General features: G+C 63.5%; 55 protein-coding genes (2 of these 55 cut by a window edge). 30 read left to right on the plus strand and 25 right to left on the minus strand.

Annotation, left to right across the window (positions count from 1 at the left end):
* Both KXR72_RS19025 and KXR72_RS19030 read left to right on the plus strand, forming a co-directional pair.
* Positions 1-2,182 carry the 3' portion of a membrane-bound PQQ-dependent dehydrogenase, glucose/quinate/shikimate family gene (locus KXR72_RS19025; protein ID WP_437422661.1) on the plus strand. It extends 212 nt beyond the left edge of the window, so only the last 2,182 of its 2,394 coding nucleotides appear in the window; the start codon falls outside the window, past its left edge; its stop codon occupies positions 2,180-2,182.
* A gap of 230 nt (positions 2,183-2,412) precedes the next feature.
* Positions 2,413-4,737, plus strand: a complete 2,325-nt coding sequence (locus KXR72_RS19030; protein WP_437422662.1) for an ExeM/NucH family extracellular endonuclease — start codon at positions 2,413-2,415, stop codon at positions 4,735-4,737.
* 152 nt (positions 4,738-4,889) lie between these two features.
* On the opposite strand, the gene KXR72_RS19035 is transcribed toward KXR72_RS19030, so the two are convergent.
* Together KXR72_RS19035 and KXR72_RS19040 are read right to left on the minus strand one after the other, a co-directional pair.
* Positions 4,890-5,357 carry an REP-associated tyrosine transposase gene (locus KXR72_RS19035; protein ID WP_437422722.1) on the minus strand — a complete coding sequence of 156 codons (468 nt, stop codon included), beginning with the start codon at positions 5,355-5,357 and terminating at the stop codon, positions 4,890-4,892.
* A gap of 161 nt (positions 5,358-5,518) precedes the next feature.
* Positions 5,519-7,102, minus strand: coding sequence for a peptide chain release factor 3 (locus KXR72_RS19040; protein WP_437422663.1), 1,584 nt, complete (start codon positions 7,100-7,102; stop codon positions 5,519-5,521).
* Between the two features lie 201 nt (positions 7,103-7,303).
* Here KXR72_RS19040 and KXR72_RS19045 point away from each other — a divergent pair, with 201 nt between their 5' ends.
* From KXR72_RS19045 to KXR72_RS19065, 5 genes are all read left to right on the plus strand, one after another.
* Positions 7,304-8,017 carry an ABC transporter permease gene (locus tag KXR72_RS19045; RefSeq protein ID WP_437422664.1) on the plus strand — a complete coding sequence of 238 codons (714 nt, stop codon included), beginning with the start codon at positions 7,304-7,306 and terminating at the stop codon, positions 8,015-8,017.
* 9 nt (positions 8,018-8,026) lie between these two features.
* A complete protein-coding gene (locus KXR72_RS19050; RefSeq protein WP_437422665.1) occupies positions 8,027-8,920 on the plus strand; it encodes a glycine betaine ABC transporter substrate-binding protein in 894 nt (297 codons plus the stop codon).
* 7 nt (positions 8,921-8,927) lie between these two features.
* On the plus strand, positions 8,928-9,581 hold the full coding sequence (locus tag KXR72_RS19055; RefSeq protein ID WP_437422666.1) for an ABC transporter permease: 654 nt from the start codon (positions 8,928-8,930) through the stop codon (positions 9,579-9,581).
* Between the two features lie 16 nt (positions 9,582-9,597).
* Entirely contained in the window at positions 9,598-10,755 is a 1,158-nt protein-coding gene (locus tag KXR72_RS19060) for an osmoprotectant ABC transporter ATP-binding protein OsmV (protein ID WP_437422667.1), read from the plus strand.
* 408 nt (positions 10,756-11,163) lie between these two features.
* Positions 11,164-12,327: a type III PLP-dependent enzyme gene (locus KXR72_RS19065; protein WP_437422668.1), complete on the plus strand. Its 1,164-nt coding sequence runs from the start codon at positions 11,164-11,166 to the stop codon at positions 12,325-12,327.
* A gap of 170 nt (positions 12,328-12,497) precedes the next feature.
* Here the strand turns inward: KXR72_RS19065 and KXR72_RS19070 are convergent, their stop codons facing one another.
* From KXR72_RS19070 to KXR72_RS19090, 5 genes are all read right to left on the minus strand, one after another.
* Positions 12,498-14,057: a sulfite reductase subunit alpha gene (locus KXR72_RS19070; protein WP_437422669.1), complete on the minus strand. Its 1,560-nt coding sequence runs from the start codon at positions 14,055-14,057 to the stop codon at positions 12,498-12,500.
* A gap of 107 nt (positions 14,058-14,164) precedes the next feature.
* Positions 14,165-15,037, minus strand: a complete 873-nt coding sequence (locus tag KXR72_RS19075; RefSeq protein ID WP_437422670.1) for a DUF4198 domain-containing protein — start codon at positions 15,035-15,037, stop codon at positions 14,165-14,167.
* Positions 15,038-15,063: 26 nt separating this feature from the next.
* Positions 15,064-15,573, minus strand: a complete 510-nt coding sequence (locus tag KXR72_RS19080; RefSeq protein ID WP_437422671.1) for a DUF2271 domain-containing protein — start codon at positions 15,571-15,573, stop codon at positions 15,064-15,066.
* A gap of 9 nt (positions 15,574-15,582) precedes the next feature.
* Entirely contained in the window at positions 15,583-16,176 is a 594-nt protein-coding gene (locus KXR72_RS19085; RefSeq protein WP_437422672.1) for a PepSY-associated TM helix domain-containing protein, read from the minus strand.
* A 157-nt stretch (positions 16,177-16,333) separates the two neighbouring features.
* A complete protein-coding gene (locus KXR72_RS19090) occupies positions 16,334-17,026 on the minus strand; it encodes an SIMPL domain-containing protein (protein WP_437422673.1) in 693 nt (230 codons plus the stop codon).
* Between the two features lie 149 nt (positions 17,027-17,175).
* On the opposite strand from KXR72_RS19090, the gene KXR72_RS19095 reads away from it, so the two are divergent.
* The 3 genes from KXR72_RS19095 (at position 17,176) to KXR72_RS19105 (ending at position 20,123) form a co-directional block, all read left to right on the plus strand.
* Positions 17,176-18,432: an ATP-binding protein gene (locus tag KXR72_RS19095; RefSeq protein WP_437422674.1), complete on the plus strand. Its 1,257-nt coding sequence runs from the start codon at positions 17,176-17,178 to the stop codon at positions 18,430-18,432.
* A 34-nt stretch (positions 18,433-18,466) separates the two neighbouring features.
* Positions 18,467-19,027, plus strand: coding sequence for a response regulator transcription factor (locus tag KXR72_RS19100; protein ID WP_437422675.1), 561 nt, complete (start codon positions 18,467-18,469; stop codon positions 19,025-19,027).
* A 154-nt stretch (positions 19,028-19,181) separates the two neighbouring features.
* Entirely contained in the window at positions 19,182-20,123 is a 942-nt protein-coding gene (locus KXR72_RS19105; protein ID WP_437422676.1) for an AEC family transporter, read from the plus strand.
* A 6-nt stretch (positions 20,124-20,129) separates the two neighbouring features.
* Here the strand turns inward: KXR72_RS19105 and KXR72_RS19110 are convergent, their stop codons facing one another.
* From KXR72_RS19110 to gatC, 6 genes are all read right to left on the minus strand, one after another.
* Positions 20,130-21,224 (minus strand): calcium/sodium antiporter, encoded by a 1,095-nt coding sequence (locus KXR72_RS19110; protein WP_437422677.1) that lies wholly within the window; start codon positions 21,222-21,224, stop codon positions 20,130-20,132.
* Between the two features lie 27 nt (positions 21,225-21,251).
* Complete coding sequence (locus tag KXR72_RS19115) at positions 21,252-22,337, minus strand: calcium/sodium antiporter (RefSeq protein ID WP_437422678.1); 1,086 nt, start codon at positions 22,335-22,337, stop codon at positions 21,252-21,254.
* 19 nt (positions 22,338-22,356) lie between these two features.
* Positions 22,357-22,737 (minus strand): septal ring lytic transglycosylase RlpA family protein, encoded by a 381-nt coding sequence (locus tag KXR72_RS19120; RefSeq protein WP_437422679.1) that lies wholly within the window; start codon positions 22,735-22,737, stop codon positions 22,357-22,359.
* Positions 22,738-22,863: 126 nt separating this feature from the next.
* Positions 22,864-24,312 (minus strand): Asp-tRNA(Asn)/Glu-tRNA(Gln) amidotransferase subunit GatB, encoded by a 1,449-nt coding sequence (gatB, locus tag KXR72_RS19125; protein ID WP_437422680.1) that lies wholly within the window; start codon positions 24,310-24,312, stop codon positions 22,864-22,866.
* Between the two features lie 10 nt (positions 24,313-24,322).
* Positions 24,323-25,774 carry an Asp-tRNA(Asn)/Glu-tRNA(Gln) amidotransferase subunit GatA gene (gatA, locus tag KXR72_RS19130; protein ID WP_437422681.1) on the minus strand — a complete coding sequence of 484 codons (1,452 nt, stop codon included), beginning with the start codon at positions 25,772-25,774 and terminating at the stop codon, positions 24,323-24,325.
* Positions 25,775-25,785: 11 nt separating this feature from the next.
* Positions 25,786-26,073, minus strand: a complete 288-nt coding sequence (gatC, locus tag KXR72_RS19135; RefSeq protein ID WP_437422682.1) for an Asp-tRNA(Asn)/Glu-tRNA(Gln) amidotransferase subunit GatC — start codon at positions 26,071-26,073, stop codon at positions 25,786-25,788.
* Between the two features lie 314 nt (positions 26,074-26,387).
* On the opposite strand from gatC, the gene mreB reads away from it, so the two are divergent.
* From mreB to tldD, 8 genes are all read left to right on the plus strand, one after another.
* On the plus strand, positions 26,388-27,425 hold the full coding sequence (gene mreB, locus KXR72_RS19140; RefSeq protein WP_437422683.1) for a rod shape-determining protein MreB: 1,038 nt from the start codon (positions 26,388-26,390) through the stop codon (positions 27,423-27,425).
* Between the two features lie 200 nt (positions 27,426-27,625).
* Positions 27,626-28,591, plus strand: coding sequence for a rod shape-determining protein MreC (gene mreC, locus KXR72_RS19145; RefSeq protein ID WP_437422684.1), 966 nt, complete (start codon positions 27,626-27,628; stop codon positions 28,589-28,591).
* On the plus strand, positions 28,588-29,076 hold the full coding sequence (gene mreD, locus KXR72_RS19150) for a rod shape-determining protein MreD (protein ID WP_437422685.1): 489 nt from the start codon (positions 28,588-28,590) through the stop codon (positions 29,074-29,076). The genes mreC and mreD overlap by 4 nt, the downstream gene beginning before the upstream one ends.
* Before the next feature lie 88 nt (positions 29,077-29,164).
* Positions 29,165-29,755 carry a Maf family protein gene (locus KXR72_RS19155; RefSeq protein WP_437422686.1) on the plus strand — a complete coding sequence of 197 codons (591 nt, stop codon included), beginning with the start codon at positions 29,165-29,167 and terminating at the stop codon, positions 29,753-29,755.
* 91 nt (positions 29,756-29,846) lie between these two features.
* Complete coding sequence (rng, locus tag KXR72_RS19160; RefSeq protein WP_437422687.1) at positions 29,847-31,304, plus strand: ribonuclease G; 1,458 nt, start codon at positions 29,847-29,849, stop codon at positions 31,302-31,304.
* Positions 31,305-31,353: 49 nt separating this feature from the next.
* Entirely contained in the window at positions 31,354-35,145 is a 3,792-nt protein-coding gene (locus KXR72_RS19165) for a YhdP family protein (protein ID WP_437422688.1), read from the plus strand.
* Between the two features lie 30 nt (positions 35,146-35,175).
* Positions 35,176-36,021: a carbon-nitrogen hydrolase family protein gene (locus KXR72_RS19170; RefSeq protein WP_437422689.1), complete on the plus strand. Its 846-nt coding sequence runs from the start codon at positions 35,176-35,178 to the stop codon at positions 36,019-36,021.
* A 2-nt stretch (positions 36,022-36,023) separates the two neighbouring features.
* Positions 36,024-37,466 carry a metalloprotease TldD gene (gene tldD / locus KXR72_RS19175; protein WP_437422690.1) on the plus strand — a complete coding sequence of 481 codons (1,443 nt, stop codon included), beginning with the start codon at positions 36,024-36,026 and terminating at the stop codon, positions 37,464-37,466.
* A 43-nt stretch (positions 37,467-37,509) separates the two neighbouring features.
* Here tldD and yjgA read toward each other — a convergent pair whose 3' ends face one another.
* On the minus strand, positions 37,510-38,031 hold the full coding sequence (yjgA, locus tag KXR72_RS19180) for a ribosome biogenesis factor YjgA (protein ID WP_437422691.1): 522 nt from the start codon (positions 38,029-38,031) through the stop codon (positions 37,510-37,512).
* A 109-nt stretch (positions 38,032-38,140) separates the two neighbouring features.
* Here yjgA and pmbA point away from each other — a divergent pair, with 109 nt between their 5' ends.
* Entirely contained in the window at positions 38,141-39,487 is a 1,347-nt protein-coding gene (gene pmbA / locus KXR72_RS19185) for a metalloprotease PmbA (RefSeq protein WP_437422692.1), read from the plus strand.
* Positions 39,488-39,614: 127 nt separating this feature from the next.
* Here pmbA and KXR72_RS19190 read toward each other — a convergent pair whose 3' ends face one another.
* The 10 genes from KXR72_RS19190 to KXR72_RS19235 form a co-directional block, all read right to left on the minus strand.
* Positions 39,615-39,887, minus strand: a complete 273-nt coding sequence (locus tag KXR72_RS19190) for an HPr family phosphocarrier protein (protein ID WP_437422693.1) — start codon at positions 39,885-39,887, stop codon at positions 39,615-39,617.
* 8 nt (positions 39,888-39,895) lie between these two features.
* Positions 39,896-40,753 (minus strand): RNase adapter RapZ, encoded by an 858-nt coding sequence (gene rapZ, locus KXR72_RS19195; RefSeq protein ID WP_437422694.1) that lies wholly within the window; start codon positions 40,751-40,753, stop codon positions 39,896-39,898.
* A gap of 128 nt (positions 40,754-40,881) precedes the next feature.
* Entirely contained in the window at positions 40,882-41,346 is a 465-nt protein-coding gene (ptsN, locus tag KXR72_RS19200) for a PTS IIA-like nitrogen regulatory protein PtsN (protein WP_437422695.1), read from the minus strand.
* Between the two features lie 6 nt (positions 41,347-41,352).
* Positions 41,353-41,661, minus strand: coding sequence for a ribosome hibernation-promoting factor, HPF/YfiA family (gene hpf, locus KXR72_RS19205; protein ID WP_437422696.1), 309 nt, complete (start codon positions 41,659-41,661; stop codon positions 41,353-41,355).
* Positions 41,662-41,741: 80 nt separating this feature from the next.
* The gene (locus KXR72_RS19210) at positions 41,742-43,253 is read right to left on the minus strand and encodes an RNA polymerase factor sigma-54 (RefSeq protein WP_437422697.1); all 1,512 of its coding nucleotides are present in this window, start codon (positions 43,251-43,253) and stop codon (positions 41,742-41,744) included.
* Positions 43,254-43,400: 147 nt separating this feature from the next.
* On the minus strand, positions 43,401-44,126 hold the full coding sequence (gene lptB / locus KXR72_RS19215; protein ID WP_437422698.1) for an LPS export ABC transporter ATP-binding protein: 726 nt from the start codon (positions 44,124-44,126) through the stop codon (positions 43,401-43,403).
* Positions 44,126-44,674, minus strand: a complete 549-nt coding sequence (gene lptA / locus KXR72_RS19220) for a lipopolysaccharide transport periplasmic protein LptA (protein WP_437422699.1) — start codon at positions 44,672-44,674, stop codon at positions 44,126-44,128. Before lptA ends, lptB begins: the two co-directional genes overlap by 1 nt.
* Complete coding sequence (gene lptC, locus KXR72_RS19225) at positions 44,661-45,233, minus strand: LPS export ABC transporter periplasmic protein LptC (protein WP_437422700.1); 573 nt, start codon at positions 45,231-45,233, stop codon at positions 44,661-44,663. The genes lptA and lptC overlap by 14 nt, the downstream gene beginning before the upstream one ends.
* 8 nt (positions 45,234-45,241) lie before the next feature.
* Positions 45,242-45,763 carry a KdsC family phosphatase gene (locus tag KXR72_RS19230; RefSeq protein ID WP_437422701.1) on the minus strand — a complete coding sequence of 174 codons (522 nt, stop codon included), beginning with the start codon at positions 45,761-45,763 and terminating at the stop codon, positions 45,242-45,244.
* Between the two features lies 1 nt (position 45,764).
* Positions 45,765-46,739: a KpsF/GutQ family sugar-phosphate isomerase gene (locus KXR72_RS19235; protein WP_437422723.1), complete on the minus strand. Its 975-nt coding sequence runs from the start codon at positions 46,737-46,739 to the stop codon at positions 45,765-45,767.
* A 271-nt stretch (positions 46,740-47,010) separates the two neighbouring features.
* Between KXR72_RS19235 and KXR72_RS19240 the strand changes: the two genes are divergently transcribed.
* The 11 genes from KXR72_RS19240 (at position 47,011) to hisC (ending at position 55,566) form a co-directional block, all read left to right on the plus strand.
* Positions 47,011-47,826, plus strand: a complete 816-nt coding sequence (locus KXR72_RS19240) for an ATP-binding cassette domain-containing protein (protein ID WP_437422702.1) — start codon at positions 47,011-47,013, stop codon at positions 47,824-47,826.
* The gene (mlaE, locus tag KXR72_RS19245) at positions 47,819-48,616 is read left to right on the plus strand and encodes a lipid asymmetry maintenance ABC transporter permease subunit MlaE (RefSeq protein WP_437422703.1); all 798 of its coding nucleotides are present in this window, start codon (positions 47,819-47,821) and stop codon (positions 48,614-48,616) included. The genes KXR72_RS19240 and mlaE overlap by 8 nt, the downstream gene beginning before the upstream one ends.
* Entirely contained in the window at positions 48,616-49,074 is a 459-nt protein-coding gene (mlaD, locus tag KXR72_RS19250; RefSeq protein ID WP_437422704.1) for an outer membrane lipid asymmetry maintenance protein MlaD, read from the plus strand. The genes mlaE and mlaD overlap by 1 nt, the downstream gene beginning before the upstream one ends.
* Before the next feature lie 11 nt (positions 49,075-49,085).
* Positions 49,086-49,739 (plus strand): MlaC/ttg2D family ABC transporter substrate-binding protein, encoded by a 654-nt coding sequence (locus KXR72_RS19255; protein ID WP_437422705.1) that lies wholly within the window; start codon positions 49,086-49,088, stop codon positions 49,737-49,739.
* On the plus strand, positions 49,732-50,046 hold the full coding sequence (locus tag KXR72_RS19260; protein ID WP_437422706.1) for an STAS domain-containing protein: 315 nt from the start codon (positions 49,732-49,734) through the stop codon (positions 50,044-50,046). Before KXR72_RS19255 ends, KXR72_RS19260 begins: the two co-directional genes overlap by 8 nt.
* Positions 50,047-50,057: 11 nt before the next feature.
* Positions 50,058-50,540, plus strand: coding sequence for a phosphate-starvation-inducible protein PsiE (locus tag KXR72_RS19265; protein WP_437422707.1), 483 nt, complete (start codon positions 50,058-50,060; stop codon positions 50,538-50,540).
* 98 nt (positions 50,541-50,638) lie between these two features.
* Positions 50,639-50,878 carry a BolA family protein gene (locus tag KXR72_RS19270; RefSeq protein WP_437422708.1) on the plus strand — a complete coding sequence of 80 codons (240 nt, stop codon included), beginning with the start codon at positions 50,639-50,641 and terminating at the stop codon, positions 50,876-50,878.
* A 103-nt stretch (positions 50,879-50,981) separates the two neighbouring features.
* Entirely contained in the window at positions 50,982-52,247 is a 1,266-nt protein-coding gene (gene murA / locus KXR72_RS19275; RefSeq protein ID WP_437422709.1) for a UDP-N-acetylglucosamine 1-carboxyvinyltransferase, read from the plus strand.
* A 95-nt stretch (positions 52,248-52,342) separates the two neighbouring features.
* Positions 52,343-52,972: an ATP phosphoribosyltransferase gene (gene hisG, locus KXR72_RS19280; RefSeq protein WP_437422710.1), complete on the plus strand. Its 630-nt coding sequence runs from the start codon at positions 52,343-52,345 to the stop codon at positions 52,970-52,972.
* A gap of 123 nt (positions 52,973-53,095) precedes the next feature.
* Positions 53,096-54,406, plus strand: a complete 1,311-nt coding sequence (gene hisD / locus KXR72_RS19285) for a histidinol dehydrogenase (protein ID WP_437422711.1) — start codon at positions 53,096-53,098, stop codon at positions 54,404-54,406.
* 101 nt (positions 54,407-54,507) lie between these two features.
* Positions 54,508-55,566, plus strand: a complete 1,059-nt coding sequence (hisC, locus tag KXR72_RS19290) for a histidinol-phosphate transaminase (RefSeq protein ID WP_437422712.1) — start codon at positions 54,508-54,510, stop codon at positions 55,564-55,566.
* A gap of 54 nt (positions 55,567-55,620) precedes the next feature.
* On the opposite strand, the gene algW is transcribed toward hisC, so the two are convergent.
* On the minus strand, positions 55,621-56,124 hold the 3' portion of the coding sequence (gene algW, locus KXR72_RS19295; RefSeq protein WP_437422713.1) for a Do family serine endopeptidase AlgW. 657 nt of this gene lie beyond the right edge of the window; the window shows 504 of its 1,161 coding nt (coding positions 658-1,161); the start codon falls outside the window, past its right edge — the gene reads right to left on this strand; its stop codon occupies positions 55,621-55,623.

Below are 56,124 nucleotides of genomic sequence, written 5' to 3' on the forward strand. Positions count from 1 at the left end.
GCTGGCGACACTAGCCTGGACGATTTACGAGGTTCGTTTCGACTGGTGGCAGCTGGCGCCGCGGATCGATCTGTGGTGCATCCTCGGGCTCTGGCTGATCCTGCCTTTCGTAAACCGCTATGTGAGCGACCGGCTCGTCTGGCGCGACGGCGCCAGTGGTTTGCTCGGGATCGGATTGCTGGCCGGCGCGTTGATGGCCGGGTATGCGCTGACGCAGGATTACCACTCGATCACTGGCGAATTCAGCGACGCACAGATGCAGGGGCTCGATCCGCAAGGGCAGGCTGGGCGCGCTAACAGTGAATGGCCGGCTTATGGCGGCTCCGAGCAGGGTGATCGTTACTCGACGGCGAACCTGATCACGCCGGAGAACGTCGGCACACTTGAAAAGGCCTGGGAGTACCACACCGGCGACCTGCCGGGGCCGAACGATCCGGGTGAGTTTACCTACGAGGTCACGCCGCTGAAGATCGGCAACACCCTCTACCTCTGCACGCCTCACAGTATCGCCATCGCGCTGGATGCCGACTCCGGCAAGGAGCTGTGGCGCTACGACCCGAACATCAATCGCGATGCCGAGTACTACCAGCACATGACCTGCCGGGGCCTGGCCTTCCATGACGCCATGCGCAGCGGCCCGCCATCGGGAGGCAACGAGTCTGCAGCGCGCTGCGAGCGCCGCCTCTTTCTGCCGACCAACGACGGCACCCTGATCGCGCTCGATCCAGAAGATGGCAAGCCGTGCGACGATTTTGGCAATGCGGGTGTGGTCGACCTCAAGGCTGGTCTCGGTGAGGATGCACTTGGCGTTTATCTGCCAACCTCGCCACCGGTGGTCACCGAGAAGCTGGTCATCGTCGGCGGCTCGATTACCGACAACGGCGCGGTGGACTCGCCCGGCGGGGTGGTGCGCGCCTATGACGTGCGCAGCGGCGAGCTGGTGTGGAATTTCGACCCTGGTAACCCGGATGCCACCGAACCCTTGCCGCCAGGCGAAACCTATACGCGCAGTACGCCGAACTGGTGGACCACGTCGGTGGCGGACGAGTCGCTCGGGTTGGTCTTCATCCCCACCGGCAATCAGACCCCCGACCAGTGGGCGCAACCGCGGACGCCGGAATCCGAACGCTTCACCGACACGCTCGTTGCGCTGGACCTGGCGACTGGCGAGGTGCGTTGGGAATTCCAGACCGTGCACCACGACCTCTGGGACCGCGACCTGCCCTCTCAGCCCACGCTGGTCGAGCTGGACGGCGCGCAGGGCAAGGTGCCAGCGATCATCCAGCCCACCAAGCGCGGCGACCTGTACATTCTTGACCGACGCACCGGCGAGCCCATCGTGCCGGTCGACGAAATGCCCGTGCCGCAGGGGACGGACTATGGCGAATTCACCGCGCCCACCCAGCCTTATTCGGCGGTGAGCTACGCACCCGAGGAGCCGCTGCGCGAGCGTGACATGTGGGGCGGTACGCCGCTGGACCAGATGATGTGCCGCATACAGTTCCGCAAGCTGCGTTATGAAGGCGATTTCACTCCGCCCTCGGAACAGGGCTCGCTGATTTACCCAGGCAATGTCGGCACCTTCAATTGGCCTTCGGTGGCGGTCGATCCCAGCCGGCAGTTACTGTTCGGCGCGCCGAATTACCTGGCGTTCGTCTCCACCATGGTCAAACGAAGCGAGGTCGACCCCGACGAACGCACCGGAGGCGGCGAGACCGGCTTGCAGCCGAACCTGGGGGCGCCATACATGGTCACGCTCAAGCCGTTCATGTCCGTTATCGGCCTGCCGTGCCAATCGCCGCCTTGGGGTTACGTCACGGCGCTCGACCTGCGCACCATGAAGAAAGTCTGGCAACACAAGAACGGCACCAGCCGTGACAGCACACCGGTGCCTATCCCACTGCCGGTCGGCACGCCGGCATTGGGCGGCCCGATCGTCACGGCCGGCGGTGTCGCCTTCATGAGCGGTACGCTGGATTACTATCTGCGCGCCTATGACTTGCAGACCGGCGAGGAGCTATGGAAAGGGCGTCTGCCGGCGGGCGGCCAAGCGACGCCGATCACTTATGTGTCCGAGCGAACCGGCAAGCAGTACGTGGTGCAGATGGCCGGTGGGCATGGCTCGTTCGGCACCAAAATCGGCGACTCGGTGATCGCCTTTACCTTGAAAGAAGACCGGTAGCGCAATACCGGGCGGACGGTCTTTCCGGTGACCGTTCGTCCGGGCGTCACGGTACTGTCAAGCGCCTCGCTTAAACCCTTCCTCATCACCTCGACAAGAGGTGCTCGCCTCTTGCTCGTCCTGTGCCGGCCGCTCGTGCTCCGGCGAAGTCAGGTGCAGCGAGACATCGATGGGTGCCTTGCGCTTCACCCTGACCGACAATACGCCTGACTTCCGGAGCCTTCTTGCCCATGCCTCGCACCTTCTTCCGACCGCACCCGCTCGCCGCTGCGCTGCTGGTGTCCGCCCTGCCAGCGGTTGCCTCTGCTGATTTGCTGATCTCCGAGTACGTGGAGGGGAGCGGGAACAACAAGGCGCTCGAGTTCTACAACACCGGGGAGGCGTCGGTCTCTCTGGATGGCTATCGGGTCGACTTCTACTTCAACGGCTCGACCAGCAGCGGCCGCAGCATCCCGTTGAGCGGCGTAGTCGCGCCGGGAGCGGTACATGTCGTCGCGCATGAAAGCGGTGACCCTGCGTTGCTCGCGCTGGCGACTCAGCGCGGCAGCGGCAGCTGGTACAACGGCGACGACGCGATCGTATTGCGCGGGCCTGGCGGTGACGTGCTCGACAGCATCGGTCAGGTGGGTGTGGATCCGGGTAGCGCCTGGGGCTCTGGGCAGACGCAGACGGCCGACCGCACCCTGACGCGCCGGGCCTCCGTCACCACCGGCGATCGCGACCCGAGCGATGCCTTCGACCCGGCGGCCGAGTGGCAGGGCTATGCCATCAATACCTTCGCTCATCTCGGCCAAAGCGGCGAAGGCGAGCCCGGCGGCGGCGATGCCGGCCGGCGTGCGATCGCCGAGGTGCAGGGCAGTGGCGACAGCAGCCCGCTGGTCAACCAGTCGGTTACCGTCGAGGGCATCGTGGTGGCCAGCTTCCAGGCCGAGGGCGAGCTGGGCGGCTTCTTCATCCAGACGCCGGACGGCGAGACCGACAGCGACCCGCTGACCTCCGAGGGCTTGTACATCTACGGTGCCGGCAACGGTGTCGAGGTGCAGGTTGGCGATCGGGTGCAGGTGCGCGGCCTGGTGGCTGAATTCAATGGCCTCACCGAGATTACGTCGCCGCAGACCACGGTATTGGCCAAGTCCCAGCCTTTACCCGGCGTGGCGCAGATCAGCCTGCCCCTGGCCTCGGCGGATGCGCTGGAGCGTTACGAAGGCATGCAGGTGCGCTTCGCTCAACGCCTCACCGTCAGCGAGGTGTATGACCTCGGACGGTACGGCGAGATGGTGCTGTCCTCGGGCGGGCGGCTTTGGATCCCGACCAACAAGGTCTCGCCTGGCGAACCGGCGCGTCAGCTGCAAGCGCAGAACGACCTCAACCGAATCGTGCTGGACGACGGTCGCAGTGGTCAAAACCCGGATCCGATCCGTTACCCGTCGCCGGAGCTCGACGCCTATCGCACGCTACGCGTGGGTGACGAAGTGGGCGATGTGCGTGGCGTGCTGCACTATTTGGCCGGCAGCTACCGCGTGCAGCCCACGCAGGCGCCGCGATTCGTCGCGAAGAACCCCAGGCCCGCAGCGCCTGAACCGATCGAAGGGCGCCTGCGGGTCGCCAGTTTCAACGTGCTCAACTACTTCAACGGCGACGGCCGCGGCGCGGGCTTCCCGACCTCGCGCGGCGCCGATTCGCTGACCGAATTCAACCGCCAGCGCGACAAGATCATCGCCGCGATCCTGGGGGCGGACGCTCACATCATCGGGCTCATGGAAATCGAGAATGACGGTTACGGGGAGCACAGCGCCATCGCCGATCTGGTTGCGGCCCTCAACGCTGCCTCGTCTGATGGTGATCGCTACGCCTTCATCGACCCCCGGCGCAATCGCCTAGGCACCGATGAGATCGCCGTCGGTTTGATCTACCGTAAGGATATGGTCACCCCGCATAAAAATGCCGCTGTGCTGGACGGCTCGGTCGACCCACGCTTCAACGACACCCGAAATCGGCCTGCACTGGCCCAGACCTTCCGTGAGCGCCGCACCGGCGAGCGCCTGACCGTGGCGGTCAACCATCTCAAATCCAAGGGATCGAGCTGCGACGACCTCGGCGACAATGACATGGGCGACGGGCAGGGCAACTGCAACCTGACCCGCGTGCGCGCCGCTCAGGCGCTGGTCGATTGGCTGGGGCGTGACCCGACGCAATCCTACGATCCGGACCGCCTGATCATTGGCGACCTCAACGCCTACGCGAAGGAAGACCCGATCAACGTGATTCGCGCGGCGGGCTACACCGACCTGCTGGCGCGCTTTGTCGGCCCGGATGCCTACTCCTATGTATTCTCCGGACAGTCCGGCTACCTCGACCACGGCCTGGCCAGCGCCAGCCTCGCAGCGCAGGTGAAGGGTGCCAGCGAGTGGCATATCAACGCCGATGAGCCGCGCGTGCTGGATTACAACCTTGAGTTCAAGACGCCGCGGCAGCAGAGCATGCTGTACAGCGCCGAGCCGTATCGGGCGTCGGACCATGATCCGCTGGTGATTGGGGTGGATTTGGGCCGGTAGTGGCGCTTTAGACGCTGAGCATCCTCGACGTCTCGGCTGTACGGGACGTTGAGGGATCGCCAGCAAGCTGGCTCCTACAAAGTCGGTGCTGCCGTCTTTGCTTTTCGTAGGAGCCAGCTTGCTGGCGATCAAGGGCTGTACCACGCAGCGGCTCACAGCCAAACCGCATCCCACCACGGATAGTCGCCGATGCGGTTTACCAACCCAGCCCGCAGCGGATTGGCGACGATATACCGAGCCGTAGCGAGCAGGTCGTCTTCCTGGCGCAAGGCATGATCGTGGAAACCTCGTTGCCAGACCCGTGCACCCGATTCGCCTGTAATGCGATTGATCGCTATTGCGCTGCGAGACTTGAGGCGTTGGATTACCGCCGGCAGGGGCATTGAGCCCAGTTCGATGAGCCAGTGCACATGGTCTGGCATGACGGCCCAGGCCAGCGAGTTAACGTGTCTCTCGTCGTGTATGGCGCGCATTTCCGTCACCAGCGCTCGGGCCAGCGGCGGGTCGTTGAAGACGGCTTTCCGTCGCTCTGTGACAGCAGTTACCAGATAAACCTGACCCGTCTCGGAATGCCTGCCGCGACGCAATGCGTGGCCGCGGTGGTTGAATTGGCTCGGGATATCCACCTCCGTGTGGATCAACGACTTTTAGCTCGGCGGTGTAGCACGGATCGCCAGCAAGCTGGCTCCTACGGGGCGCGGTGCTGGCTTTTCGTAGGAGCCAGCTTGCTGGCGATCAGCGCACTTGCATGATGCCGGCCCCTACAAAGCAGCTCCGCAGATCAATGATGCTCCCGCGTCGCCCTGAATTTCACATCCGGCCAGCGCTCTTCCATCAGGCTCAGGTTTACCCGCGTCGGCGCCAGATAGGTCAGGTGGCCGCCACCATCGACCGCCAGGTTCTCGTAGGCCTTGTCGCTGAATTCCTTGAGCTTCTTCTCGTTATCACACTCGATCCAGCGGGCCGACCAGACATTGATCGCCTCGTAGGCGCACTCGACCTTGTATTCCTCCTTCAGCCGACTGGCGACGACGTCGAACTGCAGCACGCCGACCGCGCCGAGGATGATGTCGTTGTTGCGCTCGGGGAAGAACACCTGGGTCGCGCCTTCCTCTGCCAGTTCCTGTAGGCCTTGGCGGAGCTGCTTGGACTTCAGCGGGTCCTTCAGGCGCACGCGGCGGAACAGTTCCGGCGCGAAGTGCGGGATGCCGGTGAAGCCGAGGTTTTCGCCTTCGGTGAAGGTGTCGCCGATCTGGATGGTGCCGTGGTTGTGCAGGCCGATGATGTCGCCGGCCCAGGCTTCCTCCAGCTGTTCACGCTCGCTGGAGAAGAAGGTCAGGGCGTCGGCGATGCGGATGTCCTTGCCGATGCGCGCGTGGCGCAGCTTCATGCCTTTTTCGTACTTGCCCGAGCAGATGCGCATGAAGGCGATGCGGTCGCGGTGCTTGGGGTCCATGTTCGCCTGGATCTTGAAGACGAAGCCGGTGAACTTGTCTTCGGTCGGCTCGACGACCCGCTCGTTGGCTTCACGCGGCAGCGGGCGCGGCGCCCAGTCGACCACGGCATCGAGCACATGGTCGACACCGAAGTTGCCCAGCGCGGTGCCGAAGAACACCGGGGTCAGCTGGCCCTTGATGAATTCGTCCTGGTCGAACTCATGGCAGGCGCCCTGAACCAGCTCCAGCTGTTCGACGAAGCGGTCGTACTCGTCGCCGATGTGCTTGCGCGCTTCGTCGGAGTCGAGCTTCTGGATGATCTTGACGTCGGTGCGCTCATGGCCGTGGCCCGGCGTGTAGACGATGATGTAATCGTCCTTGAGGTGATACACACCCTTGAAATCGCGGTAGCAGCCGATCGGCCAGGTGATGGGCGCGGCCTTGATCTTGAGGACCGCCTCGATCTCGTCGAGCAGCTCGATGGGGTCGCGAATGTCGCGGTCGAGCTTGTTGATGAAGCTGACGATGGGCGTGTCGCGCAGGCGGCAAACGTCCATCAGGGCGATGGTGCGTGGCTCGACGCCCTTACCGCCGTCGAGGACCATCAAGGCCGAATCCACCGCGGTCAGGGTGCGGTAGGTGTCTTCCGAGAAGTCTTCGTGGCCGGGGGTGTCGAGCAGGTTGATCATGTGCTCGCGGTAGGGGAACTGCATCACCGAGGTGGTGATGGAGATGCCGCGCTGCTTTTCCATTTCCATCCAGTCGGAGGTCGCGTGGCGGTCGGATTTACGCGACTTCACGGTGCCGGCCACGGCAATCGCCTTGCCCATCAGCAGGAGCTTTTCGGTGATGGTGGTCTTGCCCGCGTCGGGGTGGGAAATGATGGCGAAGGTGCGGCGCTTCGCGACTTCGGCGGCCTGGGTGGTCATGGCGGTCCCGGTAGGAAAACGTGTCAGAAAAAGCCGGCGATTATAAAGCAAAGGTATTGGCCTGGCTTGGCGTATCGGCCGGGAGGCCGAGCGGATCGGGACGCGGCATTGAACCTCTGGCGAACTGATGGCGTCGGAGAACCGAAGGGGCCGCGTTGGCGTTGCCCACGTTCATCACGTCTAGCTCGACGGGAACCCGACATGACGAAATCCTGGGCGAAAGCCCTGGCCATTGCGATCGCAGCGGCGCTGGTGCTGGTGCTGCTGGTTCGCGGTATTGGCATGGACACGCTACGCGCATCGCGTGGCGACCTGATCTTCTATCTACAGGCGCACCTGTACCTTGTCGGTGCCTCGATGCTGCTGGCGTTGTTGATCGGCGTCCCGGCCGGCGTGCTGCTTAGCCGGCCGTTCATGGCGAGCAGCGCCGAGCGCTTCATGCAGGTCTTCAACATTGGCAACACCATTCCACCCCTGGCGGTGCTGGCGATCGCGCTCGGCGTGGCAGGCATCGGCAACGGGCCGGCGATTTTCGCCCTGTTCGTCGCCTCGTTGCTGCCCATCGTGCGTAACACCTACGAGGGGCTGAAAAACGTGCCGGGTGCGCTGAAGGAGGCGGCAACCGGTATCGGCATGCGGCCGCGTCAGGTCCTGCTGCGTGTCGAGCTGCCCAATGCGGTGCCGATCATCGTCGGCGGGGTGAGGGTCGCGCTGGCACTGAACGTGGGCACCGCGCCGCTGGCGTTCCTGATCGGCGCCAACAGCCTTGGCAGCCTGATCTTCCCGGCCATCGCCCTGAACAATCAGGAACTCTTGCTGCTGGGTGCCGGCACCACGGCGATTCTCGCGCTGCTGCTGGACGGTGCGGTGACGCTGGCGAGCCGAACCTGGCTGGAGCGCGGGCTGGCCCGCTGAGGAGAAAGCATGAACCGATGGGTCTCGATCCTGATGGCGCTGCTGCTCGGCAGCCTGAGCGCGCTGGCGGTCGCCCAGGAAAAGCCGCTGATTCGCATCGGCGCCAAGGTATTTTCCGAGCAGCGCATTCTCGCGCATATGACGGCCAAGTACCTGCAGAGTAAAGGCTACCGCACGCGGGTGGTGGCTGGGCTCGGCAGCACGGTGGCGCGCAGCGCGCAGGAAAACGGCGAGCTGGACCTGAACTGGGAATACACCGGCACCTCGCTGTTCGCCTACAACAAGCAGACCGAGGTGTTGCCACCGGACGAGTCGCTCGCACGTGTCCGTGAGCTGGACGGCGCCAAGGGGCTGGTCTGGCTCGAACCCTCGCGCTTCAGCAATACCTATGCGCTGGCCGTGCCGCGAGAGATTGCCGAGCGCGACGGGGTTGCGACGATCAGCGACCTGGCCCGTGTGGTCAATGCGACCGATGAGCCGCACTTGATCGCCTTCGATATCGAGTTCGCCAACCGCCCCGATGGGCTGGCACCGATGGTCGAGCTTTACGACCTCCAGCTCACGCGCAACGAGGTTCGGCAAATGGACCCAGGGCTGGTCTATACCGCGTTGCGCAATGCGCAGGTCTACGCTGGCCTTGTCTATACCACCGACGGGCGACTCGACGAGTTCGACCTCGTCCTGCTGGAGGACGACCGCCAGTATTTTCCTGACTACACCGCCGCACCCGTGGTGCGCCGCGATGTGCTGGACGCCAACCCCGAGCTGGCCGAGCTGCTGGCGCCCCTGGCCCGGTTGCTGGACGACGACACCATGCGCACGCTCAACGCCCGCGTAGACATCGGCCATGAGACGCCTGCCAACGTGGCGGCTGACTTCTTGCGCCAGCACGATCTGATCTGAGGCCCGCATGGACTGGTTATCGACATTTTCGTATATGGACTGGGGGCAGGTCGGCGCGCTGACGCTTCAGCACATCGCCCTGGTGAGCGTCGCAGTGGGTCTGGCCATCGTTGCCGGCGTGCCGCTCGGGGTGGCAATGACGCGTTTTCCGTGGCTGTCCGGACCGTTGCAGGGCGCCGCCACGGTGGTACTGACGATTCCCTCGATTGCCCTGTTCGGCCTGATGATGCCGCTCTACGCGAAGATCGGGCAGGGCCTGGGGCCGCTGCCGGCGGTCACGGCAGCGTTTCTCTATTCATTGCTGCCAATCCTGCGCAACACCTACCTGGCGCTGACCAATGTCGAGCCGGGCATCCGCGAGGCAGGCAAGGGCATCGGGATGACGTTCTGGCAGCGCCTACGCATGGTCGACATTCCGCTGGCCGTGCCGGTGATTCTTGCCGGCGTGCGCACCGCCGTCGTGATGAACATCGGCGTGATGACCATTGCCGCCGTGATCGGTGCCGGCGGGCTTGGCGAGCTGATTCTTACCGCCATCAGCCGCAGCGACATGGCCCAGCTGATCGTCGGCGCCATTATCGTCAGCATCCTGGCGATCATCGCGGACCTGCTGCTGCAGTGGCTGCAACGAACACTGACGCCCAAGGGGCTGCGCTCCTGAGCGCTGAGGAACGGACATGATCGAACTCGACAAGCTGACCAAGACCTTCAAGCAGAAAGACGGCAAGGACGTCACCGCCGTGGATGCCATCAGCCTGACCGTCAACGAAGGCGAAATCTGCGTGTTTCTGGGCCCCTCCGGCTGCGGCAAGAGCACCACGCTGAAGATGATCAATCGGCTGATCCAACCCACCTCGGGACGCGTGCTGATCAACGGTGAAGACACCACCGGGCTGGATGAAGTGGCCCTGCGACGCAACATCGGTTACGTGATCCAGCAGATCGGCTTGTTTCCGAACATGACCGTCGAGGAGAACATCACGGTGGTGCCCAAGCTGCTCGGTTGGGACAAGAAGAAGTGCCACGAGCGCGCGATGGAGCTGATGAGCATGGTGCAGCTCGACCCGAAGCAATACCTCAAACGCTACCCGCGCGAACTTTCCGGCGGCCAGCAGCAGCGCATCGGCGTTATCCGAGCGCTCGCTGCCGACGCGCCCTTGCTGTTGATGGACGAACCCTTCGGTGCGGTCGATCCGATTAACCGCGATGCCATCCAGAACGAGTTTTTTCAGATGCAACGCGCCCTAAACAAGACGGTGATCATGGTCAGCCATGACATCGATGAGGCCATCAAGCTGGGCGATCGCATCGCCGTATTCCGTGCGGGCAAGCTGGTGCAGTTCGATCATCCCGACACGCTGCTGGCACACCCCAAGGATGAGTTCATCGCCAGCTTCGTCGGCCAGGACGCAACCCTCAAGCGCCTGCTGTTGATTCGCGCCGAAGACGCGGCCGACAACGCTCCCTCGATCCGCCCGCAGACGCCTGTCAGTGAAGCGCTGGAGCTGATGGAGGAGCACGACCGTCGGCATCTGGTGGTCACCGACGCGGGCAACAAGGCGCTCGGCTACGTACGCCGCCGCGAGCTGCGCGGGCAGGGCGGCACGGTAGAGGGCTTCGTTCATCCGTTCGCAGCGACCGCCGCGTTCGATGAACACCTACGCATCCTGCTGTCACGCATGTACCAGTTCAACCGCGCCTGGCTGCCCGTGCTCAGCGCGGAGAATGACTTTCTCGGCGAGGTGACGCAGGAGTCGATCGCCGATTACCTGAGCTCCGGGCGCTCGCGCGGCAAGACCAGCATCGTGTCGCCCGCCGAGCAGCTTGCCGGCTAAAGACGCTGCACGGCGAGCGGCGGATCGCTGTGCTAGCCTCCCGAAAGAACAGGTCAGGCGGACGCGTTCGGTCGCCGGCGGGGAACGTCAGGCCGTCATGCCGGTCGGTTTGAATAGGTCAGGTTCGCCTGAGGGAAAACAGGGAGCGATACGGATTTTTCGTTGATCTCGAACAGCGGTGGTTCTAAAGTTCGCGCCCGAACGTCCATGCTGGAAACGATCCATCCGGCTCAAGTACTGACGACGAGAGGTTGCCGGTTCTGCACCCGCCCAGCGGGTTCACCGGGACCGGTGATGCTCGGCGACATGCCTTGGGAAGTAGGCGAACCAAAATGGGGAAACTGTCAGACGTTCGAGGCCTCGCGCCGCCCCCTGCTCACTCTTCCGTTCCGCCAACTGGAGCCTTGCATGTCGATCAAGATCGAAGACTACTATCCGCGCGAAACCTTCCAGAAGATGAAGAACTTCGCCGATGAACGCGAAACCCCCTTTGTCGTCATCGACACGAAGATCATCAGCGATTCCTACGACCAGCTGGTCAGCAACTTCCCGTTCGCCAAGATCTACTACGCGGTAAAGGCCAACCCGGCCACCGAAATCACCGAGCTGCTGCGCGACAAGGGCTCGAACTTCGATATCGCCTCGATCTACGAGCTGGATAAGGTCATGGCTACCGGCGTCGGGCCGGAGCGCATCAGCTACGGCAACACCATCAAGAAATCCCGCGACATCCGCTATTTCTACGACAAGGGCGTGCGTATGTTCGCCACCGACTCGGAAGCGGACCTGCGCAACATCGCCAAGGCCGCGCCTGGCTCGAAAGTTTACGTACGGATTCTCACCGAAGGTTCCAATACCGCCGATTGGCCGCTGTCGCGCAAGTTCGGCTGCCAGACCGACATGGCGCTGGATCTGTTGATTCTCGCCAAGCAGCTCGGCCTGGAGCCCTACGGCGTGTCCTTCCATGTTGGCTCGCAGCAGCGCGACATCGACGTGTGGGACGCCGCCATCGCCAAGGTGAAGGTGATCTTCGAGCGCCTGAAAGAAGAAGACGGCATCGTCCTGAAGATGATCAACATGGGCGGTGGCTTCCCGGCGAACTACATCGCCAAGACCAACGATCTGACCACCTATGCCGACGAAATCATCCGATTCCTGAAGGATGACTTCGGCGACGAGTTGCCGGAAATCATCCTCGAGCCGGGCCGCTCGCTGATCGCCAACGCCGGTGTGCTGGTGTCCGAAGTGGTGCTGGTGTCGCGCAAGTCGCGCACGGCGGTCGAGCGCTGGGTATTTACCGACGTGGGCAAGTTCAGCGGCCTGATCGAAACCATGGACGAATCCATCAAGTTCCCGATCTGGACCGAGAAGAAGGGCGAGATGGAAGAAGTGGTCATCGCCGGCCCAACCTGCGACAGCGCCGACATCATGTACGAGCATTACAAGTACGGCCTGCCGCTGAACCTGTCGAGCGGTGATCGCCTGTACTGGTTCTCAACCGGCGCCTACACCACCAGCTACAGTGCGGTGGAATTCAACGGCTTCCCGCCGCTGAAAGCCTACTACCTATAAGCCTTCGGGCTGTAGCCTGCAGAACGCCGCGATCCTCGCGGCGTTTCTGTTTGGGTAGCTGAGAGAGTGGTGCGCCGAGGACAGAGGTGGCGCTTGGCAGGCGAGGACGTTCGCTCCTCCATGCCTGTAAGGCGCTGCGCCTGATGCGGGTAGGTTGCGTTGTGCTTCGATCAATACAGGTCGCGTCGATAGCGGCCTTGTTCTGTCAGTGCGTGCAGCTGCGCTTCGCCAAGTATGCCGACCAGGATTTGCTGCACGTCTCGGCCCATCCCTTCCAGACTTCCGCACACGTAGATGGCGGCTCCGCCTTTCATCCATTGACGCACCTCGTCTGCCGCATCGCGTAGCAGGTGCTGGACGTAAATCTTCTCCGTCTGGTCGCGGGAAAACGCCAGGTCCAGCCGCTCCAGGTGACCGGTAGCGCGCCAGCTTTTGAGTTCGGCCTCGAGCAGAAAGTCATGTGCGGCGTTGCGCTCGCCATACAGCAGCCAGTTGCGTGAACCCGACGCGGCGCGCTCGCGCAGGTGCGCGCGCAGGCCGGCCAGGCCGGTGCCATTGCCGATCAGAATCATCGGAGTGCTCGTGGTCGGGCCATGGAAGCTTGGGTTCGATCGGATGCGTAGGTCTACGGTTTCACCGACCGACACGTGATGGCAGAGCCAGCCGGACCCGAGGCCTAAAGCGCCGTCCGGGTGCCGGGTTTCGCGCACCAGCAGCTGAACGCAGCCCTCGGCTGGGACCGATGCGATCGAGTATTCGCGATGGGGCAACTGTGGCAGGGCAAGCAGTGCCGCCGCATCCAGGGTTGCCATGGGCCCTTCAGGCAGGCGTCGAGAGGCGAGGGCGGTTGCAGCGGTCATGGTGCCTTTGACGGATAGCGTCGGGGCTATGCCGTACCGCTCGAGCCACTCGGCTACGCCAGTTTTGGAATGGCGCGGGCCGATCTCGGCGATGTCGCCTGCCTGCCAGTGGGCGGATGACGGGTGTGGACGCAACCGCAACTCATACACCGGGGCGCCCTGGCTCCCTGGGTTGAGCAGCGTGCGGCTATGCAGAATCCAGGTGTCATAAGCCGCTGGCTCCCAGTCGATGTAGTCGCCTTGGCCACTGAGGTGTGAAAGCTGGTGCTGCCAGTGGCGGAGCACGCCTGGGTCTGAGCGGTCAGCGTCCAGGCGATCGAACAGCGGTTGGGCGCCAAGGCGTTGCAGGTGCGCCTCGACACGCCGGGCGAAACCGCAGAAATGGGTGTACTGGCGGTCACCCAGCGCCAGTATGGCGAACTCCAGCTGTGACAGATCGGCTGCGTCGTGCAGCAGGCGCCGTTCGAAACGTGCCGCGTTATCTGGCGCCTCGCCCTCACCATAGGTGCTGAGGACAAACAGGGCCCGTCGCTGCGGTGTTAGCGCGGGCAAGTCGATAGCGTTAAGGGGGCGGACGTCGACGGTTAGCCCAGCCGCATGCAGCTGGCTTGCGCTGCGCTCGGCGATTGCCTGGGCCTGGCCGGCCTGGCTGGCGTAGCCGATGAGTAGTTTGTCCTGGCTGATCGGTACGGCCGGTGAGGCCTGCAGACGGTGGCGGCACCAAAGGTATGAGCACACAGCCAGGTAGGCCGTGACGACCAGCGCCGCTGAGACCATCCGCGGCGGTTGCCACCACAGCAGCGCCGCCGCGAGCAGCAGGCAAGCCAGCAAGGGTGCCAGGTGCAAAAGTCGGTTGCAGGCCAAAGGCATTGTCTCCGGATGAGGCGCTTCTGCGGTTGGCCTGTGGGCGTGAGGCGACGGCTAGGCCGCCTCGTCAGGAGCCGGTGGCGGCCAGGCGGAAACCCGGCCGCGAAGGCTTACTGCGGCAGGACTTCAAGCGTCGCGCTGTAGCTGGCGCGGCGCTCGGTGGCGGGCTTTGTGACGCCTTTGTCGGTCTTCAATTCGGCTTCCAGCCAATACATGCCGGCCTCTGGCCAGGTGATGCTGGCCTTGCCTCGCGCGTCCGTCTTCGCCTTGATCTCCCCAAGTTCGTCGCGATAGCGGTTGCCGCCGGGGATGACGCTGATCTCCACGCCGTCGGCGGGCTTGCCATCGAGCAGGAAGACGAACTCGGCGGCCTCGCCGGCGAACAGGTCGTTGGGGTGCGTGACTGGCGAGAGCTCAAGCCCGTTGCCCGTGGGGTCGAGGACCGTCTTGGTCGGGTTGCCGGACGTGACGAACACTTCCATGCGATTACTGTTCTGACTGACTTTCAGCGCCTCGGCATCGGCGGGTACGTCTTTGGCGAACTGTTCGGCGGTGCCCATCCAGCGACGGGTTTCGCCGCCGGCTTTCCAGCTGGCGAAGAGTCCATCGTTGACTACCGCAAGCTTGTAGGTCCCCTTCTGCGTCAGGTGCACGTCGAAGGTGCTGCGGTAGCGCCCGCGGCTGCCATTTTCAGCCTGCGCCTGGCTGCCGTCCGGGGCCAGTACCAGCAGCTCGGGTGTCGGGCGCGGTGGCATGCCCGGACGGCCGCCAGCCGGCGCGCTGTCGTCGCCGATGCCCTTCAGGCGCATCGGGAAGTGTTCGAAGTAGAACAGGTCGTTGGACACTGCCGCATCGACGGTAACCCAGGGGTCTTCGCCGGACAGCACTGTGGCCGACGGTAACATCCAGGCGCGGTGGGCCTGGGCTGAGAGCGGCAGGCAGATGGCCAGTGCCAGTACGGTCCATTTGATTTTGGGTTTCATCGTGAGCTACCTCGCTTGGGCGTGAGTCAGGGGGTGAGGGTCAGTGAGAGGGCGCCCAGTTCGCTTTCGCCCTGAGCCTCGTGCGTTTGTGCAGTCGTTACCGGCCAGGTGAATGGAACGCGCAGCAATTCGCGGCCGCCGACTTCCCGTGCGGCTTCGACGACCAGGCGGTAGTCGCCCGGCGTCAGGTCCTTGAGCGGCGCTTGTTTGTCATCGAAGCGGATGCTGTGCTTACCGACGGCGCGCGTGGCCGCGCTGACCCCATCGACCGGCAGCTCAAGGCTGCGGCCGCTGCGGCGCCACCACTGGCGCAAGTCCTTCAGCCACTTCTCGCCTTCCTTGTCCTTCATCTTCACGTCGTACCAGACGGCAAGGTCGGCGACATGGCTTTGATCGGGCGTCTCCAACCAGATCGCGACGTAAGGGCGATGGTATTCGGCGACCTGCAGCCGCGGGATCTCGACGGTGACCTGAAGATCCGCCGCCATCAGTGGCGAGCTGAGCAAGGTGAGCGATAGCAGCAGGGGTTTACGCATGGCGGATCCTTAATGAATGAAGAGCAGGGCGAGCAGTACCGGGATAACCAGGCCAGCGCCCACGACGGGCCATGTTATGGGTCGGCCCGTTGCATGGCGTTGGAGCAGCAGAAGGCCTGTGAGGCTGAACACTAAGCAGGTGGCTGCGAACAGGTCGATGAACCAGCTCCAGGCGGTGCCGGTGTTGCGGCCCTTGTGCAGGTCGTTGAGGTAGGAGATCCAGCCACGGTCGGTGGATTCGTAGAGCAGTTCCCCCGTTTCCAGGGTCAGACTGAGCCAGGCGTCACCACCGGGGCGGGGCAGGGCGACGTAGAGTTCGCCGTCGCTCCACTCCGCTTCACGTTCACGAAGGTCTATCTCCAGCGTGGCTTCGATCCAACCTTGGAGCTCCTCGGGTAGCCCGGCCTGGGGCGGGCGGGTCTGCAACTCCCGTTGCAGTGGCTCGGGTAGTTGGGCTTGCCGCTCGATCACGCTCGGACGGGCCTCGATCTGGGCGGCATGGTTGAGGGTGAACCCGGTCACCGCGAACAGCAGCATGCCCACGAGGCATAGGGCAGAGCTGATCCAGTGCCATTGGCGGAGCGTGCCGAGCCAGAGTCGCATGAGGTTCACTTAGCGGAGGAGAGGCGGCGATTCTAAAAGGCGAGCCGGCCAAGATGCTAAGAATTTACAGAAGACATACATTCGCATTAACGCGACGTCTATCAAGCGGGAGAGATGGCCGCCGCGGCGTCATTGCCGAGCCGGCGGCCAAGGTGGATCAAGGCATCTGGACTTCGATGACCCCGTCGGCGCTCATGGTGATCTGCCGGGTGCCCGCTTCGACGTCCGGGGTCGGCATGGCGTCCATTTGTTTCATCGCGACGCTGCGCATTTCTGGCTGGTAGCCGCCGCCACTGTTCAGGTTGAGGCTGACGATCTTGTAGTCGCGGCCGCCCAAGGCTTCAGCGGCCAGTTGGGCGCGCGCACGAAAGGCGGTAACGGCATCCTTCAGCAATGCATCTTCGTTCTGCTGGCGGATCGGGTCGGAGATGCTGAAGTACATGCCGCCCATGTTCAGATCCTGCATCAGCGTGGCGGTCAGCTTCGACAGGCTGGCGAAGTCGGTGCTTTCCAGACGCAGCTCGGCGCGTTCGCGCCAGGCGGTGATCTGCTGGCCTTTTTCTTCATACACCGGATAGCTGCTGCGGCTGCCCTGGCTGACCTTCACGTTCTTGGCCTGGCGTGCCTGTTGCAGCGCCTTGTTCATCGCTTCGGTGGTCCTTGCGGCCAGCTGCGCCGGATCCTCGTGCTGGGACTCGGTGTAGAGCGTGACGTGCATGCGGTCCTGGGCGACCTCGCTACTGGCTTCTGCACGCAGCGAAATCTGGTTGTAGCGCGGCTCGTCGGCAACCGCCGGCAGGCAGGCGACGCACGCCAGCAGCGCAAGGCTGCGGGGAATCGAGACAGACATGAAAGCTCCTGTATTCATGGGCACCGGAATGCGGCGCGGAAGACTTTATCCTTTCCACGGCGGGTGCGCATTTTTCCGTGCGTCGCGTTGCCGCACAGAGGCAGCCGTCACGGACGCTTGGTTATACTCGCCGCACCTTTGGAGCGCCCATGTACCCTACCGTCCAGCTACTGTCGGCCAGTCGCCAGAACCTTCGTCTGCTTACGCTGATTCGTATCGTCGTGCTCGCCGCCCAGGCCGGGGCGGTCGGTATCGCTTATGCGACCCAGATGGTTGCGCTGCCGTGGCTGAACCTTGGCATCACGCTGGTCGTATCGGCGAGCATCTGCCTGGCCACCGCGTTGCGTCTGCGTGGCCCTTGGCCGGTGACTCATCTGGAATATGCCGTGCAGCTCGGCGCGGACCTGCTGATCCACAGTGCATTGCTGTATTACTCCGGCGGCTCGACCAACCCCTTCGTGTCCTATTACCTGGTACCGCTGACGATCGCCGCGGCGACGTTGCCGTGGCTGTATTCGGTGGTTCTGTCGGGCCTCGCCCTGGCGGGCTATACCCTGATGCTGGTCTGGTACGACCCGATCATCGCCCCGCCGGTCGAGCGCACCACCATGCTTGTCTACGGCATGTGGCTGAGCTTTGCGCTCGCGGCCGCGCTGATCACGTTCTTCGTCGCGCGGATGGCCGAGCAGTTGCGGCGGCAGGAGGAGTTTCAGTCCCAGCGTCGCGAAGAGAGCATGCGTGACCAGCAGCTGCTCGCCGTGGCCACCCAGGCGGCCGGCGCCGCGCATGAACTGGGCACGCCGCTGGCGACCATGAGCGTGCTGCTCAAGGAGCTGCGGCAGGACTACAAGGAGCCGTCGCAGTTGAGCGAGGACCTGGCGCTGCTGCAGTCGCAGGTCCAGCTGTGCAAGGACAGTCTCCGTCAATTGGTACGTGCGGCCGAGGCCGACCGACGCCAGGCCATCGTCGAGCAGACGGCTCGCGAATGGGTCGAATCGGTGCTGCAGCGCTGGCACCTGATGCACCCGGAGGCTACCTTCCGCTTTCAGTGCCTGGGCAAGGGGTCGCCGCCCCGGCTGATGCCACCGGCCGATCTCGGCCAGTCGCTGCTGAACTTGTTGAACAATGCCACCGATGCCAGCCCGGACAACCTGGATATTCGCCTGGATTGGGACGCGCAATGGATCAAGCTGACCATTCGCGACCATGGTGCTGGCGTTCCCCTGGCCATCGCCGAACAGATCGGCCGGCCGTTCATCACCACCAAGGGCAAGGGGTTCGGGCTCGGGCTGTTCCTCAGCCAGGCCAGCGTGACGCGTGCCGGCGGTACGGTGAAGCTCTACAATCACGAGGATGGCGGGACCCTGACCGAGCTGCGCTTGCCGCATGGCTCGGTCAGGGCCTGATCCCAGAGGTGACCACAATGCGAGGAGTGCGGACATGACCGAAGAATTGCAGCACGAAGGCGAAGATCAGCCCCATCTGCTGCTGGTCGATGACGACCCGACGTTTACCCGCGTCATGGCGCGGGCCATGAGTCGTCGGGGCCTGCATGTCAGTATCGCCGGCTCGGCCGAAGAAGGTCTGGAAATGGCGAAGCAGGACCTGCCGGACTACGCCGTGCTGGACCTGAAGATGGAAGGGGATTCCGGTCTCGTGCTGCTGCCCAAGCTGCTCGAACTGGATCCGGAAATGAAGGTGTTGATCCTCACCGGTTATTCCAGCATCGCGACTGCTGTCGAGGCCATCAAGCGCGGTGCCTGTAATTACCTGTGCAAGCCGGCCGATGCCGACGACGTGCTTGCAGCGCTGCTTTCCAAGCACGCCGACCTGGATAGCCTGGTGCCTGAAAACCCAATGTCCGTTGACCGCCTGCAATGGGAGCACATCCAGCGCGTGCTGGCCGAGCATGACGGCAACATCTCCGCGACCGCCCGGGCGCTCGGCATGCACCGACGCACCCTGCAACGCAAACTGCAGAAGCGTCCGGTCAGACGCTAGCGGATCCAAGGCTTACGTCGGGAGCTGCTTACAACAGTCTGCAGCTTCCCGTGCGTCCTTCATTGCGATGGAGGCGTGACGCGTGTTGACGTGCCGTCGGTAGGCGGGAAGACTTTGGGTACCGCGCTTCGCCTATCTACTCAGTGGTTTCCTCATGCTCCCCCTGGTTCTGCAGACCCTGAGCGTCACCGCTCCGGTCTTCGTCATGCTGTTCATTGGCGTCCTCCTGGTCCGCTTGCGCTGGATCGATGGCACCTTCATCCATACCGCTTCCACGCTGGTGTTCAAGGCGACGATGCCGACGCTGCTGTTTCTCTCGGTCATCAAGGCCGACCTGGACGCGGCGCTGCAGCCCAAACTGTTGGCTTACTACATCCTGGCAACGGTGGCGGGGTTCCTGCTGGCGTGGGCCTGGGCGATCTGGCGCTGCCCCTGGGCGGAGCGGGGCGTCTACGTGCAGGGTGCGTTTCGGGGCAACAACGGGGTGGTGGGGCTGGCACTGGCGACCAGCCTGTACGGTGATTACGGTCTGTCGCTCGGCGGTGTGCTCGCCGGTGTGGTGATCCTGCTCTACAACAGCCTGTCAGCGGTGGTGCTGGCGATCTACAGCCCGGACGGCCGGGCTGATCCTGGCGAAATCATCCGCAGCATCCTGCGCAATCCGCTGGTGATCGGGGTGACCTCGGCCATTCCGTTCGCCTATTGGCAGGTCCCGCTGCCGGAATGGCTGATGACCTCTGGTGAGTATTTCGCCCAACTGACATTGCCGCTGGCGCTGATCTGCATTGGCGGCACGCTGACGATGTCCGTTCTGCGCGAGAGCAGCGGGCTGGCGATGAGCTCGAGCCTGATGAAGATGGTCTGGTTTCCGCTGGTGGCGACGGTCGGGGCCTGGCTATGCGGCTTTCGCGGCGCGGAGCTGGGTATCCTGTTCCTGTATTTTGGTTGTCCCACGGCCGCGTCGAGCTTCGTCATGGCGCGTGCCGTCAATTCCAACCATCAGCTGGCGGCGACCATCATCGTGATCACCACGCTGAGCGCGGCGCTGACCATCAACGCCGGGCTCTTCGTGCTGCACTGGCTGGCCTGGATTTGATCAGGCTCAGTGGCGCTGGGCTTTCCACGAGCGGGCGGCAATGATCGCCAGCGTGACAGCCGTCAGCGGTAGCGCGTAGGCAATCATGGCGTCGCCAAAGGCATCGGCCGAGGGTCGGCCGGTGCTGATCATCACCAAGTAGACCGTGTACGCCACGTAATACGCGAGGAACAGCAGGCCTTCCCAGCGATTGATGGCGTAGCCAGTAAAGAAGATGGGCAGGCAGGCCACTGCTACCGCGATCATCACCGGGAAGTCGAACGCCAGCGCATTGGCCGCCACGCCGATGGCCTGCGGCGAGACCAGCGAGGCCAGGCCCAGCACGCAGAGCAGGTTAAAAATGTTGCTGCCGACAATGTTGCCGACCGCGATGTCCCGTTCGCCGCGAATGGCTGCCAGGATCGAAGTCGCGAGCTCCGGCAGCGAGGTGCCGACCGCAATCACTGTCAGGCCGATGACCAGTTCGGACAGGCCCAGCGCACGAGCCAGGGACACGGCGCCTTCGACGAGAAAGTGCGAGCCACCCACCAGCAGCGCCAGCCCGACGATCACCAGTGCGGTGTTGATCAACGCGGCGTGCGGCTTGGGTTTGTCATCCATGCCGTACTCCTTGGCGAACTCGTCATCCGCATCAGCGCCCGCCGCGGCGGCGCGGCGGCTGCTAACGATCAGAAACGCGGTGTAGCCGAGCACGCCGGCAAACAGCAGAGCGCCGTCGAGGCGGCTCAGTGCGCCGTCCCAGGCCAGCGCATAGGTGACCAGGCTGGCGCCAATCATCAGCGGCACGTCCAAGCGAATCAGCTGGCGCGACACCACCAGCGGCGCAACCAGGGCGGTCATGCCCAGGATCAGCAGGACGTTGGCAATGTTGCTGCCCAGCACGTTACCGATGGCGATATCGCCGCTGCCATTGAGCGCAGCCTGCACGCTGACTGCGGTTTCCGGGGCGCTGGTGCCGAAGGCGACCACGGTCAAACCGATGACCAGCGGTGGGATGCCAAACTGGGCGGCCAGCTTCGCCGCACCACGCACCAGCACTTCCGCGCCGGCCACGAGCAATACCAGGCCGGCTATCAAATAGACGAACGTCATTAGGGTCACAAGGACACACTCCGAAGGGTAAACGGCTCAGCGCTGGTACTTCCAGGCGCGCAGAAAGATCACGAAAAGCGTGATGGCGGTCAAGGGCAATACGTACCAAGTCATTGCATGGCGCAGCAGACTGATCGCCGGCAGGCCCGTGGAGAACATCACCAGATACAGGGTGTACGCACCGTAGTAGCCGAAGAACAGCAGGCCCTCCCAGCGATTGATGCGGTAGCCGGAGAAGAAGATCGGCAGGCAGGCGATGAACACTGCGAGCATCACGGGCAGGTCGAACGCCAGCGCGTTGGGCGAAATGGACAGCCCGTCGGCCGACACCAGCGCACCCGCGCCCAGCACCAGCAAGAGGTTGAAGATGCAGCTGCCGACTACGTTACCGACGGCGATGTCGCGCTCGCCACGGTAGACGGCGAGCAGCGAGGTGGCGAGCTCCGGCATGGAGGTGCCGACCGCGATCACGGTTAGGCCGATCACCAGTTCCGACAGGCCCAGGGCACGTGCCAGTGCCACGGCCCCCTCGATGAGTAGGTTCGAGCCCAGCACTAGCAGTGCCAAACCCAGCAGAACCATCAATAGCTGCAGGGCCCAGGCAAAGCGGCGGCCATCGGTTTCGGCAGTTGCCAGGTCCGGTGTCTCATTGGTTGCAGCGAGCGCACGGTCACGCTTGCTCGCGATGATCAGAAACCCCGTGTACAGCAGCAGGAAGCCAAGCAGCACCAGCCCGTCCAGCCGGCTGACGCTGCCGTTCCAGGCAAGCAAGAAGGTCAGCACGCCGGCACCGATCATCACTGGTACGTCCAGCCGCACCAGTTGGCGGGACACCAATAGCGGCGCGACCAGGGCCGAGAGGCCGAGAATCAGCAGAATATTGGCGATATTGCTGCCGATAACATTGCCGACCGCAATGTCGCCGCTGCCTTCCAGAGAGGCCTGGATGCTGACAGCAGTTTCCGGCGCGCTGGTGCCGAAGGCGACGACCGTCAGGCCGATGATCAGCGGCGACACGCCAAACCGCGCCGCCAATCGAGATGCCCCGCGCACCAAGGCTTCGGCACCAGCCACCAACAACACCAATCCGGCGACCAGGTAGGCGAGGGTCATCAGTGTCATCGGGGCTCCTTAGGGTATGTCAGTCCAGCGTCTCGATCTTCACCGGCGCTACGCCGTCTTCCAAGAGGTCAATGCGGTTCGCGGCGACGCGGGACAGGTCGATGATGCGCCCGGGCTTGTACGGGCCGCGATCGTTGATGCGCACCGTCACTTGCTTGCCGTTCTCCAAGTTGGTGACCTGCACCCGTGTGTCGAAGGGCAGCGTCTTGTGTGCCGCGACCAGTTCATTCTGGTTGAACGTCTCGCCGCTGGCCGTTTCCTCGCCATGGAAGCTGCGCGCGTAATAGGACGCCTTGCCTTGTTGGGTCACGCTGCTTTCGGTGGCGTCTGCGTCCGGCGATTCCATGCAGCCGGTGACGAGCACCAGCAACAGCGGGATGATCCACAGTCGGTTTCGCATGGCTCACTTCCTTCCTGAACGGGTCAGGCCGGCTCGTTGGCTAAAGGGTCGCCAGTTTTGAGCCCGGAGCCCGGCAACCGTTCCCGGTGGCCGATCATTGGCGCCCGGGAACGGCTGGCAGAGCGATCAACCGTCGAGCTTGCTCTTGAGCAACTGGTTGACCTGGGCCGGGTTGGCCTTGCCCTTGGACGCCTTCATTGCCTGGCCGACGAAGAAGCCGAACATCTTGCCGCGCTTGGCTTCGTCGCTGGCGCGGTACTGTTCGACCTGTTCGGCGTTGGCGGCCAGCACCTCGTCAAGCATCTTCTCGATGGCACCGGTGTCGGTGACCTGCTTGAGCCCCTTCTTCTCGATCACCTCGTCGGCACTGGCGCCTTCGCCGGCGGCCAGGGCTTCGAACACCATCTTGGCGATCTTGCCGCTGATGGTGTTGTCCTTGATGCGCAGGATCATGCCGCCCAGTTGCTCGGCAGAGACCGGCGATTCGGCGATGTCGAGGCCTTCTTTATTGAGCAAGCTGGACAGTTCGCCCATCACCCAGTTGGCGGCAAGCTTGGCGTCACCGCAGCTGGCGTTGACCTGCTCGAAGTAGTCGGCCATCTCGCGGCTGGCTGACAGCACGCTGGCGTCATAGGCGGAGAGGCCGAACTCACGTTCGAAGCGTTCGCGCTTCTGCACGGGCAGCTCCGGCAGGCTGGCGCGTACCTCGTCGAGGAAGCTCTGCTCGATCACCACCGGCAGCAGGTCGGGGCAGGGGAAGTAGCGGTAGTCATTGGCTTCTTCCTTGCTGCGCATCGAGCGCGTCTCGTCCTTGTTCGGGTCGTATAGGCGGGTTTCCTGCACCACCTTGCCGCCATCCTCGATCAGTTCGATCTGGCGCTGCACCTCGTGGTTGATGGCCTTTTCGATGAAGCGGAAGGAGTTGACGTTCTTGATCTCGGCGCGCGTGCCGAATGCGGCTTGGCCTTTTGGGCGCACCGAGACGTTGCAGTCGCAACGCAGCGAGCCTTCGGCCATGTTGCCGTCGCAGATGCCGAGATAACGCACCAGCGCGTGGATCGCCTTGACGTAGGCAACCGCTTCCTTGGCGCTACGGATGTCCGGCTCGGAGACGATCTCCAGCAGCGGCGTGCCGGCGCGGTTCAGGTCGATGCCGCTCATGCCGTGGAAGTCTTCGTGCAGGCTCTTGCCAGCGTCTTCTTCCAGGTGCGCACGGGTGATGCCGATACGCCGCGTGGTGCCGTCTTCCAGGGTGATGTCCAGATGGCCCTTGCCGACGATGGGGTGATCCATCTGGCTCGTCTGGTAGCCCTTGGGAAGGTCCGGGTAGAAGTAGTTCTTGCGTGCGAAGACGTTCTTCGGCGCGATCTCTGCATCGATCGCCAGGCCGAACTTGCAGGCCATACGCACCGCTTCGGCATTGAGCACCGGCAGGGTGCCGGGCATGCCGAGGTCAACCAGGCTGGCCTGGGTGTTGGGCTCGGCGCCGAAGGTGGTGGCGCTGCCGGAGAAGATCTTCGATTGAGTCGCGAGCTGTGCGTGGATTTCCAGCCCGATCACGGTTTCCCATTGCATGTGTTCGTCCTCAGAATCCGCTCGGTGCTTGTTGATGCCACTCGGTCACCTGCTGGTACTGGTGAGCGACGTTGAGCAGGCGGCTTTCCTGGAAGTAGGGCGCCAGTAACTGCACGCCCACCGGTAGGCCATCGATGAAGCCGGCCGGCATCGACAGGCCGGGAATGCCGGCGAGGTTGGCCGTGATGGTGTAGATGTCTTCAAGGTAGGCAGCCACCGGGTCGGCGTTTTTCTCGCCGAGCTTCCAGGCGAGGTTCGGCGTGGTTGGACCAAGGATGACGTCAACCTCGTCGAAGGCGCTGACGAAGTCGTTCTTCACCAGCCGACGAATCTTTTGCGCTTTCAGGTAATAGGCATCGTAGTAGCCGGCCGACAGCGCATACGTGCCGACCATGATGCGGCGCTTGACCTCGTCGCCGAAGCCTTCTGCGCGTGAGCGCTTGTACAGGTCGGTGAGGTCGGCCGGGTTTTCGCAGCGATAGCCGAAGCGCACGCCGTCGAAGCGCGACAGGTTGGAGCTGGCTTCCGCCGGTGCGATCACATAATAGGAAGGAATCGCGTGCTGCATGTTAGGCAGGCTGATGTCCTTGACCGTCGCGCCGAGCTTCTTCAACTCTTCGACAACAGCTGTCACCGCGTCGGCGATGCGGGTGTCGAGGCCAGGGGTGAAATATTCGCGCGGCAGGCCGATGCGCAGGCCGGCGAGCGGTTGGCTGAGCGCGGCGAGGTAATCGTCAACGGGTTGGTCGACGCTGGTCGAGTCCTTCGAATCAAAGCCGGCCATGGCCGAGAGCATCAGTGCGCAATCCTCGGCAGTGCGCGCCAGTGGGCCGCCCTGATCCAGGCTGGAGGCGTAGGCAATCATGCCCCAGCGCGACACGCGCCCGTAGGTCGGCTTAAGGCCGGTGAGGTTGGTGAGCGCGGCGGGCTGGCGGATTGACCCGCCGGTGTCGCTACCCGTGGCGGCCGGTAGCAAACGAGCGGCGACGGCAGCAGCGGAGCCGCCGGACGAGCCGCCGGGCACGAGGCTGCGATCCCAGGGGTTCTTCACCGCGCCATAGTGGCTCGACTCGTTGGCCGAACCCATAGCGAACTCGTCCATGTTGAGCTTGCCGAGCGAGACCGCACCGGCATTGGCGAGACGTTCGACGACCGTCGCGTCGTACGGTGAGGTGAAGGCGTCGAGCATGCGCGAGCCGCAGCTGGTGCGAACGCCCTTGGTGCAGAACAGGTCCTTGTGACCGATTGGCGCACCGAGCAGGGCGCCGGTCTCGCCATTGGCGCGGCGCGCATCGGCAGCCCGCGCCTGGGCGATGGCTTGCTCTTCGGTAACAGTGATGAAGCTATTCAGCTCGGGATCGAGCTGCTCGATTCGGGCCAGCAGCGAGCGGGTGAGTTCCTCGGCGGAGAACTGTTTGCCAGCCAGCGCCCGGGCAATGCCGGCAAGGGTCAGTTGGTGCATGTGGGCGTCCTTCATTCGATCACCCGCGGAACCAGGTATAGACCTTCTTCGACGGCCGGTGCGATGGCCTGGTAGGCGTCGCGCTGGTTGCCTTCGGTGACCACATCGGCGCGCAAGCGCTGGCTGGTTTCCAGCGGGTGGGCCAATGGCTCGATGCCGGTGGTGTCGACGGCCTGCATGCGGTCGATGAGGCCGAGGATGGTGTTCAGGGTCTCGGTGGTGCGGGGTAGGTCGGCTTCATCAAGGCCCAGGCGGGCCAAGTGAGCGATCTTTTCCACCTCGGAGCGTTCAAGCGCCATCGGGAATCTCCAGCGGGAAGCGAATCCTGGGCGCCTTCCGTCGGGCAGAGCCAACGATCGGGCGGCAGGGCGTTCGGCAGCGGTGGGCGCGCAGGCCCGGAAAAGCCGACAATCTTACATGGCTGCCGGTCGAGTCGGTAGCGCGGCTGCGGCTTGCACGGTCGCCGCGGACATTTTCCGGGCCTGGCTATTTTTCGAGCAATAGCTCACGTCTGGCCCGTCCCGCCTGGACTCTCGCCTTGCCCTTGCTTCCCGCCATTGTTAGAGTTTGCGGCACTTTTTTCCCCACGCGTTTGCCCCAGGGCCCTTTTCCCATGTTCAAGAAACTGCGTGGCATGTTTTCCAGCGATTTGTCGATCGACCTGGGCACTGCCAATACCCTCATTTATGTGCGCGACCGCGGCATCGTTCTGAACGAGCCGTCCGTGGTGGCCATTCGTTCCCACGGCAACCAGAAGAGCGTTGTCGCCGTGGGGACCGACGCCAAGCGCATGCTCGGGCGTACCCCAGGCAACATCAATGCGATCCGCCCGATGAAAGACGGTGTGATCGCGGACTTCAGCGTCTGCGAAAAGATGCTGCAGTACTTCATCAACAAGGTTCACGAAAACAGCTTCCTGCAGCCCAGCCCGCGCGTGCTGATCTGCGTGCCGTGCAAATCCACCCAGGTCGAGCGTCGCGCCATCCGCGAGTCGGCGTTGGGTGCCGGTGCCCGCGAAGTCTTCCTGATCGAAGAGCCCATGGCGGCCGCCATCGGTGCCGGTTTGCCGGTGGACGAAGCACGCGGGTCGATGGTTGTCGACATCGGCGGTGGTACAACCGAAATCGCCCTGATTTCGCTCAATGGCGTCGTCTATGCCGAATCCGTGCGCGTTGGCGGTGATCGCTTCGATGAATCCATCGTCACCTATGTTCGCCGCAATTACGGCAGCCTGATCGGCGAATCCACCGCCGAGCGCATCAAGCAGGAAATCGGCACCGCCTTCCCGGGTACCGATGTGCGCGAAGTCGACGTGCGTGGCCGCAACCTCGCCGAGGGCGTACCGCGCAGCTTCACGCTCAACTCCAACGAGGTGCTCGAGGCGCTGCAGGAGTCGCTGGCGACCATCGTTCAGGCGGTCAAGAGTGCGCTGGAGCAGTCTCCGCCGGAACTGGCATCCGATATCGCTGAGCGCGGCCTAGTGCTGACCGGCGGTGGCGCGCTGCTGCGCGACCTGGACAAGCTGCTGGCCCAGGAAACCGGCCTGCCAGTCATTGTCGCCGAGGAGCCGCTGACCTGCGTGGCACGCGGCGGCGGTCGAGCGCTGGAAATGATGGACCGTCACGCCATGGACCTGCTCTCCACCGAGTGATCCGCCAACGCTCGGGCTGTCGCGCGTGCGTCGAGCGAGGCGCTTGAACTGTAGTTCTTCAGCCGGTTCGCGATGGCCCGCCGCACGACAAGCCCAAACAGGGCCGGACCTCGCGTCCGGCCTGTCGCGTTCAGTTTGCAGCCTGCAGTTGCGAGGACTCGCCGATCAAACCGCTATTTGCCAAAGGACCTCTTCTCGGCGTGCGCCTGCTGGTGCTGGCCGTGCTGTGTGTCGCGCTGATGGTGGTGGATGCCCGCTTCGACACATTGAAGCCATTGCGCAGCCAGATGGGGATGGTGCTGACGCCTTTCTACTGGCTGGCCGACCTGCCGGTGCGCACTTGGCAGCGCGCCACCGAGCAGCTGAGCACCAGCACTAGCCTTGCCGCGGAGAACGAGAAGCTCAAGGCCGAGGCCCTGCTCATGCAACGCCGGCTGCAGAAGCTCGCGGCCTTGACTGAACAGAACGTGCGGCTGCGCGAGCTGCTCAACTCAGCGGCCCTGGTCGACGACAAGGTATTGGTCGCTGAGCTCATCGGGCTCGATCCCAACCCCTTCACCCACCGCATCCTGATCGACAAAGGCGAGCGTGACGGCGTCTTCGTTGGCCAGCCAGTGCTCGATGCCAGCGGGCTGATGGGGCAGGTCGTCGAGGTGATGCCCTATGCCGCGCGCGTCCTGCTCATCACCGACGTCACCCACAGTATCCCGGTGCAGGTCAACCGCAACGGCCTGCGCGCCATCGCTATCGGTACGGGCAGTCCGGACTATCTGGAACTGCGCCACGTCGCGGAAACTGCGGATATCAAGGAAGGCGACCTTTTGGTCAGCTCCGGCCTGGGGCAGCGCTTTCCCAGCGGTTATCCGGTTGCACAGGTCACCGAGGTGGTCCGGGGCTCTGGGCAACCCTTCTCCATCGTCCGCGCCACGCCGACGGCGATGCTCAACCGCAGCCGCTATCTACTGCTGGTGTTCAGTGATTCCCGTACGCCGGAAGAGCGCGCCAACGCCGCGGCCGAAGCGCAGGTCTCAGCCGATCGCGAGGCTGCCGCGCAGGTCGCGCCCGATGCTGAAGATGCGCCTGCCGATCAAGCCGACGAGGCATCCGAGGCGCCTGCGACACCAGGAACGGCCCAGCCCGCAGCGCCTGCTGAGGGCCAACAGTGATCAGCGGGCGCCTGAACAACGGTTGGGTCATTTGGCTTTCGCTACTCGTCGCGCTGCTGCTCAGCGTCGCACCCATGCCGGTCAACACCGAGCTGGCACGCCCCCTTTGGCTGGGCATGTTCATTGCCTATTGGGCTATCACCCTTCCGCATCGCGGAGGCATGGCTGCAGCTTTCATCTTCGGTCTCATGCTCGACGTGCTGGCCGGCACGCTGCTCGGGCAGAACGGATTGCCGCTGCTGTTGGTCACCTTCCTGGTGCTCAGCCTCAACCAGCGGCTGCGGATGTTCCCGCTGTTGCAGCAGAGCTTGGTGCTGTTGGTGATCCTCGGGCTCGGGCAGCTGGTTCATCTGTGGCTCAACACCCTCACCGGCAATCGTCCGCCGACGTTGCTGTTTCTCGTCCCCGTTCCGGTCAGCGCGCTGCTGTGGCCGTGGGTCTTCGTTGCGCTGCAGTGGGCGCGTCGCCGCTATAACGTCTACTGATCGGGCGTCTCGTGGGCGGGCCAGCAGCGCTTTCGAGGCGCCTCGCGATATGCGAACCTGCGCCGACCGCCCTCTTGAAGGACCAGGCATGCCCGCATTGTTTCTCGCCTCCGCGTCGCCCCGACGCCGTGAATTGCTGACCCAGATCGGCGCCCGCTTTTCGCGGGTCTCCGTCGCCATCGACGAGACTCCATATCCCGATGAGCATCCTGAACAGTACGTACAGCGGCTGGCGCGCGAAAAGGCGCTGGCCGGGTTCGCCGCACTCGACGACCCGGAAGCCGTCGTTCTCGGCGCCGATACCACGGTAGTGCTTGATGACCGCATCCTTGGCAAGCCGATCGACCGTGCCGATGCGCTGGAGATGCTTGCCACACTCTCCGGGCGAGAACACCGGGTACTGACCGCTGTGGCGCTGGCCAGTGGGAGCCGCTGCGACCTGCGGCTGGTGGCGAGTGATGTCAGCTTCCGCCCGATCGCGCCGGCCGAGGCCGAGGACTACTGGGCCAGCGGCGAGCCGCAGGACAAGGCGGGCGGCTACGCAATCCAGGGGCTCGGTGCGATTTTCGTCAGCGGGCTGCGGGGAAGTTATTCCGCCGTGGTCGGGTTGCCGTTGTGTGAAACGGCGCAGCTGCTCGAGGCGCACGGCCTGCCGTACTGGACTAAAAGCTCAGCCTAGAGCGTGTGGTGCGCACGCGTATGCCGTTAGAATCGGGCCCATATCGTCAGCTTCGGCTGCTCCAGACCATCGCCATCGGCTGAGAACAACAATGAGCGAAGAAATCCTGATGAACATCACGCCCATGGAGTCGCGGGTGGCGGTGGTCGAAAACGGCGTCCTGCAGGAAGTCCACGTCGAGCGCACGCAGCGCCGCGGCATCGTCGGCAACATCTACAAAGGCAAGGTCGTCAGGGTGTTGCCTGGCATGCAGGCGGCGTTTGTCGACATCGGTTTAGAGCGCGCTGCGTTCATCCATGCCTCGGAGATTTCCTCCCGCGAAGGCAACGCTGTCGAGCCGATCAGTGCGTTGGTTCACGAGGGGCAGGCGTTGGTGGTGCAGGTGACCAAGGATCCGATCGGCACCAAGGGCGCGCGCCTGACCACCCAGTTGTCGATACCCTCGCGCTACCTCGTCTACATGCCTCGCACCAGTCATGTCGGGATCTCTTTGCGAATCGAAGACGAAGCCGAGCGTGAGCGGCTTAAACAGGTGGTGATGGAGTGCATCGCGACCGAGGGTATCAAGGAGGCCGGCGGCTTTATCCTGCGCACGGCAGCCGAGGGGGCCGGCAGTGACGAGATCCTGATGGATATCCGGTACCTGCGCCGGCTTTGGGAGCAGATTGACGGCCAGATGAAGACCGCCGCCTCGCCGTCGGTCATCTACGAAGACCTGACACTGGCGATGCGAACGCTGCGTGATCTGGTCAACCCGCGCATCGAGAAGATCCGCATCGACTCGCGTGAAAATTTCCAGAAGGTCCGGCAGTTCGTCGCCGAGCTGATGCCTGAACTGGGCGATCGCCTCGAACACTATCCTGGCGAGCGTCCAATCTTCGACCTGTACAGCGTCGAGGACGAGATCCAGAAAGCCCTCGAACGCAAGGTCATGCTGAAGTCAGGCGGCTACCTGGTCATCGACCCGGCGGAAGCGATGACGACCATCGACGTCAACACCGGCGCGTTCGTCGGCCATCGCACCCTAGAAGAAACCATCTTCAAGACCAACCTCGAATCGGCGACCGCCATCGCGCGGCAACTTCGGCTGCGCAACCTCGGCGGCATCATCATCATCGACTTCATCGACATGGAGGACGAAGAGCATCGCCGACAAGTCCTGCGCACGTTGGAGAAGCAGCTCGAACGCGATCATGCCAAGACCAATATCATCGGCATTACCGAGCTCGGGCTGGTGCAGATGACGCGCAAGCGCACCCGCGAAAGCCTCGAGCAGGTCCTCTGCGAACCCTGTATGTGCTGCCACGGGCGCGGCAAATTGAAGACGCCAGAAACGGTGTGCTACGAAATCTTCCGCGAGATTCTGCGCGAGGCACGTGCCTACCAGGCCGAAGGGTACCGCGTGCTGGCCAACCAGAAGGTGATCGACCGGCTGCTGGACGAAGAGTCCGGCAACGTGGCGGACCTGGAAAGTTTCATCGGCCGCTCGATCAAATTCCAGGTCGAGACGATGTATTCGCAGGAACAGTACGACGTGGTGCTGCTCTGAATAGATGCACGCCAGGCCATCTCGGCCCGGATGATCGGAGCGCATTCGCATGAGCCGGCTCCCCGTCCTGTTGCTCGCGCTGTCGCGGCGCTGCCTGTGGCTCGCTGCGGTCGGCATGATCCTGGCTGCGCTCTATGTCAGCCTGGGTCGGCAACTGGTGCCCCTGGTCGCCGAGTATCGGGCGGAAGCCGAGAGCAAGGCGCAGGCGTTGTTGGGCACTCCCGTGACGCTCGGGCGCCTGGAAGGGCGCTGGGAAGGCTTCGCCCCCCGGCTGGTCGCGCATGAAGTGCAGCTCGGAGAAGGCGAGGGGGCTGTCCGGCTGGATTCGCTGGCGGTCGTGCCCGACCTCGCCGATAGCCTGTGGTCTCGCCGGCTGCAGCTGGCTTCGGTGACCTTCGTTGGGGTTCACTTGAGCCTGGTGGAAGCGGACGATGGTTGGCGCCTGGTTGGCATGCCTGCCCGCGAAGGTGATCAGGGCATGGCGCCGGACCGGATCCTGGCCGAACTGCAGACGATTCGCAGGCTGTCGCTGCTCGACAGCCAGGTTACCGTCCAGGCTCAGGATGCCGCACCGCTGACCCTGAGCTATACCGACCTCGAACTGCGTAGCCGTGGCGACGAATTCAGTCTAGGCGGGCGCCTGCTCTTGCCCGACGGTCAGCCGCTGGCGCTGCGGGCGGATGCTGAGGTTGCGCCGGCGCACTGGCGTGAGGCGCGGGCGAGCCTCTATGTCAGCCTGCCGCAAAGTGACTGGGCCGCCTGGCTGCCGGCAGGCCTGGCTGGCGTGCACGTCGAGCATTTGCAAGGCGGTGGCGAACTCTGGCTCGACTGGCGCGATCAGGGGGTCTCTCGGGCGGTGGCGCGCCTGAACGTGCCAGCCGCAGAGCTTGCGCGTGCCGAGCACGACCCCCTGCGAATCGAGGATCTGGCTGTTAATGCCTACCTTGACCGCCAGCCCCAGGGCTACCAGTTGCAGGTCGACGGCCTGGCGTTCGACCTGGGTGATAGCCGTTGGCGCGAAACCCGGGCGCTGCTTCACCATGATGGTGACGACTGGCGGGTCTCTGTCGACCACATTCCGTTAGCGCCGTTGGCCTCGCTTGTGCAAAACCTCGCCCCTCTTCCGGAAGCGGTCGGGACCTATCTCGAGGCGCTTGCGCCCGAAGGCACCTTACGCAATGTGCAGCTCGACTATCGGCCTGGAGAAACCGGGGACAAGCGCCTGAGCTTCGCAGGCAACCTCGACGCGGTGGGTATCGCCGATTACCACTGGATTCCATCGGTGCGTAATGTGAGTGGGCTGGTGCAAGGTGATCTGGGCGGTGGTGAGTTGCGCTTCGACAACCGTGATTTCAGCCTGCACCTGGCTCAGCTGTTCGGCGAGCCCTGGCGCTACCGGAGTAGCCGGGGCAGCCTGCGCTGGACGCTCGACGAGCGGGCCTTCACGTTGGCCGCGCCCTATTTGCAGGTCGAGGGCGAGGAAGGGCAGATCGCCGGCGATTTCCTGATCCGGCTGATGCGCGACCCGGCGCTCGACGACTATATGGACCTGCGCGTCGGTATGCGGGACGGCGATGCGGCTTTTACCTCCAAATACCTGCCGACGCGGTCGCCTGCGCTCAGCGCGCCGCTCGCCGAGTGGCTGCAAACAGCCATCCGCGGCGGTACCGTCGAGCAAGGTTACTTCGAGTATCAGGGCTCGATCAGCCGGGGCGCACCCGAAGAAGCGCGCAGCCTCGGTCTGTACTTCAAGGTGCGTGACGCCGAATTGGCGTTCCAGCCGGGCTGGCCGCTGCTTCGAGACGCGCGTGGCGAGGTGCTCATCGAGGACAGTGGCGTGCGGGTGCGCCTGGCGGAAGGGCGCATGCTGGACAGTCGCGTGCATGACGCGCTCGCCGAGATTCCGCACCGGTCCGATGGCGGCACCCCGCGGCTGGCTATCCACGGCATGGTGGACGGCAGCGTTCGGGATGCCCTGACCCTGTTGCAGGAGGCGCCGATCGGCACCGCCGAGTTGTTCGGCGGCTGGACGGGTGACGGCCCGCTGACTGCCGGTCTTCAGCTGGATATACCGCTTGCCCAGGGTACACCGCCCAAAGCGAAGGTCGATTTCAGCACGCGGGATGCTTCGCTCTATATCGATCAGGCGGACCTGCAGTTCGACAGCGTCGGCGGAAGCTTCCGCTACGACACCGAGCGAGGCCTCAGTGGCACAGACATTAAGGCCCGCGCCCTGGGGGCGCCTTGGACCGGCTCGGCGAGCGCCACCGGAGCGTCCGGTAGCCCGGCGACACGTATCCAGGCGACCGCCCGCGTTGCCGTGCAATCGCTCCTGGACTGGCAAGGGATCGTGCGACCGCTGCCCGTCAGTGGAGACATTCCGGTGCAACTGGCCTTGTCGCTCGGAGGTTCTGACAACCGGTTGCAACTGGATTCGTCGTTGCTCGGCACGCAGCTTGACCTGCCGGCGCCCTTTGCCAAAACGAAGGAAGAGAGACGGGGCACCACGCTGCGCCTGTCGCTTGGCGGCGACACCCAGCGTGTGAGCCTCAAGCATGGTGATCTGGCGGCGCTGGCATTCAGCGGGCCTACGGGGCGGTTGCTCGAGGGCGGCGGAGAGTTGGTGTTAGGGGGCGGTGCGGCGAACCAGGTCAGCGAGCCCGGGCTGGCGGTGCGAGGCAGGCTGGAGCGCGTCGACGCCGATCAGTGGATGGCGCTGCGCGACGCCTTCGGCAGGGCCGAGGAGGACGAGGGCGCCGCCTCGCTGCTGCGACGCGTGCAGCTCGATATTGGCCACTTCAAGGGCTTCGGCACACAGATCGCGGCGCTCGAAATCGATTTGAAGCGACTCGCGGCAGGTTGGTCCCTGGGGCTGGGCAGCGAAACCATTGCGGGTGAGGTACGTGTGGCGGATGCCAGCAGCGAGCCGATCCAGCTTGACCTGTCGCATCTGCGCTTCCCCGCCGCCGATCCCGCCGCGGCGGAGTCACCGCTGCGCGACCCGCTCGCGGGCGTGGATCCGAGCGGCCTGCCACCGGTGGACATCGCCATCGACCAGGTTTACCAGGGTGATGCCGTGTTAGGCCCCTGGTCGCTGAAAATGCGGCCGGCCGAAGGGGGCGTGGCGTTCAGCGACCTGAGCCTAGGGCTTCGTGGTATCACGCTGTCCGGACAGGGCGGTTGGGCGGGCCAGCGGAGCTGGTATCGGGGAACGCTGGAAGGGGGCAACCTAGCCGATGTGCTCCGGGCATGGGGCTTCGCGCCATCGACCACCAGCGAGTCCTTTACCGCCTCCGTCGATGGCACCTGGCCGGGCTCGCCAGCGTTTTTCGGATTCGGGCGGCTGTCTGGCGAGATGAAGGGCAAGCTGCGCAAGGGGCAATTGCGCGAGGTCGACGGCAGTGCGCAGGCACTGCGGGTGTTCGGCTTGCTCAATTTCGATTCGATTGGCCGGCGCTTGCGCCTGGATTTCTCCGATCTTTTCAGTAAAGGCCTCAGCTACGACACGATCACCGCCGACCTGATGGCCACGGACGGGCTGTTCACCACGCGCGAGCCGCTCAAGGTCACCGGTCCATCCAGCAACCTGGAATTGCAAGGGCAGCTGGACATGGCCAATGACCGCATCGATGCGAAACTGCTGGTTACGCTGCCGGTGAGCAATAACCTGCCACTGGCGGCGCTGATCGTCGGTGCCCCTGCCATCGGTGGCGCGCTGTTCGTGGCGGACAAGCTGCTCGGCGACAAGGTGGCTCGCTTTGCCACCGTGCAGTATCGCGTCGAAGGGCCTTGGCAGTCGCCGGATATCTCCTTCGACCGGCCCTTCGAGAACCCCAACTGACCGGCCGTTGACGTTAAAACCTGGTGCCCAATGACCTTCGCCGTGATCCAGATGGCCAGCCAGGCCGACATCCTTAGCAACCTCGCCACGGCGCGCCGCTTGCTGGAGCAGGCCGCGGTCGCCGGGGCGCGGCTGGCCGTGCTACCGGAAAACTTCGCCGCGATGGGCCACCCCGATCCCGCCCGGGTTGGGCGGGACGAGGCGCTGGGGTGTGGCCCAATTTTGCCTTGGCTGGCCAAGACGGCATCCGAGCTCGGTATCTGGCTCGTCGCCGGTACGCTGCCCCTACCGCCCGACGACCAACCGCAGGGCAAGGTTCGCGCCTGCTCGCTGCTGGTCGATGCCCTCGGCCAGCGCGTGGCGCGCTATGACAAGCTGCATCTGTTCGATGCCGAAGTGAACGACGCGCGAGGCTGCTATCGCGAGTCCGACCACTACGCGGCGGGTGAGAGCATTGTGGTGGCAGACACCCCTTTCGGCCGGCTGGGCATGACGGTCTGCTACGACTTGCGCTTTCCAGAGCTCTACACCGCGTTGCGGTTGGCCGGCGCGGAGCTGATCAGCGCACCCTCGGCGTTCACCTCGGTCACCGGTCGGGCGCACTGGGACATGTTGATTCGAGCGCGAGCCATCGAGACGCAATGCTATATGCTGGCCGCAGCACAGGGTGGCGAACACCCCGGCGGTCGTCTGACCCATGGTCATTCGGCTATCGTGAACCATTGGGGGCAGGTCATCGCTCAGCGTGACACGGGCGAGGCCGCGTTGGTTGCCGCGCGCGACGTCTCGGCCCAGCATGCGGCCCGCCGGCGTATGCCGCTGATGGAGCACCGCCGCTTCCGCGCCCCCTGCATGGCTTCTGGCACATTGGAGTAGATATGAGTGAATTGCTGTTGCCCGTTACCGAACGCCTGCTAACCCCTGGTGGGTTGGGGCTCGACGACCTGCCGGGGCTGCTCGGCGAACTCGCCGGGCCGGGTATAGACGCGGCGGATCTGTATTTTCAGGATCAGGTGACCGAGTCCTGGGTGCTGGAGGATGGCATCGTCAAGGAGGGCGGCTTTCACATCGAACAGGGCGTCGGTGTGCGCGCGTTATCCGGTGAGAAGACGGGCTTCGCCTACAGCAACGCCATCAATGCCGATGCGCTGCGCCAGGCTGCCGAGGCTGCCCGGTCCATCGCCCGTAGCGGCCAGCAGGCGCGGGTCGGCGTGCTTTCGAGGGCTTCCTTCGCGCCGCTCTATGGCCAGGACAACCCGCTCGACGGCATGGGGCGTGCAGAAAAGGTCGAGCTCCTTAAGCGCATCGATGTCGCCACGCGCGCGCTCGACCCACGGATCAAACAGGTGACGGTCAGCCTGGCTGGCGTCTGGGATCACGTGCTAGTGGCCGGCCTGGACGGTGCCTTGGCGGCCGACATTCGCCCTTTGGTGCGCTTCAACGTCAGTGTCATCGTCGAGCAGAACGGCCGGCGCGAGCGCGGCGGCCAGGGTGGCGGCGGCCGCACCGGGTACGATCACTTCCTTCAGGAAGATCGCGCCATGGGTTACGCACGCGAGGCCCTGCGCCAGGCGCTGGTCAACCTCGAGGCGGTGGCGGCTCCGGCGGGCACGCTGCCCGTGGTGCTGGGTTCCGGCTGGTCAGGCGTGCTGCTTCACGAAGCGGTTGGCCATGGGCTGGAGGGCGACTTCAACCGCAAGGGCAGTTCGGCCTACAGCGGGCGCATGGGTCAGCAAGTGGCGTCGACGCTCTGCACCATCGTCGACGACGGCACCCTGGCCGACCGCCGCGGTTCCCTCAGCGTCGATGACGAGGGCACGCCGACCCAATGCACCACGCTGATCGAAAACGGCATCCTCAAGGGGTACATGCAAGACAAGCTCAACGCACGACTGATGGGCGTAGCACCGACGGGCAATGGGCGGCGCGAATCCTATGCGCACTTGCCGATGCCGCGTATGACCAACACTTACATGCTGGCTGGCGAGAGCGACCCCGAAGAAATCATCCGCTCGGTGAAGAAGGGCATCTATTGCGCCAACCTCGGCGGCGGGCAGGTGGACATCACCAGTGGCAAGTTCGTATTTTCGACGAGCGAGGCCTACCTCATTGAGGATGGGCGGATCACAGCGCCGGTCAAAGGCGCCACGTTGATTGGCAACGGCCCGGATGTGATGAACAAGGTATCGATGGTCGGCAACGACCTGGCCCTGGACAGCGGGGTCGGGACTTGTGGCAAGGACGGCCAGTCGGTGCCGGTTGGCGTCGGCCAGCCGACGCTCAAGATCGACGGAATTACCGTAGGGGGTACGGGCGCCTGACGGCCGCCGGCGCGTGGTTTTGTTGCCGCGCCGTGCGTCAGGCTTAGCGCAACCCGCGCTGCGTTTCGTCCAGCCCGCGTATGTACTTGAATATTTTTCGGCTCGCCGCTGGCGGTTTGTTGCGAGCGGCCTCGTGCTGGGCATGACGCACCAGCCCGCGCAGATGCTGGCGGTCGGTTTCGGGGTACTCCGCGACGAACGCCTCGAGCGTTTCATCATTGCCGGCGATCAAACGGTCGCGCCAGCGCTCCAGGGCATGGAAACGCTCGTTGTACTGCCGGGTCGAGGCGTCGAGCTGGTCGACCAGCGCCATGATGGCGTCGACGTCCTGGTCACGCATGAGCTTGCCGATGTACTGCAGGTGACGTTTGCGCGCGATATGGGCCTTGTGCTTCGGCGCATCGTCGAGCGCCTTGCGCAGCGCATCCGTCAACGGCAGGCGGTCAAGCACATCCGGTTTGAGCGCGGTCAGGCGCTCACCCAACTCCTGCAGCGCGTGCATCTCGCGCTTGACCTGGCTTTTGCTTTTTTCCTCGAAATCGTCGAGGTCGGAAATATCAGACATGGGGCGCATCCAATGGGAAATGCCGCCATGATAACAGCAGCCCCAGCCGCCCGTGGCAGGCGGGTCGCGGCGGCTGCGACATCCATGTATCAGGGTTTTGGAGTGTGTTATGACAGACGTTGAGGGGATTGGCCCGGAGGCACTGCCGGCGTTGCGCGAGCGGGTTCAGCGCATCCTCGATGAGGCTCGGGCGCAGGGCGCCACGGCGTGTGAGGTCTCGGTATCGATGGAGCAGGGCTTGTCGACGACCGTTCGCCAGCGCGAGGTCGAGACCGTCGAGTTCAACCGTGACCAGGGCTTCGGCATCACCCTGTACCTGGGCCAGCGCAAGGGCTCGGCCAGCACCACTGGCAGCGGCGAGGCAGCCATTCGGGAGACCGTTTCGGCCGCCCTGGCGATCGCCCGGCACGCCTCCGAAGACAGCTTTGCAGGCCTTGCCGACGCCGAGCGCATGGCCCGCGACCTGCCGGACCTGGACCTCTATCACCCCTGGCAGATCGCGCCAGACGAGGCCGTCGAGCTGGCGCTCACTTGCGAGGCTGCAGCGTTCGCCACGGACCCACGCATCCATAACGCCGACGGCACCAGCTTGAGTACGCATCGCAGCATCCGCGGCTATGGCAACAGCAATGGCTTCGTCGGCGGCTATTGCAGCAGCCGCCATAGCCTCAGCTGCGTGATGATCGCCGAGGCCGACGGGCAAATGCAGCGTGACTATCACTATGACGTCAATCGCGTCGCCAGCGAGCTGGCCTCGGCTGACTCCATCGGCCGGCGGGCGGCGGAGCGTGCCGTGCGGCGTCTGGGCGCGCGACCGGTGCCGACCTGCGATGTGCCCGTGCTGTTCTCTGCGGAGCTGGCGACCGGGCTGTTTGGCCATTTCCTGTCCGCTATTTCCGGCGGCAACCTCTATCGCAAGGCCTCCTATCTGGAGGATGCATTGGGCCAGACGTTGTTCCCCGAGTGGCTGAGCCTCGACGAGCGGCCGCATCTGTTGCGCGGGCTGGCGAGTGCGGGCTACGACGGCGACGGCTTGGCGACCTATGCCAAGCCGTTCGTGGACAAGGGCCAGCTTGTTTTCTATGTCCTCAGCACCTATTCGGGTCGCAAGCTGGGCCTGCCCAGCACGGCGAATGCGGGAGGGGTGCACAATCTGTTCGTGACTCACGGCGATGATGATCAGGCAGCACTGATTCGGCGTATGGGCCGCGGCCTGCTAGTGACAGAGCTGATGGGGCAGGGTTTGAATCTGGTGACGGGCGACTACTCCCGCGGCGCGGGTGGCTACTGGGTCGAGAACGGCGAGATTCAATTCCCAGTGCAGGAAGTCACCATCGCCGGCAATTTGCGCGACATGTTCCGGCAGATCGTCGCCGTGGGTCGTGACATCGAAACCCGAAGCAGTATCCACACAGGTTCGGTGCTGATCGAACGGATGAAGGTCGCGGGAAGCTAATCGAACCAAGCGATTTGGGTGGCGTGACACGCCAGAGGGCAAACCCTGCATGCTCTGGCGTGCAGCGGCAATTGGACGTTGACCAAGCCGCAGCAACGCCACGGTCTGGCTACGAGCTCCGGTGCTGCTATTCGCCTTCCTCGAAGTAGTCTTCGATCAGCGCGACCAGTGCGTCCATCGCCTCGTGTTCCTGGTCGCCCTCGGTGCGCATGTGCAGCGTGGTGCCCTTGCTCGCCGCCAGCATCATCACAGCCATGATGCTCTTGCCGTCGACCACGGTGTCGGGGCAGCGGCCGATACGGATGTCGCAGGGGAATTGGTTGGCGACCCCGACGAACTTGGCGGCGGCCCGGGCATGTAGCCCGAGTTTGTTGACGATGGTGATATCGCAGACTGGCATGGTTCTTCCTAGACCAGGTCGCGATGGCGGACCTGGACGTTTTTCAGAGGCTCGCGCAGCGCCTGACACAGTCGCTCAGCCAGATACACCGAGCGGTGATGCCCGCCGGTGCAGCCGATCGCGACCGTGACATAGGCGCGATTGCTGGCAGCGAAGCGGGGCAGCCATTTGCTGAGATAAGCATGGATATCCTGAAACATCTCCTCCACGTCGGCCTGCTGCGCGAGGTAGTCGATCACGGGTTGGTCGAGTCCGGAATAGTCGCGCAGCTCGGCCTTCCAATAAGGATTTGGCAGGCAGCGAACATCGAACACGACGTCGGCATCGACGGGCATGCCGCGCTTGAATCCAAAGGATTCGAAAAGAAATGCGGTCCCCGGCTCAGGTTTGTTCAGTAGGCGCAGTTTCAGCGTGTCGCGCAGCTGGTAGAGATTCAGGTGCGTCGTGTCGATCTTGAGATCGGCATGGTCGATGATCGGGGCGAGCAGCTTTTCTTCGTCGCGAATGGCCTCGGCCAGCGAGCGTCGCTCGGTGGTCAACGGATGACGGCGGCGTGTTTCAGAAAAGCGTTTGAGCAACGTTTCATCAGCTGCGTCCAGGTAGAGCACGTCGCACTGGATGTGTCGGGCTCTTGCCTCGACGAGCAGCTCGGGAAAGCGCTTGAGCTGGCTCGGCAGATTGCGAGCGTCAATGGAGACGGCGACCTGGGGTTGCAGTAATTCCGTGTGCAGGAAGGCGCGCTCTGCCAGTTCGGGAAGCAGCCCCGCCGGCAGATTATCGATGCAGTAGAAACCGTTGTCTTCGAGCACGTCGAGCGCCGTGCTTTTGCCGGAGCCGGAGCGGCCACTGACGATGATCAGGCGCATGGCGCGTTCTTCCGGCGGGGTCTTTGGTGCACGGCCTGGGCCGAACGGCGTCGGTGTCGCGAGCGGTGGCAGGTCTTGGGCACGTCTCGTTCCTCACTTCTCGCTGGCCTGCATGCGCAGCTCCGGCGTTATTGGCCGCTCTGGATGTCAACCACCGTCTGGTAGAGCGATTCGGACGTCGAGGCGCTGCGCAGGCGCTCGCGGACGTCGTCGCGGTCAAGCATGCTGGCGATCTGGCGCAGTAGCTCCAAGTGTTCATCTGTCGCTGCTTCGGGTACGAGCAGGACGAACAGCAGGTCAACCGGTGCGCCGTCGATCGCATCGAAATCCACCGGTGCGCCCAGGTGCAGCACCGCGCTTAAGGGCGAGGTGCAGCCGGTCATGCGACAGTGCGGGATGGCGATGCCGTTGCCGAATCCGGTGGAGCCGAGCTTCTCGCGGGCGACGAAGCTTTCGAAGATGGCTTGCGGGTCGAGGTCGGGGAGATCCCGGGCAATCACCTTGGCGATTTGCTCCAGGACGCGTTTCTTGCTGCCGCCCGGCACGTTCACCAAGGAACGTGCGGGGGTCAGGATATTTTCGAGTCGGATCATGATGGGCTAGCGGGCTAGGGCACCCTGGCTGTGGTCGAGCTGTTTTTCTTTGTGCTTGATGAGCTGGCGGTCGAGCTTGTCGGCAAGCAGGTCAATGGCGGCGTACATGTCTTCGTGCTCGGCGTTGGCAACAACTTCGCGTCCGGCGACATGAAGGGTGGCTTCGGCCTTCTGCTTGAGCTTCTCGACCTGAAGGATCACTTGAACGTTGATGATGCGGTCGAAATGCCGTTCCAGCCGTTCGAACTTTTCCTCGAGGTAGTCACGCAGGGGCTCGGTAACTTCAAGGTGAAGGCCAGTGATAGTGACTTGCATACTGCATCTCCTTTTGCCACGTGCGGATTGGCGGACCAGAGGTTCGCCAGCGTAAGAGATTCGGCCGGATCACCCGGTATCTACAGTAACCGCTTGCGCTCGCTGGACGGCGCGATACCCAGTGACTCACGGTATTTTGCGACGGTACGGCGTGCTACCTGGATGCCCTGCTCTTCCAGTAAACCAGCGATCTTACTGTCGCTCAACGGCTTTTTCGGGTTTTCCGCGGCGACCAGCTTCTTGATGATCGCGCGGATCGCGGTGGACGAGCATTCGCCGCCTTCCGCGGTGCTGACGTGGCTGGAGAAAAAGTACTTGAGCTCGTAGATGCCGCGTGGGGTATGCATGAATTTCTGAGTGGTCACGCGGGAAATCGTCGACTCGTGCATGCCCACCGCTTCGGCGATGTCATGCAGGACCAGCGGCTTCATCGCCTCGTCGCCATGGTCGAGGAAGCCGCGCTGGTGTTCGACAATCTGCGTGGCAACCTTCATCAGCGTCTCGTTGCGGCTGAGCAGGCTCTTGATGAACCAGCGCGCCTCTTGCAACTGGTTGCGCATGAAGGTGTTGTCGGCGCTGGAGTCGGCGCGTTTGACGAAGCCGGCATACTGCGCGTTGACTCGCAGACGAGGCATCGCTTCCTGATTGAGTTCGACCAGCCAGCGGTCGTTGTGCTTGCGTACGATGACGTCCGGCACGACGTACTCGGGTTCGCTCGCCTCGATCTGCGAACCGGGGCGCGGATTAAGCGTCTGGATCAAGTCGACGACCTGGCGTAGCTCGTCCTCCTTGAGCTTCATGCGGCGCATGAGCAGCGCGTAGTCGCGGTTGCCAAGGATATCCAGGTGATCGCTCACCAGGCGTACTGCCTCGGTCAGCCAGGGCGTGCGCTCAGGCAGCTGGCGCAGCTGCAGAAGCAGGCATTCGCGCAGGTCCCGGGCGCCAATCCCGGCGGGCTCGAACTGCTGGATGCGGCGCAGCACCACTTCGATTTCGTCGAGCTCGATTTCCAGTTCTGGATCGAACGACTCCAGGACTTCTTCGAGCGTTTCCTCGAGGTAGCCCTGCGGGTTGATGCAGTCGATCAGGGTGGCGGCAATGAGCCGGTCGGTGTCGCTCATGGGCGCAAGGTTCAACTGCCAGAGCAGGTGGCTCTGCAAGCTCTCACCAGCGGACGTGCGGGTGGTGAAGTCCCAGTCGTCGTCATCGCTGCTCGGCAGGTTGCTGGCGCTGGTCTGGTAGATGTCTTCCCAAGCGGTGTCGACGGGCAATTCGTCAGGGATGCGGTCGCCCCAATCGCCTTCATCGGCGTGTTCGGCGGTGCTGACGGTTTCTTCATAACGGCTGTCCGCGCCGTTCGGTTCGGGCGTCGAAGCATTGTCCGTCTGGGTCTCGATCGACTCGGCCATTACGTCCGAGCCCTCGAAATCATCCCCATCCTCTTCGCGTTCCAGCATGGGGTTGGAATCCAGCGCTTCCTGAATCTCCTGCTGGAGATCGAGCGTGGATAACTGGAGCAACCGTATGGCCTGTTGCAGCTGCGGTGTCATCGTCAGCTGCTGGCCCATCTTCAGGACTAGCGATGGTTTCATGGCAGAGGACTTCGAACCTTGTTTGCCGGCGCAACCGCGCCTGTTCCGACTGTTGGCGGCTTGGGCGCCAGAGGAAGCAAATTATATGCCTGCTGGCGAAGCCTTTGCCTAGCCCTTGGGCGCGACGTCTCCTGAAAAAAAAGCCGGTCAGAGCCTGAATTCGTGGCCCAAGTACACTTCCTTGACGAGTTGGTTGGCCAGGATGGTTTGCGCGTCGCCTTCAGCGATCAGCTGGCCATCGTTGACGATATAGGCTGTCTCGCAGATATCCAGCGTCTCGCGCACGTTGTGGTCGGTGATGAGCACGCCGATACCCTTGGCCTTCAGGTGATGGATGATCTGCTTGATATCGCCGACCGATATGGGGTCGACGCCGGCAAACGGCTCATCGAGCAGGATGAACTTGGGCGCGGTGGCCAGCGCACGTGCGATCTCGACCCGGCGTCGCTCCCCGCCCGACAGACTCATGCCCAGGCTGTCGCGGATATGGCTGATGTGAAACTCCTGCAGCAGCCCTTCCAGCGCCTGTTGGCGCCCACTGCGATCGAGGTCTTTGCGGGTCTCGAGGATGGCCATGATGTTGTCGGCGACCGAGAGCTTGCGAAAGATCGAGGCCTCCTGCGGCAGATACCCAATGCCAGCGCGTGCCCGGCCGTGCATTGGCAGGTGCGTCACGTCGTTATCGTCGATGAGGACTCGTCCCTGGTCGGCCCTGACCAGGCCAACGATCATGTAGAAACAGGTCGTCTTGCCCGCGCCGTTCGGGCCTAGCAAGCCAACGATCTGGCCGCTTTCGATGGACAGGCTGACATCACGAACGACCTGGCGGCTCTTGTAGCTCTTAGCGAGGTGCTGGGCCTTGAGGGTTGCCATTACTCGCTCTGCTCCGTTGCCGGCTGGTCGCGCTTGCGCGGCTGGATGACCATATCGACCCGTGGGCGCGGGGTCGTGACATCCGCATTGGTGGCGCGCCCGGCGTTCACGATTTGGCGCTGGGTGTCGTAAACGATTTTCTCGCCTTCGAAGGTATTGCCTTCCTGGACCACTTTGGCTTGGTCGATGAGCACGATGCGCTCGTTTGCCGCGAAATACTGGATGGTCAGGCCGTACGCCTTGACGATCTCCTTGTCGACGGCGGGCTTCTGCTCGTAATAGGCCGGCTTGCCGATGGACGTGAAGACCTCCACGTCACCGTTTGCGTTCTGGGTGATGGTAACGGTGTCGCCAGTTATCTTCATGGTGCCTTGGGTGATGACCACATCGCCGCGGTACACCGCGACGCCTTGGCGATCATCCAGTTCAGCCGTGTCGGCCTGGACGCGGATCGGCTGGTTGCGATCCTCGGGCAGCGCATGGGCATTGGCACCGAGCAGAAGAATGCTCAGACCGAGCAAGAAGGGGAGAGTCTTAACGCAGCTCATGCTGGCCTCTTACGTTGGATAGCAGGAGCATCCTGCCTTCGTTCATGTACGCTTTCATGCCCGTGGCGGTGGTCACGCCGTTCGCGGCGACGATTCTAACGGGTTGCCGGGTCTCGGCATAATCCTTCTCCGGCAGCACGGTCATCCGGCTGCTGGTCACGATGGTGGGGCGGCCTTTGGCATCGGTTCGCTCGATACGCACGTTGTCGATCAGCTCGACTTCCTCGCCCTGCGGCCCGACTTCGCCGCGCTCGCTGGTGACGTGCCAGGGCAGGTCGGTGCCGCGGTAGGACTTGAGGTCCGGCCGGGTAAGCAGGCTGACGTCGCTAGCCTTGACGTGCTCGACCTTCTCGGCGACCAGTTCGTAGTTGCGCTTGCCGTCGGGCTGGTATTGCACGGTGCGCGAGTTGATCACGTAGAAATCGATGGGAGACTCCGGCGCTGTAACGGCGGCTGGCGTCTCCATGAAACTCTCGGGGCGGATATTCCAGTAGCCGATGGCGCCCAACGATAGGGCGATCAGCAACAGGACGGCAGGCAGGCGAATCTTGCTCAGCATGGTCACCTCTACAAATAGGCAGCCTGGGCTGCCTCGAGGGTGCCCTGGGCGCGCATGATCAGCTCGCAGAATTCGCGCGCGGCGCCTTCGCCACCTCGGGCGCCGGTGACGCCGTGGGCATGCTCGCGCACAAACGCGTCGGCGCTCGCGACCGCCATGCCCAGCCCGACTCGGCGAATCACTGGCAAGTCCGGCAAGTCGTCGCCCAGGTAGGCGACTTCGGCATAGTCCAGGCCGAGTTCGCCGAGCAACTCGTCGAGCACGACCAGCTTGTCTTCGCGCCCCTGATAGAGATGCTGGATGCCGAGGTTCTGCGCACGACGTTCAACGACGGGTGTCTTGCGGCCGCTGATGATCGCGGCGCGTACGCCAGAGTTGATCAGCATTTTGATGCCATGCCCGTCGAGCGTATTGAAGGTCTTGAACTCGCTGCCGTCCACCAGGAAGTAGAGCTTGCCGTCCGTCAGCACGCCGTCGACATCGAAGATCGCCAGGCGTACGCCGCGAGCACGTTGTAACAAGTCGTTCATCTCACATCACCCCCGCGCGCAGCAGATCGTGCATGTTCAGTGCGCCGACGGGACGGTCGCTATCGTCGACCACGACCAGTGCGTTGATCTTGTTGTCCTCCATGATCTTTAGCGCTTCGGCTGCGAGCATATCGGCGTTTGCGGTCTTGCCATGGACCGTCATGACCTGGTCGATGATGGCCTCGCGAACGTCAACGCTTTTGTCCAGGGTTCGGCGCAGATCGCCATCCGTGAAGATTCCGGCGAGGGTCCCGTCCTTCTCGACGATGACCGTCATGCCGAGGCCTTTGCGGGTCATCTCGAGCAGGGCTTCGCGCAGCGAGGTGCCGCGATTCACGCGAGGCAGTCGCTCACCGGAATGCATCACGTGTTCGACTTTCAGCAGCAGGCGGCGGCCCAATGCACCCCCGGGGTGGGAAAACGCGAAGTCTTCGGCGGTGAAACCACGCGCCTCGAGCAGCGCGATCGCCAGGGCGTCGCCCAGCACGAGGCTCGCCGTGGTGGAAGAGGTGGGGGCCAGGTTGAGCGGGCAGGCCTCGATGGCGACGCTGGCGTCCAGGTTGACCTGAGCCGCTTTGGCCAGTACCGACTCGGGGTTGCCGGTCATGCTGATCAAAGTGATGCCGAGGCGCTTGATCAACGGCAGCAAGGTCACGATCTCACTGGTGCTGCCCGAATTGGAGAGGGCCAGCACCACGTCGTCGCGCGTGATCATGCCCATGTCGCCATGGCTGGCTTCGGCGGGATGAACGAAGAACGCGGTGGTGCCAGTGCTCGCCAGGGTCGCCGCGATCTTGTTGCCGATATGCCCGGACTTGCCCATGCCGACCACTACGACCCGGCCCTTGCATTGCAGGATGAGTTCGCAAGCCTTGACGAATTCAGCGCCGATGCGGCCTTTAAGCTGCTCAACCGCATCGATTTCCATGCGAATGGTGCGCTGAGCCGTCTCGATCAAATGGCTGCTCTGGTTCATCTGTGCATCGTCACCTAGGCTAAAGCGCGGGATTATAGCGACATTCACCTGGTCGCTCATCGAAAAACCTGAGTGCGTATGTCTGCTTGATGTGTCCGCTGCGGAGGCTGAACGGGCGCTGAACGAGCGACGTGATTCACGCCCGGACACAGTCGCACGCTGTGGATGGCCCTGGCGCGGTGCTATAGTTCGCCGCCGAAAAACGGTCGCGCGAAGTATCCCCGGAATGCCTGGGAGCGTCTGACTCGCAGGCTGTATCCAAGGAGAACCGATGAGCGTCGCCAACGCTAACGCTGTCGAGCTGAAGGGCGTCACCTTCACGCGCGGCGAGCGAAGCATTTTCCGTGACATTGATATCGTCATACCGCGAGGCAAGGTGACGGCCATTATGGGCCCGTCCGGCTGCGGTAAGACGACGCTGTTGCGTCTGATCGCCGCACAATTGAAACCCGATCGGGGTGAGGTCTGGGTCGCAGGCACCAACCTGCCGACGCTGTCCCGGCGCGAACTGTTCGACATGCGCAAGCAGATGGGCGTGCTGTTCCAAAGTGGTGCGCTGTTCACTGATCTGGACGTGTTCGAGAACGTCGCGTTTCCCCTGCGCGTGCACACCAAGCTGCCTGAAGAGATGATCCGCGACATCGTGCTGATGAAGCTTCAGGCCGTCGGCCTGCGTGGCGCCATCGACCTCATGCCTGACGAGTTGTCCGGCGGCATGAAGCGCCGCGTGGCGCTGGCCAGGGCGATCGCGCTGGATCCGCAGATCCTTATGTACGACGAGCCGTTCGCCGGCCAGGACCCTATCGCCATGGGTGTGCTGGTCCAGTTGATCCGGCTGCTCAACGATGCCCTCGGCATCACGAGTATCGTGGTTTCGCATGACCTTGCCGAAACGGCAAGCATCGCTGACTACATCTATGTGGTCGGGGAGGGCCAGGTACTCGCTCAGGGAACACCCGACGCGCTGCGGCGCTCGGACAATCCGCGTATCCAGCAATTCATGCGCGGTACGGCAGATGGCCCGGTACCGTTTCATTTCCCCGCGCCGGCTTATGCGGACGATCTGCTGCGAGGTTCCGATGCGTAGGCGTTCATTGATCGAACGAGTCCGGCTGCTGGGCGAGGCCGGCCTGAACGTGGTCGCGGCCCAGGGGCGTGCGACGCTGTTCCTGTTCCATGCGCTGTTCGGTCCGAGCGGGCTGGACAATCGTTTCTCCCTGCTGGTGCGCCAGCTGTATTCGGTGGGCGTGCTGTCGCTGGCCATCGTCGTGGTGTCCGGCATCTTCATCGGCATGGTCCTGGCGCTGCAGGGCTACAGCATTCTGAGCAGCTATGGCTCCGAGCAGGCAGTCGGACAGATGGTCGCGCTGACCTTGCTGCGCGAGCTGGGCCCTGTAGTCACCGCGCTGCTCTTCGCGGGCCGAGCTGGTTCGGCGCTGGCCGCCGAGATCGGCAACATGAAATCCACCGAGCAGCTGTCCAGCCTGGAGGTGATCGGCGTCGATCCGCTGAAGTACATCATTGCGCCGCGGTTGTGGGCCGGCTTCATTTCGCTGCCGTTGCTGACGCTGATTTTCAACGTCGTCGGCATCTGGGGTGGCGCGATGGTTGCGGTGGACTGGCTCGGGGTTTACGAGGGGTCGTTCTGGGCGAACATGCAGAACAGCGTGACCTTCAGCTCCGATGTGCTCAACGGCGTGATCAAAAGCCTGGTGTTCGCCCTTGTCGTAACCTGGATCGCGGTGTTCCAGGGCTATGACTGCGAGCCGACGTCCGAAGGCATCAGCCGCGCCACGACCCGTACCGTGGTCTATGCCTCCCTCGCGGTGCTTGGCCTCGACTTTATTCTGACCGCGTTGATGTTTGGAGACTTTTGATGCGCATCCGCACCCTGGAAATCGGTGTTGGCCTGTTCCTGCTGGCGGGCATCCTGGCTTTGCTACTGTTGTCGCTGCGCGTCAGTGGCCTCAATGCAGCCGGTGCCGACACCTATAAGTTGTATGCCTATTTCGACAATATTGCCGGTCTGAGTGTCCGATCCAAGGTAACCATGGCTGGTGTGACTATCGGCAAGGTGACCGCGATCGACCTTGATCGCGAGAGTTATACCGGACGTGTCACGCTGGAGATCCAGGAGGATGTGAACATCCTGCCTGCCGACTCGACGGCGTCGATCCTGACGGCCGGGCTGCTGGGCGAGAAGTATGTCGGCATCAGCGTTGGTGGGGATGAGGAGACGCTGGGTGATGGCGATACCATTCGCGACACTCAATCCTCTCTCGTGCTGGAAGACCTGATCGGCAAATTCCTGCTCAATTCGGTAAATAAAGAATGAGGAGTTACTCCATGTCTATCGCCTTGCGTCGTGGTCTGTTGATCCTGCTCGCGCTCATCCTGCCGCTTTCGGCCCAGGCGGCGCCGAGCGCCCACGAGGTCATCCAGTCGTCCACCGATCGTCTGCTGGCGGATCTGAAGGCCAACAAGGAGCAGTATCGCCAGGACCCGAATGCATTCTATGAATCGCTGAACGAGATACTCGGCCCTGTCGTGGATGCCGAGGGTATCTCCCGCAGCATCATGACCGTGCGCTACTCGCGTAACGCTTCACCGGAACAGATGAAGCGTTTCGAGGAAAACTTCAAACGCAGCCTGATGCAGTTCTACGGAAACGCTTTGCTGGAGTACGACAACCAGCAGATTCGCGTGCTGCCGGCTAGTGGAAAACAGGACGCCGAGCGCACCAGTGTCGGCATGGAAGTGACCGGGCGTCAGGGCGAGATCTATCCGGTTTCCTACACCATGGTCAATCAGGACGGTGACTGGCTGGTACGTAACGTCATCATCAACGGGATCAACATCGGCAAGCTGTTCCGGGATCAATTCGCCGATGCCATGCAGAAGAACGGCGGCGACCTGGACAAGACAATCAATGGCTGGGCGCAGGTCGTGGCGAATGCCAAGGACACCGCCGCGGGCCAGAAGGCGGCCGGCGATGAGTGAAACCAGAGTCGAGCAAGGTGGCGACGGAAGCCTCAGGCTCTTCGGCGTGCTCGACTACCAGACTGGCCCGGCGCTGCGCAGTGAAGGGCGCGCCCTGATCGGCAGTGGGGATAAGCAGCGGCTGACGATCGATTGCTCCGGCGTCGAAAAATCCAGCAGCGTGGGCCTGTCCCTGCTGCTGGCCTTCACTCGCGACGCCAGGCGGGCTGGCCGTGAGGCTGTCATCGTTGGCATGCCCGAGGACATGCGTGATATCGCCCGGGTGTCGGGCCTGATGGAAGTCCTGTCGCTACAGGAACACGCGTAGGGAGTGCGTAGATGATCTTGCGTTGGGCGGAAGCGACACGGACGAAAGTGCACAAGGCGGCGGAGTCGCTGGGTAATCTGTTCGTCGAGACCTTTCACTACTTGTCATTGTTCGCCATCGGTGCGGTGACGGCGTGGGCGGGGCTCGTCGCCTTCCTCGGCATGATCGAGAAGGGCAGCATCAGCGTCGATGACATTCTGCTGCTGTTCATCTATCTAGAGCTCGGTGCCATGGTTGGCATCTATTTCAAGACCAACCACATGCCGGTCCGCTTCCTTATTTACGTGGCGATCACCGCGCTGACCCGGCTGCTGATCTCGGATGTCTCGCACCACCATCGACCGGACATGGGCGTGGTCTACATTTCCGGTGCGATCCTGTTGCTGGCACTGGCGATCCTCGTGGTGCGCTACGCCTCCTCGCGTTTTCCCTCGGTGGTCGCTGAAGACCGTCACCGGCCAAAGCGCGACCGCGAGGTCGAAACGCTCGATTGAGCGAGCTTCGTCAGCTTGCGAGGCCGCGGGGTTCGCAGCTATTGGGGTTTTTTGTATGATGGCCGGCCGCGCGCGTCCGGCGCCGATCGAGGTAGAACATGCAGGCTGCAGAAGTTAAGAAATTCCTGGAAGAGAAGCTTCCAGGCGCTCAGGTGGAAGTTGAAGGCGAAGGCTGCAACTTCCAGTTGAACATCATCAGCGACGAGTTGGCCGCCCTTGGGCCGGTCAAGCGCCAGCAGAAGATCTACACCCATCTGAACCCATGGATCGCAGACGGCAGCATCCACGCCGTCACCATGAAGTTCTTCAGCCAGGCCGATTGGGCCGGGCGCAACTGATCGGGCCTGGCTCCGATCGTGAAGACTGATTTCAAGCGGCGCGCCTCGTCTGTTCGCGCCCTTCTCCGAGTGGGCTTCGAGCCTGCGGGCTACGGGAATTTCCATGGATAAACTGATCATTACCGGCGGCGCCCGCCTCGACGGCGAGATTCGTATCTCCGGCGCGAAGAACTCTGCGCTGCCGATCCTTGCAGCGACGCTGCTTGCCGATACGCCTGTCACCGTCTGCAACCTGCCGCACCTGCACGACATCACCACGATGATTGAACTGTTCGGCCGCATGGGTGTGCAGCCTGTCATCGACGAGAAACTGGCTGTCGAGGTCGATGCCAGCAGCATCAAGACGCTCGTTGCGCCTTACGAGCTGGTCAAGACCATGCGCGCGTCGATTCTCGTGCTCGGTCCGATGGTCGCGCGTTTTGGTGAAGCCGAAGTGGCGCTGCCTGGTGGTTGTGCGATCGGTTCGCGTCCCGTCGACTTGCATATTCGGGGCCTCGAGGCGATGGGCGCGCAAATCGACGTCGAAGGCGGCTACATCAAGGCAAAGGCACCAGCCGGCGGGCTTCGCGGCGCGCATTTCTTCTTCGATATCGTCAGCGTGACCGGTACCGAGAACATCATGATGGCGGCGGCCCTGGCCAATGGCCGTTCGGTGTTGGAAAACGCGGCGCGTGAGCCGGAAGTGGTCGACCTGGCCAACTTCCTCAACGCGATGGGCGCGAAGATCACCGGCGCCGGCACCGACACCATTGTCATCGAGGGCGTCAAACGTCTGGGTGGCGGCCGTTTCAGCGTCATGCCCGACCGCATCGAAACCGGCACCTACCTCGTCGCTGCAGCTGCGACCGGCGGGCGTGTACGGTTGAAAGATACCGACGCCACGCTGCTCGAAGCGGTGCTGCACAAACTCGAGGAAGCCGGTGCTCATATCGATACCGGCAGCAACTGGATCGAGCTGGACATGAAGGGCAACCGCCCCAAGGCCGTCAACATTCGCACCGCGCCATATCCGGCGTTCCCTACCGACATGCAGGCACAGTTCATTTCGCTGAATGCCGTGGCCGAGGGTACCGGAACCGTCATCGAGACGGTGTTCGAGAACCGCTTCATGCACGTCTATGAAATGAACCGCATGGGCGCGCAGATTCTTGTCGAAGGCAATACGGCGATCGTCACGGGCGTACCGACGCTCAAGGGTGCACCAGTGATGGCGACCGACCTGCGCGCCTCGGCGAGCCTCGTGATCGCCGGTCTGGTGGCCGAAGGCGATACGCTGATCGATCGCATCTACCACATCGACCGCGGCTACGAGTGCATCGAGGAAAAACTGCAGCTGTTGGGGGCGAAGATTCGCCGCGTTCCCGGCTGACGGATCGCTGAAGCCCGCCGGCGCCTGCCAGGCAGGACGCCGGCTCGCCGGCTACTTTGGCCGGCCTCCATCAGGTTCAAGGAAACGCTCTGCCCATGCTTACCATCGCCCTGTCCAAAGGCCGCATCCTCGACGACACGCTCCCGCTGCTGGCGGCGGCTGGTATCGAGCCGACCGAAAATCCCGAGAAAAGCCGCAAGCTCATCATCCCGACGACCCAGGCCGACGTACGCCTGTTGATCGTGCGGGCAACCGACGTCCCAACCTACGTCGAGCAGGGCGCAGCCGACCTTGGCGTCGCCGGCAAGGACGTGCTCATGGAGTTCGGCGGCCAGGGGCTCTACGAGCCGCTGGACCTGAAAATCGCCAACTGCAAGCTGATGACCGCTGGCAAGGTCGGCGTACCGGAGCCAAAGGGCCGGCTACGTGTGGCAACCAAGTTCGTCAACGTCGCCAAGCGTTATTACGCCGAACAGGGCCGCCAGGTAGACATCATCAAGCTCTACGGCTCGATGGAACTGGCCCCGCTGGTGGGCCTCGCGGACAAGATCATCGACGTGGTCGATACCGGCAATACGCTACGTGCCAATGGCCTGGAGCCGCAGGAGTTGATCGCGCCGATCAGCTCGCGCCTGGTGGTCAACAAGGCGTCGATGAAGATGCAGCACGCGCGTATCCAGGCCTTGATCGACACCTTGCAGCGCGCGGTCGATCAGCGCGGCTAAGCGCCGCGGTCAGCCGGACCGTCACTATCCGCGCCATAGCGAAATTCCCGGGTGCCGGCGCGGTTGGCTTGTTACTCTACGGCGCCTGGACAACTGCAAGACGCATCCCTCATGAGGCCCGTTATGACCGCTTCCCTCGACCTTCGCCGACTCAACGCCGCTGATCCCGATTTCGCTCGACACTTGGATCATCTGCTGAGCTGGGAAAGCGTGTCCGACGAGGGCGTCAATCAGCGGGTACTGGACATCATCGCTGCCGTGCGCGCGCGCGGCGACGCCGCGCTGGTCGAATTGACGCAGCGATTCGACGGGTTGCAAGTCGCCTCGATGGCTGACCTCATCCTGCCTCGAGCGCGCCTCGAAGCTGCACTTGAGCGCATCACTCCGGCCCAGCGCCAGGCGCTTGAAGCGGCTGCCGAGCGGGTTCGTACCTATCACGAACGTCAGAAGCAAGACTCCTGGCGATACACCGAGGCCGACGGCACGGTGCTTGGCCAGCAGGTGACTCCGCTCGACCGCGCCGGCCTCTACGTGCCGGGCGGCAAGGCGTCCTACCCATCATCGGTACTGATGAACGCCATCCCCGCCAAGGTAGCGGGCGTACCGGAGGTGGTGATGGTGGTGCCGACGCCCCGCGGCGAAATCAACGAGCTCGTGCTGGCGGCGGCATGTATCGCAGGTGTCGATCGAGTCTTCACCATCGGTGGCGCCCAAGCCGTCGCTGCGTTGGCCTACGGCACGGAGAGCGTGCCACCGGTGGACAAGATTGTCGGCCCCGGCAACATCTACGTGGCGACCGCCAAGCGCCACGTGTTCGGCAAGGTTGGCATCGACATGATTGCCGGTCCGTCCGAAATCCTCGTGGTCTGCGACGGCCAGACGGATCCTGACTGGATCGCAATGGACCTGTTCTCCCAAGCCGAGCACGACGAAGACGCCCAGTCGATCCTTGTCAGCCCCGACGCCGCCTTCCTCGATCGCGTCGCCGAAAGCATTGCGCGGCTGCTGCCAACGCTGGAGCGCGCTGACATCGCACGTGCGTCGATGCAGGGTCGCGGCGCGCTGATTCAGGTCGCCGACATGAAGCAGGCGATCGAAGTCGCCAACCGTATCGCGCCGGAACACCTGGAGTTGTCGGTCGCCGAGCCTGAACAGTGGCTGCCGCACATCCGCCACGCTGGTGCGATCTTCATGGGGCGTTACACCGCCGAGGCGCTGGGCGATTACTGTGCCGGCCCGAACCACGTCTTGCCGACGTCCGGCACGGCGCGCTTCTCATCGCCGCTCGGTGTGTACGACTTCCAGAAGCGTTCCTCGATCATCCATTGCTCGGCTGATGGCGCCTCCGAACTCGGCAAGATCGCCTCCGTGCTTGCCCGCGGCGAGTCGCTGACGGCGCACGCGCGCAGCGCCGAGTACCGGATCAAGCCGTGATCCAGTAGGAGCAGCTGCCTGGCGATTCGCGCTCAAAGCCATCGCCAGCACGCCGGCTTCCGCACCACCTAGACCCCCAACGAATTCGAGGAGAGAAGGGCATGAGCAAGTTCTGGAGCCCTTTCGTCAAGGACCTGGTCCCCTATGTTCCCGGCGAACAGCCCAAGCTGAGCAAGCTGGTCAAGCTCAACACCAATGAGAACCCATATGGCCCTTCGCCGAAGGCGGTGGCGGCGATGCACGCAGAGTTGGGCGATAGCCTGCGCCTGTATCCAGACCCCAACGGCGAGCGGCTCAAGCGGGCCGTGGCGGACTACTACGGCGTGCGACCCGAGCAGGTGTTCGTTGGTAACGGTTCGGACGAGGTGCTCGCCCATGCGTTCCACGGCCTGTTCCAACACCGTGAACCACTGCTTTTCCCGGACATCAGCTACAGCTTCTACCCGGTGTATTGCGGACTCTACGGCATCGAGTACCAGGCGATACCGCTCGACGACGGTTTCAACATCGACGTGGCCGATTATGCACGGCCCAACGGTGGAATCATTTTCCCCAACCCGAACGCACCGACCGGCTGCCTGCTCGGGCTCACGGCCATTGAGCAGTTGTTGACGGGCAGCCCCGATTCGGTGGTGCTGGTCGATGAAGCCTATATCGATTTCGGTGGCGACTCGGCCATCGCGCTGGTCGATCGTTATCCTAATCTGCTGGTCACCCAGACCCTATCAAAGTCACGCTCGCTGGCCGGTTTGCGGGTCGGGCTGGCGGTTGGGCATCCGGACCTGATCGAGGCTCTGGAGCGCATCAAGAACAGCTTTAACTCTTATCCGCTCGATCGTGTCGCCATCGCCGGAGCCGCAGCGGCGTTCGAAGATCGCGACCATTTCGAGCAGACGCGCCGGCAGGTTATCGACAGTCGCGAAGCGGTGACCGCGTCGATGAAAGCGCTGGGTTTCGAGGTGCTGCCATCGGCCACGAACTTTATTTTTGCCCGTCATCCAGCGCACGATGCGTCTCTGGTCGCGGCACGTCTGCGCGAGCAGGGCATTATTGTTCGTCACTTCAAGGCGGCGCGGATCGATCAGTTCTTGCGCATCACAATCGGCACGCCTGAGCAGAACCAGGCGTTGCTCGACGCGCTGGGTCAGCTCATCGGCTGATCGTCACGCAGCGGCGCCGCCCTTGCGCGGCGGCGTCGTTCGCCTCGTGGCCTTTTATTGCTGGGGGCTCTTTTCGACCAGTGGACGCATGCCCACCTCGGCCGTGAGCGTGAGCGGCTTACCGTTACGTAGGATGTCGATATCGATGCGATCACCGGGCCGCGCCCGCGCGACCTGGTTCATCGATGTGCGACCGTCCAGCGCCTGCTCTCCATCAATGCTGAGAATCAGGTCGCCGGGTTGCAGGCCCGCGCGCTCGGCGGGCCCGTCGCGATACACCCCGGCGACGACGATTCCGGGGCGCCCGGCCTGACCGAAGGACTCTGCCAGCTCTTGGGTCAGCGATTGGACCTCGACGCCCAGCCAGCCGCGGATGACCTGGCCGTGCTCGATGATCGACTTCATCACCTCCATGGCCAGCTTCACCGGGATCGCAAAGCCGATGCCCTGCGAGCCGCCCGACTCCGAAATGATCGCGGTGTTGATGCCGATCAAGTGGCCGGCGGTGTCGACCAACGCGCCGCCTGAGTTGCCGCGGTTGATCGCCGCGTCGGTCTG

Origin of the sequence: Stutzerimonas chloritidismutans (assembly GCF_051486945.1) — a bacterium.
GTDB lineage: Bacteria > Pseudomonadota > Gammaproteobacteria > Pseudomonadales > Pseudomonadaceae > Stutzerimonas > Stutzerimonas chloritidismutans_B.

What these genes read in the sequence shown, in the direction of transcription:
- KXR72_RS19030 (WP_437422662.1), top strand. Translation starts at nt 2,413, where the DNA reads ATGCCTCGCACCTTCTTCCGACCGCACCCGCTCGCCGCTGCGCTGCTG.
- KXR72_RS19040 (WP_437422663.1), bottom strand. Translation starts at nt 7,102, where the DNA reads ATGACCACCCAGGCCGCCGAAGTCGCGAAGCGCCGCACCTTCGCCATC.
- KXR72_RS19045 (WP_437422664.1), top strand. Translation starts at nt 7,304, where the DNA reads ATGACGAAATCCTGGGCGAAAGCCCTGGCCATTGCGATCGCAGCGGCG.
- KXR72_RS19050 (WP_437422665.1), top strand. Translation starts at nt 8,027, where the DNA reads ATGAACCGATGGGTCTCGATCCTGATGGCGCTGCTGCTCGGCAGCCTG.
- KXR72_RS19055 (WP_437422666.1), top strand. Translation starts at nt 8,928, where the DNA reads ATGGACTGGTTATCGACATTTTCGTATATGGACTGGGGGCAGGTCGGC.
- KXR72_RS19060 (WP_437422667.1), top strand. Translation starts at nt 9,598, where the DNA reads ATGATCGAACTCGACAAGCTGACCAAGACCTTCAAGCAGAAAGACGGC.
- KXR72_RS19065 (WP_437422668.1), top strand. Translation starts at nt 11,164, where the DNA reads ATGTCGATCAAGATCGAAGACTACTATCCGCGCGAAACCTTCCAGAAG.
- KXR72_RS19070 (WP_437422669.1), bottom strand. Translation starts at nt 14,057, where the DNA reads ATGCCTTTGGCCTGCAACCGACTTTTGCACCTGGCACCCTTGCTGGCT.
- KXR72_RS19075 (WP_437422670.1), bottom strand. Translation starts at nt 15,037, where the DNA reads ATGAAACCCAAAATCAAATGGACCGTACTGGCACTGGCCATCTGCCTG.
- KXR72_RS19080 (WP_437422671.1), bottom strand. Translation starts at nt 15,573, where the DNA reads ATGCGTAAACCCCTGCTGCTATCGCTCACCTTGCTCAGCTCGCCACTG.
- KXR72_RS19085 (WP_437422672.1), bottom strand. Translation starts at nt 16,176, where the DNA reads ATGCGACTCTGGCTCGGCACGCTCCGCCAATGGCACTGGATCAGCTCT.
- KXR72_RS19090 (WP_437422673.1), bottom strand. Translation starts at nt 17,026, where the DNA reads ATGTCTGTCTCGATTCCCCGCAGCCTTGCGCTGCTGGCGTGCGTCGCC.
- KXR72_RS19095 (WP_437422674.1), top strand. Translation starts at nt 17,176, where the DNA reads ATGTACCCTACCGTCCAGCTACTGTCGGCCAGTCGCCAGAACCTTCGT.
- KXR72_RS19100 (WP_437422675.1), top strand. Translation starts at nt 18,467, where the DNA reads ATGACCGAAGAATTGCAGCACGAAGGCGAAGATCAGCCCCATCTGCTG.
- KXR72_RS19105 (WP_437422676.1), top strand. Translation starts at nt 19,182, where the DNA reads ATGCTCCCCCTGGTTCTGCAGACCCTGAGCGTCACCGCTCCGGTCTTC.
- KXR72_RS19115 (WP_437422678.1), bottom strand. Translation starts at nt 22,337, where the DNA reads ATGACACTGATGACCCTCGCCTACCTGGTCGCCGGATTGGTGTTGTTG.
- KXR72_RS19120 (WP_437422679.1), bottom strand. Translation starts at nt 22,737, where the DNA reads ATGCGAAACCGACTGTGGATCATCCCGCTGTTGCTGGTGCTCGTCACC.
- gatB (WP_437422680.1), bottom strand. Translation starts at nt 24,312, where the DNA reads ATGCAATGGGAAACCGTGATCGGGCTGGAAATCCACGCACAGCTCGCG.
- gatA (WP_437422681.1), bottom strand. Translation starts at nt 25,774, where the DNA reads ATGCACCAACTGACCCTTGCCGGCATTGCCCGGGCGCTGGCTGGCAAA.
- gatC (WP_437422682.1), bottom strand. Translation starts at nt 26,073, where the DNA reads ATGGCGCTTGAACGCTCCGAGGTGGAAAAGATCGCTCACTTGGCCCGC.
- mreB (WP_437422683.1), top strand. Translation starts at nt 26,388, where the DNA reads ATGTTCAAGAAACTGCGTGGCATGTTTTCCAGCGATTTGTCGATCGAC.
- KXR72_RS19155 (WP_437422686.1), top strand. Translation starts at nt 29,165, where the DNA reads ATGCCCGCATTGTTTCTCGCCTCCGCGTCGCCCCGACGCCGTGAATTG.
- rng (WP_437422687.1), top strand. Translation starts at nt 29,847, where the DNA reads ATGAGCGAAGAAATCCTGATGAACATCACGCCCATGGAGTCGCGGGTG.
- KXR72_RS19165 (WP_437422688.1), top strand. Translation starts at nt 31,354, where the DNA reads ATGAGCCGGCTCCCCGTCCTGTTGCTCGCGCTGTCGCGGCGCTGCCTG.
- KXR72_RS19170 (WP_437422689.1), top strand. Translation starts at nt 35,176, where the DNA reads ATGACCTTCGCCGTGATCCAGATGGCCAGCCAGGCCGACATCCTTAGC.
- tldD (WP_437422690.1), top strand. Translation starts at nt 36,024, where the DNA reads ATGAGTGAATTGCTGTTGCCCGTTACCGAACGCCTGCTAACCCCTGGT.
- yjgA (WP_437422691.1), bottom strand. Translation starts at nt 38,031, where the DNA reads ATGTCTGATATTTCCGACCTCGACGATTTCGAGGAAAAAAGCAAAAGC.
- pmbA (WP_437422692.1), top strand. Translation starts at nt 38,141, where the DNA reads ATGACAGACGTTGAGGGGATTGGCCCGGAGGCACTGCCGGCGTTGCGC.
- KXR72_RS19190 (WP_437422693.1), bottom strand. Translation starts at nt 39,887, where the DNA reads ATGCCAGTCTGCGATATCACCATCGTCAACAAACTCGGGCTACATGCC.
- rapZ (WP_437422694.1), bottom strand. Translation starts at nt 40,753, where the DNA reads ATGCGCCTGATCATCGTCAGTGGCCGCTCCGGCTCCGGCAAAAGCACG.
- ptsN (WP_437422695.1), bottom strand. Translation starts at nt 41,346, where the DNA reads ATGATCCGACTCGAAAATATCCTGACCCCCGCACGTTCCTTGGTGAAC.
- hpf (WP_437422696.1), bottom strand. Translation starts at nt 41,661, where the DNA reads ATGCAAGTCACTATCACTGGCCTTCACCTTGAAGTTACCGAGCCCCTG.
- KXR72_RS19210 (WP_437422697.1), bottom strand. Translation starts at nt 43,253, where the DNA reads ATGAAACCATCGCTAGTCCTGAAGATGGGCCAGCAGCTGACGATGACA.
- lptB (WP_437422698.1), bottom strand. Translation starts at nt 44,126, where the DNA reads ATGGCAACCCTCAAGGCCCAGCACCTCGCTAAGAGCTACAAGAGCCGC.
- lptA (WP_437422699.1), bottom strand. Translation starts at nt 44,674, where the DNA reads ATGAGCTGCGTTAAGACTCTCCCCTTCTTGCTCGGTCTGAGCATTCTT.
- lptC (WP_437422700.1), bottom strand. Translation starts at nt 45,233, where the DNA reads ATGCTGAGCAAGATTCGCCTGCCTGCCGTCCTGTTGCTGATCGCCCTA.
- KXR72_RS19230 (WP_437422701.1), bottom strand. Translation starts at nt 45,763, where the DNA reads ATGAACGACTTGTTACAACGTGCTCGCGGCGTACGCCTGGCGATCTTC.
- KXR72_RS19235 (WP_437422723.1), bottom strand. Translation starts at nt 46,739, where the DNA reads ATGAACCAGAGCAGCCATTTGATCGAGACGGCTCAGCGCACCATTCGC.
- KXR72_RS19240 (WP_437422702.1), top strand. Translation starts at nt 47,011, where the DNA reads ATGAGCGTCGCCAACGCTAACGCTGTCGAGCTGAAGGGCGTCACCTTC.
- mlaE (WP_437422703.1), top strand. Translation starts at nt 47,819, where the DNA reads ATGCGTAGGCGTTCATTGATCGAACGAGTCCGGCTGCTGGGCGAGGCC.
- mlaD (WP_437422704.1), top strand. Translation starts at nt 48,616, where the DNA reads ATGCGCATCCGCACCCTGGAAATCGGTGTTGGCCTGTTCCTGCTGGCG.
- KXR72_RS19255 (WP_437422705.1), top strand. Translation starts at nt 49,086, where the DNA reads ATGTCTATCGCCTTGCGTCGTGGTCTGTTGATCCTGCTCGCGCTCATC.
- KXR72_RS19260 (WP_437422706.1), top strand. Translation starts at nt 49,732, where the DNA reads ATGAGTGAAACCAGAGTCGAGCAAGGTGGCGACGGAAGCCTCAGGCTC.
- KXR72_RS19265 (WP_437422707.1), top strand. Translation starts at nt 50,058, where the DNA reads ATGATCTTGCGTTGGGCGGAAGCGACACGGACGAAAGTGCACAAGGCG.
- KXR72_RS19270 (WP_437422708.1), top strand. Translation starts at nt 50,639, where the DNA reads ATGCAGGCTGCAGAAGTTAAGAAATTCCTGGAAGAGAAGCTTCCAGGC.
- murA (WP_437422709.1), top strand. Translation starts at nt 50,982, where the DNA reads ATGGATAAACTGATCATTACCGGCGGCGCCCGCCTCGACGGCGAGATT.
- hisG (WP_437422710.1), top strand. Translation starts at nt 52,343, where the DNA reads ATGCTTACCATCGCCCTGTCCAAAGGCCGCATCCTCGACGACACGCTC.
- hisD (WP_437422711.1), top strand. Translation starts at nt 53,096, where the DNA reads ATGACCGCTTCCCTCGACCTTCGCCGACTCAACGCCGCTGATCCCGAT.
- hisC (WP_437422712.1), top strand. Translation starts at nt 54,508, where the DNA reads ATGAGCAAGTTCTGGAGCCCTTTCGTCAAGGACCTGGTCCCCTATGTT.